The 57,671-nt window shown below is 68.9% G+C and carries 44 protein-coding genes, 1 tRNA gene, 6 pseudogenes and 1 other annotated feature (1 of these 52 only partly in view); of the genes and pseudogenes, 14 read left to right on the top strand and 37 right to left on the bottom strand.

All coding sequences use genetic code 11. The features are described 5' to 3' along the window. Together mnmG and mnmE are read right to left on the bottom strand one after the other, a co-directional pair. Positions 1-1,537, bottom strand: partial view of a tRNA uridine-5-carboxymethylaminomethyl(34) synthesis enzyme MnmG gene (mnmG, locus tag MET2598_RS0120705; protein WP_018262192.1) — the 5' portion only. The gene continues 347 nt to the left of window position 1, outside the view; 1,537 of the gene's 1,884 nt are visible here — the first part of the coding sequence; its start codon is at positions 1,535-1,537; the stop codon falls past the left edge of the window. 174 nt (positions 1,538-1,711) lie between these two features. After that, positions 1,712-3,022 (bottom strand): tRNA uridine-5-carboxymethylaminomethyl(34) synthesis GTPase MnmE, encoded by a 1,311-nt coding sequence (gene mnmE / locus MET2598_RS0120700; RefSeq protein WP_018262191.1) that lies wholly within the window; start codon positions 3,020-3,022, stop codon positions 1,712-1,714. Between the two features lie 200 nt (positions 3,023-3,222). Here mnmE and mdoH point away from each other — a divergent pair, with 200 nt between their 5' ends. Continuing rightward, positions 3,223-5,097: a glucans biosynthesis glucosyltransferase MdoH gene (gene mdoH / locus MET2598_RS0120695; protein WP_018262190.1), complete on the top strand. Its 1,875-nt coding sequence runs from the start codon at positions 3,223-3,225 to the stop codon at positions 5,095-5,097. A gap of 118 nt (positions 5,098-5,215) precedes the next feature. Here mdoH and MET2598_RS0120690 read toward each other — a convergent pair whose 3' ends face one another. Further along, on the bottom strand, positions 5,216-5,680 hold the full coding sequence (locus tag MET2598_RS0120690; protein ID WP_018262189.1) for a hypothetical protein: 465 nt from the start codon (positions 5,678-5,680) through the stop codon (positions 5,216-5,218). 329 nt (positions 5,681-6,009) lie between these two features. Further along, positions 6,010-7,170 carry a trans-sulfuration enzyme family protein gene (locus MET2598_RS0120685; RefSeq protein ID WP_018262188.1) on the bottom strand — a complete coding sequence of 387 codons (1,161 nt, stop codon included), beginning with the start codon at positions 7,168-7,170 and terminating at the stop codon, positions 6,010-6,012. An 81-nt stretch (positions 7,171-7,251) separates the two neighbouring features. Between MET2598_RS0120685 and MET2598_RS0120680 the strand changes: the two genes are divergently transcribed. Both MET2598_RS0120680 and ppk2 read left to right on the top strand, forming a co-directional pair. After that, a complete protein-coding gene (locus MET2598_RS0120680; protein ID WP_018262187.1) occupies positions 7,252-7,764 on the top strand; it encodes a TspO/MBR family protein in 513 nt (170 codons plus the stop codon). 156 nt (positions 7,765-7,920) lie between these two features. Further along, positions 7,921-8,838: a polyphosphate kinase 2 gene (gene ppk2 / locus MET2598_RS0120675; RefSeq protein ID WP_018262186.1), complete on the top strand. Its 918-nt coding sequence runs from the start codon at positions 7,921-7,923 to the stop codon at positions 8,836-8,838. Positions 8,839-9,069: 231 nt separating this feature from the next. On the opposite strand, the gene MET2598_RS0120670 is transcribed toward ppk2, so the two are convergent. From MET2598_RS0120670 to pdxY, 13 genes are all read right to left on the bottom strand, one after another. After that, on the bottom strand, positions 9,070-11,406 hold the full coding sequence (locus MET2598_RS0120670; protein ID WP_442919012.1) for a molybdopterin cofactor-binding domain-containing protein: 2,337 nt from the start codon (positions 11,404-11,406) through the stop codon (positions 9,070-9,072). Continuing rightward, a complete protein-coding gene (locus tag MET2598_RS0120665) occupies positions 11,355-11,801 on the bottom strand; it encodes a (2Fe-2S)-binding protein (protein WP_012331351.1) in 447 nt (148 codons plus the stop codon). Before MET2598_RS0120665 ends, MET2598_RS0120670 begins: the two co-directional genes overlap by 52 nt. A 297-nt stretch (positions 11,802-12,098) precedes the next feature. Then, positions 12,099-12,365 (bottom strand): hypothetical protein, encoded by a 267-nt coding sequence (locus MET2598_RS0120655; RefSeq protein ID WP_018262183.1) that lies wholly within the window; start codon positions 12,363-12,365, stop codon positions 12,099-12,101. 66 nt (positions 12,366-12,431) lie between these two features. Then, positions 12,432-13,256 carry an aldo/keto reductase gene (locus MET2598_RS0120650; RefSeq protein WP_012331353.1) on the bottom strand — a complete coding sequence of 275 codons (825 nt, stop codon included), beginning with the start codon at positions 13,254-13,256 and terminating at the stop codon, positions 12,432-12,434. A gap of 80 nt (positions 13,257-13,336) precedes the next feature. Beyond that, positions 13,337-14,548, bottom strand: a complete 1,212-nt coding sequence (locus MET2598_RS0120645) for an ABC transporter substrate-binding protein (protein WP_012331354.1) — start codon at positions 14,546-14,548, stop codon at positions 13,337-13,339. A gap of 132 nt (positions 14,549-14,680) precedes the next feature. Beyond that, complete coding sequence (locus MET2598_RS0120640) at positions 14,681-16,075, bottom strand: hypothetical protein (RefSeq protein WP_051086523.1); 1,395 nt, start codon at positions 16,073-16,075, stop codon at positions 14,681-14,683. Further along, positions 16,005-17,192 (bottom strand): hypothetical protein, encoded by a 1,188-nt coding sequence (locus tag MET2598_RS0120635; protein WP_018262181.1) that lies wholly within the window; start codon positions 17,190-17,192, stop codon positions 16,005-16,007. Before MET2598_RS0120635 ends, MET2598_RS0120640 begins: the two co-directional genes overlap by 71 nt. A 65-nt stretch (positions 17,193-17,257) precedes the next feature. Continuing rightward, positions 17,258-18,424: a hypothetical protein gene (locus MET2598_RS0120630; RefSeq protein WP_018262180.1), complete on the bottom strand. Its 1,167-nt coding sequence runs from the start codon at positions 18,422-18,424 to the stop codon at positions 17,258-17,260. 495 nt (positions 18,425-18,919) lie between these two features. Beyond that, a complete protein-coding gene (gene msrB, locus MET2598_RS0120625) occupies positions 18,920-19,333 on the bottom strand; it encodes a peptide-methionine (R)-S-oxide reductase MsrB (protein WP_018262179.1) in 414 nt (137 codons plus the stop codon). 69 nt (positions 19,334-19,402) lie between these two features. Further along, positions 19,403-20,563 carry a YihY/virulence factor BrkB family protein gene (locus MET2598_RS0120620; protein WP_018262178.1) on the bottom strand — a complete coding sequence of 387 codons (1,161 nt, stop codon included), beginning with the start codon at positions 20,561-20,563 and terminating at the stop codon, positions 19,403-19,405. Positions 20,564-20,771: 208 nt separating this feature from the next. Further along, entirely contained in the window at positions 20,772-21,650 is an 879-nt protein-coding gene (locus MET2598_RS0120615) for an NAD(P)-dependent oxidoreductase (RefSeq protein ID WP_026190844.1), read from the bottom strand. A gap of 98 nt (positions 21,651-21,748) precedes the next feature. Then, on the bottom strand, positions 21,749-22,186 hold the full coding sequence (locus tag MET2598_RS0120610) for a TerB family tellurite resistance protein (protein ID WP_012331361.1): 438 nt from the start codon (positions 22,184-22,186) through the stop codon (positions 21,749-21,751). Between the two features lie 184 nt (positions 22,187-22,370). Beyond that, complete coding sequence (gene pdxY / locus MET2598_RS0120605) at positions 22,371-23,219, bottom strand: pyridoxal kinase PdxY (RefSeq protein ID WP_018262175.1); 849 nt, start codon at positions 23,217-23,219, stop codon at positions 22,371-22,373. Positions 23,220-23,348: 129 nt separating this feature from the next. Here pdxY and MET2598_RS0120600 point away from each other — a divergent pair, with 129 nt between their 5' ends. Further along, positions 23,349-23,870, top strand: a complete 522-nt coding sequence (locus MET2598_RS0120600) for a DedA family protein (RefSeq protein WP_018262174.1) — start codon at positions 23,349-23,351, stop codon at positions 23,868-23,870. Positions 23,871-24,083: 213 nt separating this feature from the next. On the opposite strand, the gene MET2598_RS0120595 is transcribed toward MET2598_RS0120600, so the two are convergent. From MET2598_RS0120595 to MET2598_RS0120570, 6 genes are all read right to left on the bottom strand, one after another. Then, positions 24,084-25,082 carry an ABC transporter substrate-binding protein gene (locus tag MET2598_RS0120595; RefSeq protein WP_018262173.1) on the bottom strand — a complete coding sequence of 333 codons (999 nt, stop codon included), beginning with the start codon at positions 25,080-25,082 and terminating at the stop codon, positions 24,084-24,086. Between the two features lie 218 nt (positions 25,083-25,300). Further along, positions 25,301-26,083: an ABC transporter permease gene (locus MET2598_RS0120590; RefSeq protein ID WP_012331365.1), complete on the bottom strand. Its 783-nt coding sequence runs from the start codon at positions 26,081-26,083 to the stop codon at positions 25,301-25,303. A gap of 90 nt (positions 26,084-26,173) precedes the next feature. Further along, positions 26,174-27,052: an ABC transporter ATP-binding protein gene (locus MET2598_RS0120585; protein WP_012331366.1), complete on the bottom strand. Its 879-nt coding sequence runs from the start codon at positions 27,050-27,052 to the stop codon at positions 26,174-26,176. 66 nt (positions 27,053-27,118) lie between these two features. Then, the gene (locus tag MET2598_RS0120580; protein ID WP_018262172.1) at positions 27,119-27,304 is read right to left on the bottom strand and encodes a hypothetical protein; all 186 of its coding nucleotides are present in this window, start codon (positions 27,302-27,304) and stop codon (positions 27,119-27,121) included. Beyond that, positions 27,301-28,431 carry a PepSY-associated TM helix domain-containing protein gene (locus tag MET2598_RS0120575; RefSeq protein WP_012331368.1) on the bottom strand — a complete coding sequence of 377 codons (1,131 nt, stop codon included), beginning with the start codon at positions 28,429-28,431 and terminating at the stop codon, positions 27,301-27,303. Before MET2598_RS0120575 ends, MET2598_RS0120580 begins: the two co-directional genes overlap by 4 nt. 11 nt (positions 28,432-28,442) lie before the next feature. Beyond that, positions 28,443-30,656 carry a TonB-dependent siderophore receptor gene (locus MET2598_RS0120570; RefSeq protein ID WP_018262171.1) on the bottom strand — a complete coding sequence of 738 codons (2,214 nt, stop codon included), beginning with the start codon at positions 30,654-30,656 and terminating at the stop codon, positions 28,443-28,445. A 317-nt stretch (positions 30,657-30,973) separates the two neighbouring features. Between MET2598_RS0120570 and MET2598_RS0120565 the strand changes: the two genes are divergently transcribed. Both MET2598_RS0120565 and MET2598_RS0120560 read left to right on the top strand, forming a co-directional pair. Next, positions 30,974-31,450: an MmcB family DNA repair protein gene (locus tag MET2598_RS0120565; protein ID WP_012331370.1), complete on the top strand. Its 477-nt coding sequence runs from the start codon at positions 30,974-30,976 to the stop codon at positions 31,448-31,450. 121 nt (positions 31,451-31,571) lie between these two features. Further along, entirely contained in the window at positions 31,572-32,321 is a 750-nt protein-coding gene (locus MET2598_RS0120560; RefSeq protein WP_012331371.1) for an SDR family oxidoreductase, read from the top strand. On the opposite strand, the gene MET2598_RS0120555 is transcribed toward MET2598_RS0120560, so the two are convergent. Next, on the bottom strand, positions 32,318-33,094 hold the full coding sequence (locus MET2598_RS0120555) for an AAA family ATPase (protein WP_018262170.1): 777 nt from the start codon (positions 33,092-33,094) through the stop codon (positions 32,318-32,320). The genes MET2598_RS0120560 and MET2598_RS0120555 overlap by 4 nt on opposite strands. Positions 33,095-33,244: 150 nt before the next feature. Between MET2598_RS0120555 and MET2598_RS0120550 the strand changes: the two genes are divergently transcribed. Together MET2598_RS0120550 and MET2598_RS0120545 are read left to right on the top strand one after the other, a co-directional pair. Further along, positions 33,245-34,159, top strand: a complete 915-nt coding sequence (locus tag MET2598_RS0120550; RefSeq protein ID WP_012331373.1) for a PhzF family phenazine biosynthesis protein — start codon at positions 33,245-33,247, stop codon at positions 34,157-34,159. After that, positions 34,156-34,866 carry an NUDIX hydrolase gene (locus MET2598_RS0120545; RefSeq protein WP_018262169.1) on the top strand — a complete coding sequence of 237 codons (711 nt, stop codon included), beginning with the start codon at positions 34,156-34,158 and terminating at the stop codon, positions 34,864-34,866. Before MET2598_RS0120550 ends, MET2598_RS0120545 begins: the two co-directional genes overlap by 4 nt. Before the next feature lie 65 nt (positions 34,867-34,931). Here MET2598_RS0120545 and MET2598_RS0120540 read toward each other — a convergent pair whose 3' ends face one another. Further along, positions 34,932-35,219, bottom strand: a complete 288-nt coding sequence (locus MET2598_RS0120540; RefSeq protein ID WP_018262168.1) for a DUF6356 family protein — start codon at positions 35,217-35,219, stop codon at positions 34,932-34,934. A gap of 113 nt (positions 35,220-35,332) precedes the next feature. Further along, positions 35,333-35,656 (bottom strand): hypothetical protein, encoded by a 324-nt coding sequence (locus MET2598_RS0120535; protein WP_012331376.1) that lies wholly within the window; start codon positions 35,654-35,656, stop codon positions 35,333-35,335. Positions 35,657-36,120: 464 nt separating this feature from the next. Here MET2598_RS0120535 and MET2598_RS0120530 point away from each other — a divergent pair, with 464 nt between their 5' ends. From MET2598_RS0120530 to istB, 4 genes and pseudogenes are all read left to right on the top strand, one after another. Beyond that, the gene (locus tag MET2598_RS0120530; RefSeq protein WP_018262167.1) at positions 36,121-37,680 is read left to right on the top strand and encodes a 2-isopropylmalate synthase; all 1,560 of its coding nucleotides are present in this window, start codon (positions 36,121-36,123) and stop codon (positions 37,678-37,680) included. A 120-nt stretch (positions 37,681-37,800) separates the two neighbouring features. Beyond that, positions 37,801-37,876 (top strand) — tRNA-Lys (locus tag MET2598_RS0120525). A 756-nt stretch (positions 37,877-38,632) separates the two neighbouring features. Next, positions 38,633-40,168 (top strand): annotated as a pseudogene (istA, locus tag MET2598_RS37025) (IS21 family transposase). 11 nt (positions 40,169-40,179) lie between these two features. Beyond that, positions 40,180-40,921, top strand: a pseudogene (istB, locus tag MET2598_RS37020) (IS21-like element helper ATPase IstB). Positions 40,922-41,647: 726 nt separating this feature from the next. On the opposite strand, the gene MET2598_RS41390 reads toward istB, so the two are convergent. The 6 genes from MET2598_RS41390 to MET2598_RS39565 all read right to left on the bottom strand — a co-directional run bounded on the left by MET2598_RS41390 (position 41,648) and on the right by MET2598_RS39565 (position 51,395). After that, positions 41,648-42,703: a carboxylate--amine ligase gene (locus MET2598_RS41390; protein WP_210163408.1), complete on the bottom strand. Its 1,056-nt coding sequence runs from the start codon at positions 42,701-42,703 to the stop codon at positions 41,648-41,650. A 263-nt stretch (positions 42,704-42,966) separates the two neighbouring features. Beyond that, positions 42,967-44,601: a glucosamine inositolphosphorylceramide transferase family protein gene (locus MET2598_RS41385; RefSeq protein ID WP_157182223.1), complete on the bottom strand. Its 1,635-nt coding sequence runs from the start codon at positions 44,599-44,601 to the stop codon at positions 42,967-42,969. A 161-nt stretch (positions 44,602-44,762) separates the two neighbouring features. Then, on the bottom strand, positions 44,763-46,055 hold the full coding sequence (locus tag MET2598_RS41380) for a VpsF family polysaccharide biosynthesis protein (protein ID WP_157182222.1): 1,293 nt from the start codon (positions 46,053-46,055) through the stop codon (positions 44,763-44,765). Next, positions 46,052-47,812, bottom strand: coding sequence for a GumC family protein (locus tag MET2598_RS39575; protein WP_157182221.1), 1,761 nt, complete (start codon positions 47,810-47,812; stop codon positions 46,052-46,054). Before MET2598_RS39575 ends, MET2598_RS41380 begins: the two co-directional genes overlap by 4 nt. Next, a complete protein-coding gene (locus MET2598_RS39570) occupies positions 47,809-48,636 on the bottom strand; it encodes a glycosyltransferase family 4 protein (protein WP_157182220.1) in 828 nt (275 codons plus the stop codon). Before MET2598_RS39570 ends, MET2598_RS39575 begins: the two co-directional genes overlap by 4 nt. A gap of 308 nt (positions 48,637-48,944) precedes the next feature. After that, positions 48,945-51,395 (bottom strand): polysaccharide biosynthesis/export family protein, encoded by a 2,451-nt coding sequence (locus tag MET2598_RS39565; protein ID WP_084673890.1) that lies wholly within the window; start codon positions 51,393-51,395, stop codon positions 48,945-48,947. 324 nt (positions 51,396-51,719) lie between these two features. Here MET2598_RS39565 and MET2598_RS37015 point away from each other — a divergent pair. Then, positions 51,720-52,000: pseudogene (locus MET2598_RS37015) on the top strand (transposase); the annotation flags it as partial. A 38-nt stretch (positions 52,001-52,038) separates the two neighbouring features. On the opposite strand, the pseudogene MET2598_RS43830 reads toward MET2598_RS37015, so the two are convergent. The 5 genes and pseudogenes from MET2598_RS43830 to MET2598_RS43825 all read right to left on the bottom strand — a co-directional run. Beyond that, positions 52,039-52,859 (bottom strand): annotated as a pseudogene (locus MET2598_RS43830) (integrase core domain-containing protein); the annotation flags it as partial. A gap of 166 nt (positions 52,860-53,025) precedes the next feature. After that, positions 53,026-53,943: a glucose-1-phosphate thymidylyltransferase RfbA gene (gene rfbA, locus MET2598_RS0120480; protein WP_198293065.1), complete on the bottom strand. Its 918-nt coding sequence runs from the start codon at positions 53,941-53,943 to the stop codon at positions 53,026-53,028. Positions 53,944-53,954: 11 nt separating this feature from the next. Continuing rightward, positions 53,955-54,842: pseudogene (locus MET2598_RS37000) on the bottom strand (sugar nucleotide-binding protein). A 68-nt stretch (positions 54,843-54,910) separates the two neighbouring features. Next, positions 54,911-55,711, bottom strand: coding sequence for a Crp/Fnr family transcriptional regulator (locus MET2598_RS39550; RefSeq protein ID WP_157182219.1), 801 nt, complete (start codon positions 55,709-55,711; stop codon positions 54,911-54,913). A gap of 143 nt (positions 55,712-55,854) precedes the next feature. Further along, a complete protein-coding gene (locus MET2598_RS43825) occupies positions 55,855-56,274 on the bottom strand; it encodes a sugar transferase (protein ID WP_442919011.1) in 420 nt (139 codons plus the stop codon). A gap of 706 nt (positions 56,275-56,980) precedes the next feature. On the opposite strand from MET2598_RS43825, the pseudogene MET2598_RS39540 reads away from it, so the two are divergent. Continuing rightward, a pseudogene (locus tag MET2598_RS39540) lies at positions 56,981-57,442 on the top strand (transposase); the annotation flags it as partial. Next, positions 57,227-57,343: a sequence feature (AL1L pseudoknot), on the top strand. (Overlaps the previous pseudogene by 117 nt.) Positions 57,443-57,671 lie beyond the last annotated feature (229 nt).

Genomic DNA, 57,671 nt, shown 5'->3' with positions numbered 1-57,671 from the left:
AGGAGAGGAGCTGGAAGGCGCTGCGCCGGATCCCGTCCCGGTTCAGGGCGAGGCCGTGCCGGGCCGCCTCGCTCGGCGTGATCGCGAGCGCGTCGAGCCGCGCGCGGGCCGCGGCGAGGGCCTGCTGGCTCTCGGCGAAGTGGCGGGCCCGCGCGGCCCCGACGCAGCCGAGCGCGATGCCCCGCCCGGTGAGCCGCTCATCCGCGTTGTCGACCCGCAGGCTGAGCCGGTACTCGGAGCGCGAGGTGAACATCCGGTAGGGCTCGCTCACGCCATGCGTGACGAGGTCGTCGATCATGACGCCGATGTAGGACTCGGCTCGGTCGAGGACGGCGAGGGCCGATCCGGCGGCGAGGCGCGCGGCGTTGATCCCCGCCAGGATGCCCTGGCCGGCCGCCTCCTCGTAGCCAGTGGTGCCGTTGATCTGGCCGGCCAGGAACAGGCCGGCGACCCGGCGGGTCTGGAGCGTCGGGTCGAGCTCGCGCGGGTCGACGTAGTCGTACTCGATCGCGTAGCCCGGCCGCAGCATCGCGGCCCGCTCGCAGCCCGGGATCAGGCGCAGGACCGCGCGCTGGACCTCCTCGGGCAGGGCGGTCGAGATGCCATTCGGGTAGATCGTGGGATCGTCCAGCCCCTCCGGCTCCAGGAAGATCTGGTGCCCGTCACGGTCCCCGAAGCGCACCACCTTGTCCTCGATCGAGGGGCAGTAGCGCGGACCGCGGCTGGTGATCCCGCCCGAGTACATCGGCGAGCGGTGCAGGTTGGCGCGGATCAGGTCGTGCACCGCCTGCGTGGTGCGGGTGACGCCGCACTCGATCTGCGGCGTGGTGATCCGGTCGGTCAGGCTGGAGAAGGGCACCGGCTCGTCGTCGGCGGCCTGCTTCTCGATCCCGGCCCAGTCGATGGTGCGTCCGTCGAGGCGGGCCGGGGTGCCGGTCTTGAGCCGGCCGAGCCCGAAGCCGTGCCGGTCGAGGGTGGCGGCGAGGCCGAGGGCCGGCGCCTCGCCAACCCGTCCGGCCGGCATGGTCCGCTCACCGATATGGATCAGACCGCGCAGGAAGGTCCCGGTCGTCAGCACCACGGCCGCGCAGGGGAGGGCGCGCCCGTCCGCCAGCACGATGCCCGTGACGCGCCCCTCCACCACGGCCAGGTCGTGCGCCTCGCCCTCGATCAGCGAGAGGTTGGGCGTGGCTGCCAGCTCCTCCTGCATCGCCCGGGCGTAGAGCTTGCGGTCGGCCTGGCTGCGGGGCCCGCGCACCGCCGGTCCCTTGCGGCGGTTCAGCAGACGGAACTGGATCCCGGCGCGGTCGGCGACGCGGCCCATCAGCCCGTCGAGGGCGTCGACCTCGCGCACGAGGTGGCCCTTGCCGAGGCCGCCGATGGCGGGGTTGCACGACATGGCGCCGAGCGTGGCGCGGCGGTGGGTGACGAGCGCCGTGGCGGCGCCCAGGCGCGCGGCGGCCGCGGCGGCTTCCACGCCGGCATGGCCGCCGCCGACGACGATCACGTCGAAGCGGGTGCGGTCGATTCGCTGCATGCGAGATCTCTGGGCGGGCAGCCCGAGATCGTCAACCGGGAAGTCGGGGAGGGCGCGTGTTTCACGTGAAACGGGGAAAGCGGTTGGAGAAGCGTGGCTGTTTCACGTGAAACAGCCACGCTTTCTCGCAGCGCGGGCGCGCCCGCGCGAGCGGGTCCTCCTCGCGGCCCCGCCTCACTTCCCGATGCAGAAGCTGGAAAACAGCCGGTCCAGCATCTCCTCGACGCCGACCCGGCCCGCCACTGCCCCGAGGGCCCGCACCGCGAGGCGCAGGTCCTCGGCGACCAGTTCCGCCGGCATCGTCTCGGCCCCGCCGATCGCCCGCCCGAGATGGGCCGCGCATTCCTCGAGCGCGCGGCGCTGCCGCTCGCGCGTCACCACGGCGTCGCCACGGCCGAGCGCGGCCCCCGCCGCGGCCGCGACGCGGTCGAGAAGCATCGCGAGCCCCTCGCCGGTCAGGGCCGAGATCGCGAGCGCCCCGTCCGCGCCGCCCAGATCCCGCCCGAGATCCCGCTTGGTGTGCACGACCAGGGCTCCCGTCGGCGCCGCGGCGCCGCCCTCGGGCGGCACCAGCCACAGCACGAGATCCGCCTCCTCGATCCGCCGCCGGCTGCGCGCCATGCCCTCGGCCTCGATCGGGTCCGCCCCTTCGTCCCGCAGCCCGGCCGTGTCGACGAGGAGCACCGGCAGGCCGTCGAGGTCGCAGCGGACCTCGATCGCATCCCGCGTGGTGCCGGGGATCGGCGAGACGATCGCCGCCTCCCGCCGGGCGAGGGCGTTGAGCAGCGTCGATTTGCCGGCATTGGGCGGACCGGCCAGGACCACCACGAACCCCTCCCGCAGCCGCTCGCCCCGCCGTCCCTCCGCCAGCGCCGCCAGGATCGCGTCCCGCACCCGCGCGGCCGCGGCGAGACCCGACGCCGACAGGGCCGATTCGTCCACGTCGCCCTCGTCCGAGAAGTCGAGCGCGGCCTCGGCCCCGGCGAGCACGCCGAGCAGGGTGTCCCGCCAAGCCTCCACGAGCCGGCCGAGCGCCCCGTCGAGCTGCCGCATCGCCTGCCGGCGCTGCGCTTCCGTCTCGGCATCGATCAGGTCGGCGAGACCCTCGACCGCGGTCAGGTCCATGCGCCCGTTGAGGAAGGCCCGCCGCGTGAAGGCGCCGGGCTCGGCCGGGGCGAGGCCCGGCAGGCGGCCGAGCACCCGAAGCACGGCCGCGCGGACGGCCGCCCCGCCGTGAAGGTGCAACTCGGCGCTGTCCTCGCCCGTGAAGGTCGCGGGACCGGGCAGCCAGACCACCAGGGCACGGTCGAGCACCTCGCCCGTCCCCGGGTCGCGCAGCTGCCGCAGCGACAGGCGCCGCGGCAGGGGAGGGGGGCCGCCCGTCAGCGCCGTGAGGCATGAGGCCGCTCCCGGTCCGCTGATCCGGATCACCGCCACCGCGGCCCGCCCGAATCCCGAGGCCGGCGCGAAGATCGTGTCGGTCAAGACGTCGCTCCTCCGGGGGCTCCGCCCCGCACCCCGCGCGGGCGCCGCCCGCGCCCCGCCGGGAACTCGCCCCCGGAGCCCGGGATTGACAGCGCCGGTCCGTCCTGTCGAGCATCGCGGCGCCGCAGCGTCATCGTTCCGGCACCATTCAGGCCAATCCCCCTAGGGCTGGCCATCCTCCCGTCTCCGTCGAGTCCTCCATGCCGCCTGCCTCCCCGCCCGATGCGGCGCTGATCGTGCGCCGCCTCGCCCTCGCGCTCCCGACGCTCGCGACGGCCGCCGCGCTGGCCGGGCTCGCGGCCGCGGCGAGCCCGGCCGACGGTCTCCTCGACGGCGCCGTCCTGGTGCTGTTCTGCCTCGTGATGACGTGGCAGGCCTACGTGGCGTGGCAATACGTCTACGGCGCCGCCGCCGCCTGGCTCAGGCGGCGCGTCGTCTCCGCCGTCGAGGCGGCGGCCCCGACGGTGCCGCTGGCGCCGTCCGGGCGGAGCCGCACGGTGCTGGCGGTGGCGATCCACGCCGAGGACCCCGTCGCGGTCTTCGCGGCGATCCGGGTGATGGCCCGCTCCATCGCCCGGGCGGGCGGCGGCGGCGACATCGACATCTTCGTCCTCAGCGACACGCGGGACGCCGCCATCGCCGCCGCCGAGGAGCGCGAACTCGCCCGCGCCCGGGCGTGGTGCGAGGCCGCCGGTCCCGGGCTGCCGCGCCTGCGCTATCGCCGCCGGGCCGAGAATACGGGCCGCAAGGCCGGCAACATCGCGGAGTTCTGCCGCCGCCACGGCGACGCCTACGAGTTCATGGTCGTGCTCGACGCCGACAGCCTGATGAGCGGCGCCACGATCCGCCGGTTGATCCGGCTGATGGAGGCGCATCCGCGCGTCGGGCTGATCCAGACGGTGAGCTACGCGGCCGGGCGCGACACGCTCTTCGCCCGCATCCAGCAATTCGCCGTGCGCCTCTACGCGCCGCTCTCGATCCGCGCCCTCGACACCTGGCAGGGCCCGGACGGCAGCTACTGGGGCCACAACGCCATCCTGCGCCTGCGCGCCTTCGCGGCGCATGCCGACCTGCCGGTTCTGCCCGGACGGCCGCCGCTCGGCGGCGAGATCCTCTGCCACGACACCGTCGAGGGGGCGCTGCTGCGCCGCGCCGGCTGGGAATTGCGCCTGCTGCCGGAGGAGGGGGGCACCTGGGAGGAGATGCCGACGAACCTCGTCGACCTCCTCGGGCGCGAGCGCCGCTGGTGCCAGGGAAACCTGCAGCATCTCGGCCTCGTCGGCACGCCCGGCCTCACGGCCGGGAGCCGCTGGCACCTCCTGGTCGGGATCCTGTCCTACCTCGCCTCGCCGCTCTGGCTCGCCTTCCTGGCCCTCGGCACGGCCCGGGCTGTCCTGCGCGGCGATCTCGGCCTGCTCGCCTACGGGCTCACCGGCGAGGGGGAGGCGGCCGGCGCGCTCGCGGCGCTCACCCTGGCGGTCCTGGCGGCGCCCAAGCTGCTCAGCCTCGGCCACGTCCTCCTCAGCCGCGAGCGGCGGAGCGCCTTCGGCGGAACCCGCCGGCTCCTCCTCAGCGCCGCCCTCGAACAGGTGGTCTGGGTGCTGCTCTGGCCGGTGCTGATGCTGTTCAACGCCGGGGCGGTGGCCTCGACCCTGGCCGGCAAGGTCGTGCGCTGGGACGCGCAGGTGCGCGACGACCGGCAGGTCCCCTGGTCGGAGGCGGCCCGGCTGCAGGCCGACGCGCTGATCGCGGGGGGCGTCCTGGCCATACTCCTCGCCGTCGCGGGCGATCCGTGGCTGGCCGCCTGGATGGGGCCCGTCGCCGCCAGCCTCCTGCTCAGCCCCGCCCTGAGTGTGCTGACGAGCCGCGCCGATCTCGGCCAGGGCGCGCGGCGGCGCGGGCTGTTCCTGACCGTGGACGACACCGCGCAGGCGCCGGAGCTGCGCGACCTCGCGGCGGCCCGGGCCGGCCGGCCGCCGGAGCCGGAGCGCCCGCGCGCCCAGCCCGTCGCTGGGGAGGGGCCGGTCTGGCTCGCCACCGTCACGGACGACGCCGCAGCCTCGCCCCCGCGCTGAGCCGGCCCGCGGACCCGCCGGGACGGGCGCCGGACGGCTCCTCAGCGGAATCGCCGCGCGCGATCCTGCCGTGACCGTCGCGTGCGGACCATCGTCGCCGCCGAATCGGTCGCGCGGCTCAGCGCGCCGGCTTGCCCAGCACCCGGAGGGGATCGGTGCGCTGCTGCGGCGAGGGCGCGGTGGTGAGCGCCGTGCCCTCCTCGCCCCGCCGGGTGCTGCCGGTGGTCGCGGGTCCGGCGCCGCCCTGGCCGGCGGTGGCGCCGTTCTCCGGCCCGTGCACCGGCACGTTGCCGCTGGCGAGTTCGAGGCAGGTCAGCATCTCGACATAGCTCGGGAAGCCGCCGGCCCGCGATTGCTGCGAGCACTGGCGCTTCGCCGTGGCCGAGAAATCACCCCAGCGCTTGCGCAGGTCGTCCCCCGCGGCGCGCTCCGAGCGCAGGCAGCCATCCGCCCCGGCATCGGTCGAGACGGAGGCACGTCCCGGTGACTTGCAGGTGGCCTCGATGTTGAAGCGCGGCGGCCCGTCGGCCGCGGCGAGGAGGACGTGCGCGCCGAGAAGCGCGGCGGGCAGGGCGGCAGGCATGGGACACTCCTCGGCAGGCGAGCTTTGCGGGAGAACGCGCCGGGATGCGATCGGTTCGACAGGCGGGCCCGTGCGAACCGAAGGAGCGGCGCGTCGACCGAAAGTTCACCATGATCCGAAATCCGACGGATTGCTTCGCAATACGGATTTCGGCCTCGCTCAAGCGCCGCGCGGGCTTGGCATACGACATCCGACGGATTGCTTCGCCGTCTCCAATTTCGGCAATACGGATGTCGGCCTCGCTCAAGCGACGCGCGGGCTTATCTCACGCTCTCCGGACGTGGTCGTCCGGAGAGCGTCTGATTCCCTGCCCGCCGGGCCGCGGCGGCTCAGGCCGCGCCGCGCAGGGCCGCGTCGAGATCCGCGAACAGGTCCTCGGGGTCCTCGATGCCGATCGAGAGGCGCAGCAGGTCGGCGGGGCAGGGGGTCCCGGGCCCCTCCACCGAGGCGCGGTGCTCGATCAGGCTCTCGACCCCGCCGAGGGAGGTGGCGCGCTTCCACAGGGAGACGCGGGCGGCGGTGGCGATCGCCGCCGCCTCGCCGCCGGCGACGCGGATCGACAGCATCGTGCCGAAGCCGCCCTCCATCTGCCGCGCCGCGACCGCGTGGCCGGGATGATCGGCCAAGCCGGGATAGAGCACGGCATGGACCCGCGGGTGGGCCGCGAAGCGCTCGGCCAGCGCGGTGGCGCCCCTCATCTGCGCGGCGATGCGCAGGTGCAGGGTGCGCAGGCCGCGCAGCAGCAGGAAGGCCTCGAAGGGGCCGAGGATGGCGCCCTGGCTCGCGCGGATGCCCTTGATCCGGCCCCAGAACGCGTCCTCCCGCGCCCCCGCCAGCACGCCCGCGATCACGTCCGAGTGGCCGTTCAGCACCTTGGTGGCCGAGTGCATGACCACGTCGGCCCCGAGCGCGAGAGGGCGGGTGACCACCGGCGAGGCGGCGGTGGAATCGACGGCCAGCCGCGCGCCGGCCGCGTGCGCGATCTCGGCCGCGGCCGCGATGTCGGTGATGGTCCAGAGCGGGTTCGAGGGCGTCTCGAGCCAGACCAGCTTGGTGCGGCCCGGCACCACCGCCGCCCGCAGGGCGTCGAGGTCGTCGGTGGCGACGAAGTCGACCTTGAGGCCCCAGCGGGTCGCCTCCTGCAGCAGCCAGCGGCGCAGGGCCCAGTACATCACGCTCGGCGCCACCACGTGGTCGCCGGGATCGAGCGCCCCGAACACCGCCGTCGCCGCCGCCATGCCGGAGCCGAACAGCAGCGCGCCCGCCGGCGCCTCCTCCAGCATGGCGAGGACGGCCTCGGCCTCGCGCACCGTGGCATTGTCCGGCCGGCCGTAGCAGTAGCCGGAACTGTACTGGTTGTCGGGGTCGCGCAGATAGGTCGAGGCGAGGTGGATGGGCGGCACCACCGCCTTGGTCACCGGATCGACGTGGCCCATCGCCTGAACGGCGAGGCTGCGCTTGGACCAGGGGGAGGGGGGGGCGCGGCTCATCTGCAACTCCTGCGGCACCGCTTCGCCCTTGCAGAACGGGGGCCCGAGCGCAAGTCAGGGCGGTCATCCCCTGGAACTGCCATGACGCTCGCCGCCACCCGCCTCGCCGTCCCGTCCCCCGCCCTGCGCCTCGCCCTCGCCGTGCTGCCGGTGCTCGCCACGGCGCTCACCGGCCCGCTCTTCACCACGCCCAACATCCCGACCTGGTACGCGGGCCTCGCCAAGCCGGGTTTCACGCCGCCGAACTGGATGTTCCCGGTCGCGTGGTCGATGCTCTACGCGATGATCGCGCTCGCCTGCTGGCGCGTCCTCGGCAAGGCCCCGGCGAGCGCGGACCTGCGCCGGGGCCGGAGCGTGGCGCTCGCCGCCTACGCGGTCCAGCTCGCCCTCAACGCGATCTGGACGCCGGTCTTCTTCGCCGCCCATTCCCTGCTCGGCGGGCTGGTGGTGATCGTCGCGCTCCTCGTGATGATCCTCTGGACGATCCGGCTGTTCTGGCCCCTCGACCGCGCCGCGGCCCTGCTGCTGGTGCCCTATGCGGGCTGGGTCGCCTTCGCGACGGCCGTGAACGCGGCGGTGTGGCGGATGAACTGATCGGCCGGCGCCTCGGCCGGCCCCGCGGGTCTCGCCCCGCCCCGCCGGGGGGACCGGAACCGGCCGGGTGCGGCGGGTCCCCGCGCAAACTGTCACATCCCGGCTGCAGAATGGGCCGGGCCCGCCCGTTCCCGGCGGGCCGGACGGAGAGGCGCGATGGAAGACGATCTGAAGGCCGCCCGGGTCGGGGCCGTGCGCGAGGAGGTGGCGGACAGCCTCGACGAGGAGATGGAACTCGAACTCGACGAGGCGTTCCTCGAACGCGTCGCCGACGGCGTCGAGCCCCCGAACCGCGCCCCGACCCTTCCGCGGGCGGTGTATTTCCGCGAATTGCTGCGCCTGCAGCAGGAACTGGTGCGGCTGCAGGATTACGTGCAGGTCCACAGGAAGCGGGTCGTGGTGCTCTTCGAGGGGCGCGACGCGGCCGGCAAGGGCGGGGTGATCAAGCGCATCACCCAGCGGCTGAACCCGCGCGTCTGCCGCATCGCCGCGCTGCCGGCCCCGAGCGAGCGCGAGCGCACGCAATGGTACTTCCAGCGCTACGTCGCCCACCTGCCGGCCGGCGGCGAGATCGTGCTGTTCGACCGCTCCTGGTACAACCGCGCCGGCGTCGAGCGCGTGATGGGCTTCTGCACCGACGACGAGTACGAGGAGTTCTTCCGCTCGGTGCCGGAATTCGAGCGGATGCTGGTGCGCTCGGGCATCATCCTGGTGAAGTACTGGTTCTCGATCACCGACGAGGAGCAGGAATTCCGCTTCCGGATGCGGATCAACGACCCGCTCAAGCAGTGGAAGCTGAGCCCGATGGACGTGCAGTCGCGGGCCCGCTGGGAACTCTACACGAGGGCCAAGGAGACGATGCTGGAGCGCACCCACATCCCCGAAGCGCCCTGGTGGGTGGTCGAGGCGGTCGACAAGAAGCGGGCGCGCCTCAACTGCATCGCCCACCTCCTGGAGCAGGTGCCCTACGGCGCCGTCGAGCGCCCCCCCGTGGACCTGCCCGAGCGGGTGCGCCACCCGGATTACGAGCGCCACCCGGTTCCCGCCGAGATGCACGTCCCGGCCCGCTACTGAGCGGGTGCCCGCTCCTCGTAGCCCGGCGGGCCAGCGCCGCCGCGGAGGCGGCGTCGATCCCCGGCGAGGCGCCGGTGACGAGCGCCGTGCCGTGCTGCGGATCCACCGGGGGCCCCCGACATCCGGGTGATGGCTTCGCCATCTCCCATTTCGGCCATGCGGATGTCGGCGTCGCTCGGGCGCCGCGCGGGCTCGTGATCCGGGCTCCGCTTGGATCAAGCGGAGCCCGGATCAGACGCCGGAGAGCCTGACGTTGGAGAGCGGCAGCGCGCGGACGCGCTGGCCGGTGAGCGCCGCCACCGCGTTGGTGACCGCGGGCGGCACGCCGGGCAGGCCCGGCTCGCCGACCCCACCCATCGGGGCGCCGCTCTCGACGATGCGCACGTGGACCGCCGGCATGTGCTCGCGCCGCAGGATCGGATAGGCGTCGAAGTTGCGCGCCTGCCGCTGCCCGTCCCGATAGAGCATCTGCTCGACGAGCGTCGCCGAGAGGCCGAGCGCCGCGGCCGATTCGACCTGGGCCTTCACGATCGCCGGGTTGACCACGCTGCCCGGGTCGAACGCGATCCAGAGAGTGTGCACCTGCGCCTCGCCGCCCTCGACCGAGACTTCCGCCACGGTCGCGGTCTCGGAGCCGAAGGGCGAGGCCATGGCGAGGCCGCGGGCGCGCCGCCCGCCCTCGGCCTCGTAGGGGCCCCGCTTCCAGCCGCCGGAGAGGTCCGCGACCTCCTCCAGCAGCCGCCGGTGGCGCGGGCTGCCCGCCACCAGCGCCATCCGCAGGGCGAAGGGGTCCTGCCCGCCCGCCTGCGCGATCTCGTCGAGGAAGCTCTCGTAGAAATAGTCGTTCATCGAGTGCCCGACCGAGCGCCAGAACGCGATCGTGACCGGGTGCGCCCGCTTCACGAAGGTCATGCGGCGGTTCGGGATGGCGTAGGGCTTCCGGACCAGCCCCTCGACGGCGGAGGGGTCGACCGGCCCCTGGACCATCGCCCCGAACCAGCGGCCGATCGGCCCCTCGCCGACCGTGCGCACCTCGAGCGCGATCGGCCGGCCCGCCGCGTCGAGGGCGGCGCGGAAGCGGCTCGCCGAGAGGGGCCGCAGGGCGTCGCTGCCGAACTCCTCCTCCCGCGACCACAGCACCCGCACGGGCCGGCCCGTCGCCCTGGCGAGCAGGATCGCCTGCGGGTAGGGGTTCGCCGGCCCGTAGGCGAAGTGGCGCCCGAAGAAGCCGCCGAGCATCGGCGAGTGGATGCGCACCCTGTCCGGGGCGAGGCCCGCCGCCTGCGCGGAGAGGGCCTGGAACAGCTCCGGCATCTGGTTGGGCGTCCAGACGTCGAGCGTGCCGTCCGGGTTGAAGCGGGCGATGGCGGAGGGCGGCTCCAGCTGGGCGTGGGCGAGGTAGGGCGCCTCGTAGGCGGCCTCGATCACCCTGGCGGCGCTCGCGAAGGCGCCGCCCGCGTCGCCCTCCGCCTCCGCCACCTGCGCCTCCGCCACCTGAGCCTCTCCGGGCGCGTCCGCGAGCGCGGCCCGCATCGCCTCCGACGAGAAGGTCGCCGAGACGGTCGCGATGCCCTCCGGCTCGGGCGCCGACCAGCGCACGCGGAGCGCCTCCACGGCCTTGCGGGCGCGCCACCAGCTGTCCGCCGCCACCGCGACGGCGCCGGGGAGTCGGTGGACCGAGTGGACGCCCGGCATCCGCCGGACCTCGTCCTCGTTGGCGAGGGACAGGGGCTCGGTGCCGAGATGCGGCGCGTGCTGGACCGCCGCGTGGAGCATCCCCTCGACCGTCTGGTCGATCGCGTAGACCGCCCGGCCCGTCGCCTTGTCCCGCACGTCGAGGCGGGGCACCGGCCGGCGGATGTAGCGGAACGAGGCCGGGTCGCGCAGGGGCACGCCGTCGCGGGGCTTGAGGGCGAGCGCCTCCCCGGCGAGGTCGCCGTACGGGAGGGTGCGGCCGGAGGCGGGGTGCACCACGGCGCCGTCGCGGGTGGCGAGGCTTCCCGCCTCCACCTTGAGCCGGGCGGCGGCGGCGCGGATCAGCATGTCGCGGGCGGTGGCGCCGAGCTGGCGCATCAGCGCGTAGCTGGAGCGGGTGGAGAAGCTGCCGCCGGTCATCCGCAGGCCGTTGACCACGGCGTAGTCCGGGCCGGGCGGGGCGCACTCGACCAGGAAGCGGGCGGGATCGACGTCGAGTTCCTCGCCGACGATCTGGGCCATGCCGGTGGCGATGCCCTGGCCGCCCTCCACGAAGGGGCTGAGCAGGCGGACGCGCCCGTCCGGGCGGATCTCCAGGAAGGCCGGAACGCGGGTGCCGGGCTGGGGCGCGATGGCGCCGGCGCCCTCGGCCGGGCCCTGCGCCTCGGCGCGGCCCCGGGCCGGGAGCGCGATGCCGAGCACCAGCGCGCCCGCGGCGCGGCCGAGGAAGCGGCGGCGGGAGAGGTTGGCGACGCCCTCCGGCGCGACGGCCGGCAGGGAGGGGAGGGGGGACCGCGCGGGCCGCGTCATCGCCACCTCCCTCAGGCCGCGGCCTGCCGCACGGCGGCGGCGATGCGGTTGTAGGTGCCGCAGCGGCACAGGTTGGTCATCGCGGCGGCGATGTCCTCGTCGGTGGGCTTCGGGTTCTGCGTGAGGAGGGCGGTGGCCGCCATGACCTGCCCGGACTGGCAGTAGCCGCATTGCGGCACCTGCTCGGCCACCCAGGCCTCCACGACCCTGCGGCCGACCGGATCCTGCTCGATCGCCTCGATGGTCCGGACGCGGGCGGCGCCGACGCTCTCGATCGGCACCTGGCAGGAGCGCGTGGCCTGCCCGTCGATCAGCACCGTGCAGGCGCCGCACTGGGCGATGCCGCAGCCGTACTTCGTGCCCGTCATGCCGAGCGTGTCGCGCAGGACGAAGAGGAGCGGGGTGTCGGGCTCGACCTCGACCTGATGGTCGCGGCCGTTGATCGTGAGGTGGAACATCGCGGGTCCTCGGGGGGCGGACGCTGAGCCAGGACCCTATGACCGCCATGCTTCCCGAGAAATGTCGTAAATCCGACTTTTTCGGACATCGGCTCCGCGCGATCGATCAGGTCTCGCCCGCAAAGCGGCGCAGGGCGTTGCGCGATTGCTGATCGATCTCGGACGGGGGCATCACGGAGGCAGCGGGGGCCGTCACCTCCGGCCGCACGGGCCGCACCGCGAGGCGGGACCGAGCCGGGCCGGTCGGTCGCGGATGGCGCGCGTCCCGGATTCCGCCCCGGTCACGCGGATCCCCGCTCAGCGATCGACCCAGCGCCGCACCGCGTAGGGGAAGCAGCGCCCGTGCTCGTCGGTCAGGTCGCCGTCCGGGCCGGCGCACCACACCACCTCGTCGGCGGCGGCCGGGAAGGCGGTCAGCGTCAGGCCCCGCACCACCCGCACCTCGCCCGGATCGATCTCGGCGCAGCCGACGCAGGCCTCCTCCTCGATCACCCGGTCGATGTCGGCCCCGTCGGGCAGGCAGGCGTAGAGCACGTCGGCGAAGGCGAGCGTGTAGGTGCGCATGAATCCCCTCCCGTCATCGATGCGGTGAGGGGCAGGAACGCCCCGAGGTGCCGGCCGGTTGCGGATTCAGCCGAACGTCTCCGGGTCGGGGCCGATGCGCCCGTCCGCCGCGTCGAGCGCGGCGATCGCCGCCTGGTCCTCGGGATCGAGCGCGAAGCCGAAGATGTCGGCATTCTCGCGGATGCGCGCCGGCGTCTCCGATTTCGGGATGACCGCGCTGCCGCTCTCGATGTGCCAGCGCAGGATCACCTGGGCGGGGGTGCGCCCGTGCTTCTCGGCGATGCCCCGGATCACCGGATCCGCCAGGGCCGCGCCCCGGCCGAGCGGGCTCCAGGCCTGCGTGACGATCCCGGCCCGCGCGTGGAAGTCCCGCAGCGCCCGCTGCTGGAAGCGCGGATGCAGCTCGATCTGGTTGACCGAGGGCGTCGAGCCGGTCTCGTCGATGACCCGCTTCAGCTGCGCGACCGTGAAGTTCGACACGCCGATCGAGCGCGCCCGTCCGTCCTCGCGCAGGCGCATCATCGCCCGCCAGGTCTGCACGTAGAGGTCGCGCTGCGGCAGCGGCCAGTGCACGAGGTAGAGGTCGACGTGGTCGAGGCCGAGCCGCTCCAGGGAGGCGTCGCAGGCCCGCAGCACCTCGTCGCTGCCGTGGGAATCGTTCCAGAGCTTCGTGGTGACGAAGATCTCCTCGCGCGCGAGGCCCGAGGCCGCGATGGCCCGGCCGACCCCGGCCTCGTTGCCGTAGACCGCCGCCGTGTCGATCGCCCGGTAGCCGGCCTCGAGGGCGAGGCCGACGATCTCGGGCGCCTTCTCGTCGGCGAGCTTCCAGACGCCGAAGCCGAGCTGCGGCACGCGCTTCCCGTCGTTGAGCGTCAGGGTCGGCTGCGTCATGGAAGGCTCCTCCGCGGGGGCGGTGCCGGGGCGGCACCCTCCTCGAAGTGGAGCCCGCGCGCCGTCTGTCGAGGCGGCGCCTACTTCGCGAGCGGGCAGCCGCCCTCGCTCATGGGCCGGAAGGCCTTGTCGCCCGGCACCGTCGCGAGGAGCTTGTAGTAGTCGTACGGCCCCTTCGACTCGGCGGGGGTCTTGACCTCGAACAGGAAGAGGTCGTGGACCGCCCGCCCGTCCTGCCGGATCGTGACCGGGCCGAAGAGCGGGTCGTCGATCGGCGTCTCGCGCAGGGCCGCCAGCACCTTCTCGCCCTCGACGGTGGCGGCGGCGCGCACGCCGCGCAGGTAGGCCAGCGTCGCCGAGTAGACCCCGGCGTGGTTCTCGGTCGGCATGCGGCCGTTCATGCGCTCGGCGAAGCGCTTGGCGAAGGCGCGGGTGCCGTCCGTGCGGTCCCAGTAGAAGGCGCTGGCGAATTGCAGGCCCTGGGCCGCCTTGAGGCCGAGCGCGTGGACGTCCGAGATCTGGATGAACAGGGCCGCGACCCGCATGTCGGGCATCAGGCCGAATTCCGCCGCCTGCTTGACCACGTTGATCATGTCGGCGCCGGTATTGGCGAGCGCCAGCACCTGTGCGCCCGAGCCCTGGGCGGCCAGCAGCGGCGAGGCGAAGTCGCCGGCATTGAGCGGGTGCTTGGTCGAGCCCTTGACGCTGCCGCCCATGCCCTTGAGGGCCGCCGTGGCGTCGCGCTCCAGCGCTTGGCCGAGGGCGTAATCGACCGTGAGGAAGTACCAGGACTTGAAGCCGCGCTCGGCGATGGCGCGCGCGGTGGCGGAGCCCTGCGCCCAGGTGTCGGAGACCCACTGCACGGTTGTCGGCGCGCAGGCCTTGCCGGTGAGGTCGGAGGTCATCGCGCTCGACGCCAGGGCGACGCGGTGGCGCTCGCGCATCAGGTTGGCGACGGCGAGCGCCACGGCGGAGTTCGGCAGGTCGACGATGGTCGAGACGCTCTCCTGGTCGAGCCACTTGCGGGCGATGGCGAGGCCGATATCGGGCTTGTTCTGGTGGTCGGCCGAGACGACCTCGACCCTGATGTCGGGGGTCTCCTTGGCGAAATCCTCGGCCGCGAGCTGGGCGGCGACGACCGAGCCGGTGCCGGCCTGATCCGCGAAGGGGCCGCTCATGTCGCTGAGCACGCCGACCTTCACGGGGGGAACCGCCTCCTGCGCGGCGGCCGAGACGGAGAGCAGGGCTGCGAAGCCGGCCGCGAGGACCTGGCGCAACGAACGGGGCGACATCGCGAAACTCCAGAGGCGGAACCGCGCGGGGCGGTGGTGCACCGTATGTCAGGATGGCGGGGCCGAGTCGATGGATGCGCGCGGTCGCGCGCCGATCCGGCCACCCCGCGCCGGGGCGGCCCGCCGGCGCCGCTACGGGCTCCCTCTCCGGGTCGGCTCGGCGTTCGGCACCTTCGCCGGCTCGTCCGCGGCGCGTGGCTTCAGCCGGTCGACCAGTTCCCGCACCCTGAAATCCCCGACAGGCTGCAGAGCGGCGATGATCTCATTGAAATTTCCGCGAAGATTGTGCTTCGCGACAAGGTTCTTCGGGAGGTCGTTGCTGGCGATCAGGCCCTGCAAGGTCAGAAGCGATTTCTCGAGCGCGCCCACCACCGCACCGAAATCCTGCTGTGCCGGCGCGGCTTCCGTGCGGGAATCCGGCAGGTCCTGGCGGTCGCGCGGCGCGTCGGGAGGACCGGATTGCCGGGCGGCCGGATCCGCGCTCGATCGCAGGGGAGGGCTCCCCGAGGCCGGCCGGCCGGGGGAGGAGGTGAGGGCCGGCGGAGGCGACGACGCGATCCCCCACCACGACACGGCGCCCAGGCCGATCGCGCTCGCGCCCGCGAGGGCGAGCAGGCCGGCCTGATTGCGCCGGGTGGCGAGCCGCAGCGCGGCGTCGAGCGCGTCGATCCGCCTCTCCACGGCGCCGAACTGACGCTGCCAGGCCTGCTGCACCTCCGCGAGGCCGCTCGGCGCACGCCCGGCCTCCGCTCGCGGCGGGGGCAGGGCCTGCGGCGGGGGCAGCCTGGCGAGGTCCGGCGGCGGGGCGGACGGGCTTCGCCAGCCGGACCAGATCGAGCCGCGCTCGCGCTCCTCGCCGGCGGCCCCGCGGGCGCGCGCGTCGAGGCGCGGTCCCGGTGCCCGGACGCCGCGCATGGCGGCGGCGTCGCGCGCGATCAGGACCTTGGCGTAGGGCTCGAACAGGCCGTCCCGCTGGGCCCGCGTCAGCGCGTCGGGCAGCGCCGCGGAATCCGCCTCCCGCGAGAGGTCGATGACGGCGGGCGTGCCCAGGAGGGTGAAGGAGAGCCCCTGCCGTGGCCGGTTGCTCCGCTGCGCCCGCTCGGCGTCGTGGAGCTTGGAGACGTCGCCCTCGAGATCCTCCAGGCGCAACGCGCCCGTGTCCCTGATCAGCCCCGAGGATAGCAGGGACTCGATCCTGCCGATGATCGCTTCCAGCAGCGCGACCGCCTCGCCGCCGTCCAGGTGCGTCCCGAACAGCCAGAGGCCGCAGCCGAAATACCCGCCGGAACGCCCGACGACGCCCTGCGGCAGCGGCTTGTAGCAACCGATCCAGGTGGCCTCGATCTCCGGGTTGCGCCGGGCGACGACATAGTACCCGGCCGTGTCGTGACGCATGATCGCGTCGTCGTTCGACAGGACCATGATCGCCTGAAGCGCGTCGACGTGGTGGCTGACCTCACCTTTCACGTCGATGTAATGCGCCGAGAAGCCCCCGATCGTGTCGAACACCGCCACGGCAGCCAGCATGTCTGCGCTCTCGGAACAGCTTCGAGAAGACCGAGAGGATCATCACCCTCGTCAGCGTCTCGTAGGGCCCGGCCTCCTCGACCGGGCTCGGGACGACGTCCGCGTAGAGGATCTCCCGCGCGCCGCCGCCATGCGGCAGAGCGGCCGTCGCGTTGCCGTAGAGCCAGTTCCACAGCGTCCGATTGAATCTCCTGAACACCGGCGCGTAGATCGGACTGTGGGTGATGCGCCGATCCGGCTGCACCCAGGCCGCGCTGTACGGCATCAGCGCCTTGGAATGCGCGGGAAACCCGGTCATCGCGGCGAATTTCGGCCAAGCGACCCGCCATCTCGCGATCCTGTCGAGCACGGTCGACGCCGTCGCGTCCGAGAAGCCGCTGCCGTTCACGCCCGGAGGGCAGCACGCGTCCCACTTCGAGATCAGGAGGAGCAGGTTGTCGCGGTTCTTGTTGCCCCGCAGCCGGTCGACCTGATGCATGGCGTTGCTCAGGCACTCGTGCGAGCTCGCGGCCGATTCCCCATCCGGCCCCGCGACTGTCGGAGCGACGAAGATGAGCGACATGCCGAGTTCGTAGTGCTGCAGGATCTCCTTGAGGAGGTTCCTGAATGGCAGGAAGGGCGGCATCCGCGAGGCGTCGGCGGCCTGGCCGGCCGCCGGTTTCTGCTGCTCGAACCATTCTCCCATGCCCTCCAGGAAGGCGAACTTCACAGTTCGTCTTTCGTGAACGATGTTGACCGGGATGAAGTACGGCGTTTCTCTCTGCGTCCGCGGCGCCGCGTAGCCTCGCCCGAAGGCCGCCACCTGGTTCTCGAAGAAGGCGCGCGCCGCCTCCTCGATGGGCGCGAAGTAACCGTGCCGACGCGGCCAGATCGGCGCCCCGAGCTGGACATCGACGACGGCGTCATCTGACGATTTGATATAGTCGATCAGCGAGAGAAGCATCATGGTTTTCCCGGATGAATTCGTACCGAAAATCATGACCGGGTGAATGTGGTTGTTTCTCAGATGACTCATGATCTCGCGAGCCAGCAGAGGCGACTCGAAATCCGCGTGCTCGATGTCGTCGTCGTCGAAAGCCCGATCGCTGGAGAAATTGTGTCCGTTCGCATCGTTCATAATGCTGAGCCCCACTTTCCTTGACGTCTCGCCTTCCGGGACGAGGGCCGGCTCCGGTCGTCGCCTCAGCCCAACTCGATGGGAGACCAGATGTAGGTGACGCCGCTCTCTCGGAGCGTGCGGTCCCTGTTCAGGCGCCGCCGCCTCGCCTCGCGCTCCCGATCCACCCGCACCGCGTTGACGACCAGGAACACCGCCAGGAAATCGATCGCGAATGGAACCATGATGTAGATGTAAGTCGTCGGCCTGTTCGATCGTTCGATCAAAACGTTAACGAGCTGCACCAGGGAGGTGACGGACTCGTAGGCATTGTTTGCGAGATAGCTTTTCAACTTGAATTTCTCAAGATTTGAAAAACCCGACAATTTGTTGTAAAGCTTGATGTACTCGGCATTCGCCTGAGTGATGGTCGGGACGATCGCTTCGAAGAGAGTTTGGTCAAAAAGGAAATTGTTAACGCCAATCAGCGCTTTCTCCTTCTCGTTGAGCCGCGCGACCTCCTGGTCGACGGTCAGCCTGATCTCGCGGCTCAGGGATGCCCTCTCGGCCATCTGTCGCGAGGGCTGCGCGAGGTACTCGCCGAGGGCCTTGTCGATCATGCTGCCGTAGGCCCTCGCCACGGCCTCGACCGTCGCGCGATCCTTGCAGTCGAGACCCCGTCCGGTTCCGGTGAGGATCTCGACGCCGGGCAGGACGGCCTTGATCCCGTCGATGGCCCTGCGCGCGCCCGGCCCGATCCCGCACGCGACGGGGTTCCTGATCTCGGTGTCGAGGTTCTTCGCGAGGCTTCTCACCCGCGAGGCGAGGGCGTCGACCTCGGGGCGCGCCAGGATCGCCGCCGATTCCGCCTGGATCCGAAGCAGGGCCTCCCGCGTGGTCGCGATGCTCTCGCGCAGGATCGTCGGCCCTTCCAGCAGGAGCATGCAGGCGGCCAACACCCCGTACCCGCTCGTGAGGAGGAGGATCAGGAGGGACCCGCCCTTCAGGAGCCGTCGCCGCCACGGGCTCGCCCCGGAGACCTCGACCAGGGCGCGCCCCGCGATCACCAAGAAGCCGTAGATCAGCAACGCGACGACGGCGACGATCCCTCTGATCTGCCAGACCCCCCAATCCGGGTAGGAGGTTTTGAAGCTGAAATAATAGCCCTGACCAACATAAAACATGAATGCGACGATCAACGGCGGAAACAAGAAATAGATCACTATCTTCCAGAAATGGAAAAATGGCGACATTGCTATCTCCGCAGACTCGGAGGCAGCATACATGTTAATGGAACCTTAACAAGTGATTTCTTGAAGAATTTTCGACGACATCAATCAGACGACGCCTCGGCGCGCCACATCATCTCGTGCGTATTTGATGAACTTCGGTTCGAGCAATCATGGCCACCCGCGGCCGCATCGATCATGCCGCAGAGACATCGACAGGATGTCGACGGCCCTCTTATGCTGAAGAATTTCTAAGTTGAGCGTCGCTTCCGGCCCGGGCGCAGGCCGGTCCTCGTGGTTTTGCGGCATTGTCCGCCGCGCTCATCCGCATGTCTCCGCGAGGGCGCCGCGAAGCCCTCGCGCCCGCGGGCTTCCTTCCACGGGAGGGAAACCGTTCGGACCGCCCGGATTCAGCCCGCCCCCGCGCCGGGCCGCATCCGGCGCATCGTCAGGGGCGGGGCGCCCCGTCCGAGATCCGGCCGATCATCGGGCGCCCGGGCCGCGCGCCGGGAGACCGGATCACTCCTTCGGCTCGAAGCGCAGCGCGGCGCCGTTCATGCAGAAGCGCAGGCCGGTCGGGGCCGGGCCGTCCTCGAAGACGTGGCCGAGATGGCCCTTGCAGCGCTGGCAATGCACCTCGGTGCGGGTCATGAAGAAGGAGCGGTCCGCCTGCGTCTCCACCGCGCCCTCGATCGGCGCGAAGAAGCTCGGCCAGCCGGAGCCCGATTCGTACTTGGTGTCGCTCTCGAAGAGCGGCTGGCCGCAGCCGGCGCACTGGAAGGTGCCGGCCCGCTTCTCGTGGTTGAGGGGACTGGTGCCCGCCCGCTCGGTGCCGTGGCCGCGCAGCACCCGGTACTGCTCCGGCGTCAGGCGCTGGCGCCACTCCTCCTCGCTGAGAGCCGCCTCGTCGCGCACCCCGTCGACCACGCCCATCGGTTCCTCCCTCGGCCGTCCCGTCATCCGGCCCCTAGATAGGGGCCGGCGCGGGGCGCGGGGAGGGCGTCACGCCGGCGCGCCCACCGTGTCGGCCATGCGGGCGCGGCGGGTGCCGAGCGGGGCGGGCGCGCCCTCGGTCGTGTCGCGGATCGTCTGGTGCTCCAGTTCGGCGTTGATCTCGCCGCCGAGCAGCACGATCGTCGCCGAGATCCAGATCCAGGTCATGAAGCCGACGGCGGCCCCGAGCGACCCGTACGTCTCGTTGTAGCTGCCGAAATGGGCGACGTACCAGGAGAAGGCGATCGAGCCGATGATCCAGACCACCCCGGCGATCAGGCTGCCGGGCGTCACCCAGCGCCATTGCGGCTTGTCCCGGCTCGGGCCGTAGCGGTAGAGCACCGCCAGCGCCAGGAGCAGCACCGCGAGCAGGATCGGCCAGCGCAGCAGCGCGATGTACCACGCCTTCGGGCTGATCGAGATGCCGAACGTCCCCACGAAGTTCAGGATCACCGGCAGCACCACGATCCCGGTCAGGGCGAACACCACGAAGAGCAGGCCGCCCAGGGTGAAGGCCAGCGATTGCAGGTTCAGCCGGATGAAGCTGCGCTTCTCCTCCTCCTCGTAGACGATGTTGAGCGCGTCGAAGATCGCCTTGACGCCCGCATTCGCGCTCCAGAGCGAGATCGCGAGGCTGGTGAAGAAGGTGAGTCCGAGGGTGGTGCCGCCCTTGGCGGTGATGCGCTTGACCTGGTCGCCGATGATGTCGAGGGCCCCCGAGGGCAGCACGCCCTGCAGCAGCGACAGGTGGTCGTTGATCGTCGCCGGATCGGTGAACAGGCCGTAGAGGGAGACCAGCGCCGCGATGGCCGGGAATATCGCCAGCAGCGTGTAGAAGGTCACGCCCGCCGCGACCGACAGCACCCGGTCCTTCTGGAATTCGACGTAGACCCGGTAGAGAATGTCCTTCCAGCCCTTGGCCGGGATCTCGGTCGGGGTCTCGGCGTGGCGGCCGCGATCCGGCTCGGTGTCGGCCACCCGCTGGGCGGGACGGCCCGAATAGGATTTCGCGCCCGGGCCGAGATGCCGGGTCGGGTCGGCGGGCTCGGCGATGTCGGGCGCGCGCCGGGCCGTCACGAGGCGCACCAGCGCGAGGCCGAGGAAGACGGTCCAGAGGGTCGAGGTCACGCCGCCGGGCGAGGCGGGACCGGGTTCGGGATTCGGCGTCATCGGGCGACCGTTCGCGAGCAGAAACCCGCCGGGGCGGGCAGTTCCGTCACAACGTGACGCCGCGGCCGGGTGTTCCGCCACGCCTCGGGGTGAGCTTGGATCATCGCGCGCTCTACGCGCGATTCATTGGCCGCCCGCCGCCGCTCCACTTGCGGGCCCGGACGGTGCGCCTCGCGGCGTTCCCCCGCCCGTCAGGTGACCCTGCCCGTCACTTGACCCTGCCGCTGCGCCGGGCGGCCACGCGGGCGAGGGCGGCGAGGTCCTTGTCGCCGTCGCCGTGCGCGATCGCCTCGATCAGCCCGTCGCGCAGGAGGCTCGCGAGCGGCATCGGCACGCGCGCGGCCTCCCCGGCGGCGAGGGCGAGGCGGATGTCCTTGGCGCCCAGCGACAGGCCGAAGCCCGGCGGCTCGTAGCGGCCCGCCGCGATCGAGGCGCCGTAACCCTTGTAGACCGGGCTCGCGAAGATCGTGTTCGTCATCAGGTCGAGGAGGTCGGCGCCCGGCACCCCGTGGGCCTCCACCAGCGCCGCCGCCTCGCCCATCGCCGCGACCGCATTGACGACGAGGAAGTTGCCGGCGAGCTTGACCGCGTTGGCGCGGGCCGGCTCCGTCCCGAAGGGCCACGTCCTCGCCCCCATCGCGTCGAGCAGCGGTTGCGCGCGGGCGATCGCCTCCTCCGGCCCCGCCGCCACGATGGTGAGCTTGCCCGCCTCCGCCACGTCCGGCCGGCCGAAGACCGGGGCGGACAGGTAGGCGACCCCCGCCCGCGCGTGCAGGGCGGCGAGGTCGCGGGCGAGCGCGACCGAGATCGTGCTCATGCCGACGTGGATGGCGGGCCGCTGGCCCTGGTCGAGCACGCCACCCTCGACGATGACGCTGCGCAGGGCCGCGTCGTCGGCCAGCATGGTGACGGCGACGTCGCCCCGGAACGCCTCGGCCGGGCTCTCCACCGGCTCGGCGCCCGCCTCGCGCAGCGAGGCCGCGGCCTCGCGGGTGCGGTTCCAGACCCGGACCCGGTGCCCGGCCCGGACGAGGTTGAGCGCCATCGGCCGGCCCATCCGGCCGAGCCCGAGAAATCCCACATCCATGGCCGGCGGCTCCCGCATCGCCGGGGCTCGCGCGGCCCCGGCCCGCCTCCACCTATGGCGCGGGCCCGCCCCGCCCAGAGGAGCGGCGAGGGAGCGGCTCAGGCGGAGAGGAGCGCCGCCTTGTCGACGCCGAGCGCCTCGGCGACCTCGTCCAGCACCTTGTGCTCCAGTTCGCTGATCCCGCCCTGATCGGCGACGTCGGCGGCGATCAGGAAGACGTCCTGGCGCTGGTCGAGGGGCCGGTCGGCGATGGCCGAGAGGAAGCGCAGGTTCTCGATCCGGCCGGCCCGGCTCTTCGCGCGGGCGATCGCCTCGTGCAGTTCCTGCTCCAGCTTCAGGACGCCGTAGGATTTCTGCAGGATCGGGTTGGCGGCGAGATTCGTGAGGGCGGTCTCGATCTCCTCCTCGTCGATCTCCCGGTCGGCCAGGATGACGTTGGCCGCGCCCGAAGCCGCCGCGTGCAGGAAGGCGGTATCGCCCGCATACGACATGACCACCCGGCCGATCCGGGTGAAAGCATCCTGAAACAGCCCCATCGTCTCATCCTCGGCGCGGCCATCGGCGGCGCGGGTCAACCCGCTTGTTCGCCAGCCTGCGCGAATCGATGCACAGCCTTGCGCGTACAGGCAAGCACATCCGCACCACAGCGGCGTGCCGAACGCACGCGCATCGCCGCGATGCCAGTGTGCATCGCCGCGATGCGGGCGCGCATCGCCGCGATCACACCGCCTCGACCGGGAAGACCCGGCTCGGCGCCACGAACTCGTCCTGCGCGGCCACGGTCAGGATCTCGCGCGCGCCCTCCTCGGCGGTGCGCCGCAGGAGGCCGAAGACCGAGGCCGCCATGGCGCCGAGCGCCTCGGCCGCCGAGCCGGAGCGGGCGTAGTGGACGAAGAACAGGGCGGCGCTCGCGTCCCCGGCCCCGTTGACCGAGATGGCGAGCTTCGGGGTGCGCAGGCGCCAGACCTCCCCGGCCTCGCCGGCCAGCAGGTCGATCGAATCCTCGGGCGTCTCGGCGGTGTGCAGCGAGGTGACGAGGACGACCCGCGGGCCGCGCGCCTGCACGGCCGCCACCGCGCGCTTGGCCTCGGCCAGGGTGCGGCTCGGCAGGCCCGAGAGGTGATCGAGTTCGAACTGGTTCGGCGTGACGATGTCGGCGGCCGGCACCGCGTGGTCGCGCATGAAGTCGGGCACGCCCGGGCGCACGAAGACGCCGCGGCCGACATCGCCGATCACCGGGTCGCAGCAATAGAGCGCCCTGGGATTGGCGGCCCGCACCCGCGCCACGGCCCCGAGGATCGCCGCGCCGATCTCGGCCGAGCCCATGTAGCCGGAGAGCACCCCGTCGCAGGCGCCGAGCACCCCGCGCTCGGCGATGCCCTCGACGAGCTCGCCGATCGAGGGCCCGTCGTAGACCCGGCCCCGCCACGCCCCGTAGCCGGTGTGGTTGGAGAACTGCACCGTGTGGATCGGCCAGACCTCGACCCCGAGCCGCTGCATCGGGAAGACTGCCGAGGCGTTGCCGACATGCCCGTAGGCGACGTGGGACTGGATCGACAGGATGTTCATGCAGGACCCTCGGGCCTCGAACCCCGGTGGTAGCCCGCCGCCCGGGGCGGCTCAACACGCGCGATCGCCCCGGATTGCATTCCGGCGGGGAAGCCCCACCATCGCCCCGGGCAGAGACGGTCAAGGTTCATGGATTTCGAGACGATCCGCATCGCCACGCTCGACTTCGTGCGCGCGCACCATGCCTGGGCGCCGCTCATCGCCGGCCTCGTCGCCTTCTGCGAGTCGCTCGCGGTGCTCTCGCTGCTGGTGCCCGCCACCGTGATCCTGCTCGGCATGGGGGCCCTGCTCGGGGCGGGCGGCATCCCGTTCCTGCCGGTGATGGTCGGGGCCGGGATCGGGGCGATCCTGGGCGATTGGGCCTCCTACGAGTTCGGCCGCTACTACAAGGAGGGGGCGAAGCGGATCTGGCCGCTCACCCGCTATCCCGAGATGATGGAGACGGGCGAGACCTTCTGCCGGCGCTGGGGCGCCTGGGGAATCTTCCTCGGCCGCTTCATCGGGCCGGCGCGGGCGGTGGTGCCGCTCATCGCCGGGATCTTCGTGGTCGGGCGCATCCCGTTCCAGATCGCCAACGTCACCTCGGGCTTCGTCTGGGCCTTCGTCTGGCTCGCGCCGGGGGCGGGGCTGTTCGGCTGGATGGAGGGGTGAGGGGCAGGCCGATCCCCCGGCTCCCCCGAAACCGCCTTGCGCGAGGCAGGCCTGCTTCGCCGCCGAACCGGTGATCCGGGATCCGCTCGATCGAAGCCGATCCCGTATCCCAAGCCCGTGCGGCGCCTGAGCGACGCCGCCATCCGCATGGCCGACATGGGAGATGGCGACGCCATCAACCGGATGGCGGATGACCCGTCCGGCGAAGGACGCTCAGCCCATCGCCTTGCGGATGAAGCGGTCCTCCAGCGTCGCCGCGAGGTCGATCTTGGCGCCCTGCAGCTCCGGATCGAGGGTGCGCACGAGGTCGAGCACGCTCGCCATGCCTTCCTGCGAGGGGATGCCGGTGCGGGAATAGCTCTCGAGCGAGTTCTTCACCGCCTGCACGTAGAGCGGCCGGTCGCCGAAATGGTAGGCGGGCGGCACCGTGTCGGCGACCTCCTCGGGAGTGGCGGCGGCGAGCCACTTCAGCGATTTCGCGAAGGCGTTGACCACCTTCTGGGTCGCGGCGGCGTGGCGCTCGATCCAGTCCTGCTTGGTGTAGACCACCGCCGCCGGGTTCGGCCCGCCGAACAGCGCCCGGGTCCCGGCCTCCGTGCGGGTGTCGATCATCACGGCGATGTCGCCGTCCGCCTCCAGCTTGGCGATGACCGGGTCGAGGTGGGAGATCGCGTCGATCTCGCCCTTCTTCATCGCCGCGATGGCGCCCGCCCCGCCGCCGACGCCGATGAGCGGCGCGTCCGTGGCCTTCAGCCCCGCCTTGATCATCGCGTACTGCACCGCGAGCGCCGTCGAGGAGCCGGGCGCCGTCACGCCGATCTTGCGGCCCTTGAGATCGCCCGGGCCCCGCACCGTCCCGGCGAGGTCCTTGCGCACCGCGATCACGATCGCCGGGTAGCGGCCGAGTTCGCACACCGCCCGCACGTCCTGTCCCTTGGCCTGCATGCGGATCGTGTGCTCGTAGGCCCCCGTCACCACGTCGACCGAGCCGCCGATCAGCGCCTGGAGCGAGCGGGCGCCGCCGCCGAAATCGTTGATCTCGGCCTCCACCCCCTCCTCGACGAAGTAGCCCTTCTTCTCGGCGATGGTGAGCGGCAGGTAGTACAGGAGCGGCTTGCCGCCGACGCCGATGCGGACCTTGACGGTCTCGGCGCGGGCGGGCGCGGCGAGGCCGAGCGCGGCGGCGCCGGCCAGGAAGCTGCGGCGGTCCATGAGATGTCCTCCGGTGAGATCAGGCCCGAGCATCATGCGCCGAAGAGGTCCCCGGTTCGGCGGCACACATGATGCGGCACCAGGAATCCAAGCAGACGTGCGTGGGGCAGTTCCGCTTGAGGTATTGTCCGACGACGCGGATGCCGGTTCGTCGAGGACGATGCGGCACCATCCAAGGCCGGGAGCAGCGTCCGACCGCCCCATGATCGGGCGCCGCTCTAGCCGCCGGCCGGGCCGGGGCGCCAGACCAGCAGCCGCCGCTCGATCAGCGTGACGGCGGCGTCGATGACGATGACGAAGACGGTCAGGATCAGCATCCCGGCGAAGACGCCGGTGACGTCGAACACGCTCTCGGCCTCGTGGATCTTGTAGCCGAGCCCGGCCGAGGAGCCGAGATACTCCCCCACCACCGCGCCGACGAGCGCGAAGCCCACCGCCGTGTGCAGCGAGGAGAACATCCAGGTCAAGGCCGAGGGCCAGTAGACGTGCCGCAGCAGGCCGCGCTCGTTGAGACCGAGCATGCGGGCGTTGGCGAGCACGACCGGGCTGACCTCACGCACGCCCTGGTAGACGTTGAAGAACACGATGAAGAACACGAGGGTGAAGCCGAGCGCCACCTTCGACCAGATGCCGAGCCCGAACCAGAGGGCGAAGATCGGCGCCAGCACCACGCGCGGCAGCGCGTTCGCGGCCTTGATGTAGGGGTCGAAGACCGCGGCCAGGAGCGCGTTGCGGGCGAACAGGAAGCCGAAGGCGATGCCCCCCAGCGCCCCGAAGGCGAAGGCCAGCACCGTCTCCTGCAGAGTGATCCAGAGATGGCCCCAGATCTCGGGATTGCTCATCTCCGCCCAGGTCCGCTTCAGCACGTCGACCGGCGTCGAGAAGAAGAACTGCAGCTGCCTGGGCTGGCCCAGCAGCGGATACACAGTGAGCACGTGCCAGACCGCCAGGATGGCGAGGCCGACGAGGATCTGGAGGGCGAGGAGGCCGAGACGGTTCACGGGGCGGAGGCTCCGGGGCGAATGGCGAAAGGCGAAAGGCGAATGGTTCTGGCGGGTCCCGGCGGCGTCAAACCGCTCTCCGTGCCGGCCTCATGCCGGCCCGCCCGCATAGGCGCGCGACACCTCGACCCGCAGCCGCGCCCAGATCTCCTTGTAGAGGGCGTGGAATTGCGGTTCGAGGCGGATCTCGCTGGTGTCGCGCGGCCGCGGCAGGGCGACGGGGAAGTCGCCGACGATGCGGGCGGCGGGGCCGGCCGAGAGCACCACGACCCGGTCCGAGAGGGCGATCGCCTCCTCCAGGTCGTGGGTGACGAAGATCACGGCCTTGCGGTTGGCGGCCCAGAGGTCGAGCAGGAGGTTGCCCATGATCTGCCGGGTCTGCGCGTCGAGCGGCCCGAACGGCTCGTCCATCAGCAGGATCTCGGGGTCGCGGATCAGCATCTGGGCGAGCGCCACGCGCTTGCGCTGGCCGCCCGAGAGCATGTGCGGGTAGCGGTCCGTGAAGCCGGCGAGGCCCACCCGCCCGAGCCAGTCGCGCGCCCGCGCGAGCGCCTCGGCCCGCGGCACCTTCTGCGGCTCCAGCGCCACCGCGACGTTGTCGAGGGCGGTCTTCCAGGGCATCAGGGCATCGGCCTGGAAGAGGTAGCCGGCCCGGGCGTTGAGGCCGGTGAGCGGGCCGTCGAAGATGCTGACGAGGCCGGCCACCGGCTTGAGCAGGCCCGCCGCGGCGTTGAGGAGGGTCGACTTGCCCGATCCGGTCGGGCCGACCACCGCCACGAACTCGCCGGGGGAGACGGTGAGGTCGATCCCGTCCACGGCCACGTAGCGCTTGCCGCCCTTCAACGTGAAGGCGATCGAGACGGCGTCGAGGCGCACCGCGCTGGCGCTGCGGGCGACCGCCGTGCCGCCCACCAGCCGCACGCCCGCCCGGCCGCTCCGTCGTCCCTCGGCCACGCCGTTCTGGCTCATGCCGTTCCCTCCCGCGGCGATGCCTCCCGCCGTCGCGGGCGACATTCGGCGAGCGGCGGCGCGAGATCAACCGCTTCGTGCACGCCCGAGCGCCCGCGCGCCATGCCACAGGATCAGGACGAGCGGCAGGGACAGGCCGAGCCAGGCCAGGACCGGGCCGATCCCCTCGATCAGCAGCGCGCCGAGGAGTCCCGCGGCCGAGGCCCCGCCGACGAGGAGCGGGATGCGGAAGACCGGGCGGGGCGGCCTCACGCGCGGCCGCTCCGGGCCGGGACGGGGGCGGGAGGCGGAGCCGCCCCGCCCGCGCGCCGCTTGGCGAGCCACAGGGCGAGCCCGCTGCCCAGGACCGCGACGCTGACGAGGTCGAGCAGCGCCCAGATCAGCTTCAGCGGCAGGCCGCCGTAATCGCCGAAATGCAGCGGCTGCGAGACCAGGAGGGCGGTCAGGTACCAGGGCAGCCGCCGCGTCGCGGCCACCGCGCCGGTCTCGGCGTCGAGGAGCACCGGCCGCAGCAGCCGCGAGGTCAGGACCGTGTCCCCGCGCAGGAACACGCCGAAGTGCCGGCCGGTGCTGAAGGCCGTGCCGGGAAACGCGATGAAGGAGGGCGTCATGCCCGGCGCCGCCGCGACCGCCCGCGCCACCACCGCGTCGAGCGACAGGCGCGGCGTCGCCGGGGCTCCGCCCCGGCCCGCATGCATGGCGGCGAGGTCCGTCGCCTTCCAGCGGCCGATCATCGGTTCGGACAGGGTGTTGATCACGCCGGTCGCCCCCACGGTCGTCAGCCACGCCACCGTGACGATGCCCATCAGGTTGTGCAGGTCGAGCCAGAGAATGCGCCGCGCCCGCCCGGCCCGGATCGTCCCGAAGGCCATGCGCCGCATGAGCGGGCCGTAGAGCACGACCCCCGAGACGATCGCCGCCACCAGGAGCGCGCCCATCGCCCCGAGGAAGAGCTTGCCCGGCAGCCCCGCGTAGAGGTCGACGTGGAGCCGCAGCATCACCTGCATGAAGGCGCTGCGCGGCGGGCCGAGGCGGGCGCCCGTCGCCGCGTCGTAGAGCGTCGTCACGGACGCGTTCGGATGGGCGTCGGCCGCCTTGTTCAGGATCGCGAAGACCGCCCGCGGCGCGTCCTCGTCGTGGCCGAGATATTGCAGCACCTGCCCCGGATGGTCGGCGAGGGCGATCTGCGCCACGCGGTCGAGGGAGAGCGGCGCCTGCCCGCTGGCGAGCGGCGCCGGCCCCGCGCCGAACCAGCCGTCGATCTCCCGGTGGAAGATCAGCGGCAATCCGGTCAGGCAGAGGAGCAGGAGGAACAGGGTGGCGATCAGGCTCGTCCAGGTGTGGACGCGCCGCCACGCGCGCAGCCGCGCCGCGTTCATGGCGGACCTCCTCACCAGCGGTAGCTGACGCTGGCGACGATCCGGCGCTGCTCGCCGTAGAAGCAGGCGGTCGCGCTGGAGCAGGAGGAGACGAAGCGCCGGTCGGCGGCGTTCTGGATGTTCACGGCGGCCCGCCAGCCGTCGCGCTCGTAGTGGATTGCGGCGTCGAGGAGCACGGAAGCCGGCACCCGCAGGGTGTTGGCCACGTCCGCGTAGGAGCGCCCGACGGAGCGCAGGCCGCCGCCGAACCCGAAGCCCTTCCAGTCGCCCGAGGGGATCGTGTAGTCGAGCCAGAGCGACCCGAAGGTCTCCGGGATGCCGACCGGCACCCTGCCGAGGTCGAGCACGGTGCCCTTGACCGTGCGCAGGTCGTAGGTCGTGAAGGCGCCGACGAGGTTCAGGCCCTCGGCGAGGCTCGCCACCACCGAGGCCTCGATGCCGCGCGAGCGCACCGCGCCGATCTGCAGGTTGTTGAAGGGATTGCTCGGGTCCGGCGTCAGCACGTTGGCGCGCTGGAGGTCGAAGGCCGCCAGCGTGAACAGGGTGTTCCAGCCCGGCGGCTCGAACTTGGCGCCGACCTCGATCTGGTCGCCGCGGTCCGGCCGGTAGGGCGCACCGGTCTGGCCGTTGGCGCCCGGCGTCGGATTGAAGGATGTGCCCCAGGTCACGTAGGGCGCGAAGCCGTTGTCGAAATTGTAGATCAGGCCGAGCCGGCCGGTGAAGGCCCGGTCGTCGCCGCGCACCGAGGCGGAGGGCGTGAGCCGGTTCGTCAGGTCGCTCGTCACGACGTCCTGCCGCCCGCCGACCAGGAAGGTCAGGCGCTCGGTGAGCCGGATCTGGTCCTGCGCGTAGAGGCCGACCTGCTGCAGCAGCTGGTTCGCGACCAGGTAGGGCACCGGCTGGCCGGCGAGCTGGCCGTAGCGCGGCGCCAGGATGGCGAGCGTGGGCGCCGGGAAGGCGGAGGCCTGGTAATCCTTGAGGTCGTAGCGCTTGTAGTCGATGCCGAGCAGCAGGTCGTGGGCGAAGAGCCCGTCCGCGAAACGGGCCTCGGCCTGCGTGTCCACCGTGACGAGGCCGGCCTTCGGCGTCGTCAGGAAGCCGTAGCGGGACAGCTGCGTCTGCGTGGCGTCGCCGGCCTCGTAGCCGTTGCCGACGTAGCGCTGGTCGCGGACGTCGGTGAGCGAGTAGCGGAAATTCTGCCGCACGGTCCAGACGTCGTCGATCCGGTGCTCGAACAGGTAGCCGAGATTGGCCTGATTGCGGGTGTAGCCGTCGATCAGCGGGTCGCTGACATTGAGCGAGCGGGGGATGCGCAGGCCCAGAGCCTGGGGGCGCACGGTGCCCAGATAGGGCAGGAACTGGCCCGCCCCGCCGGTCACGTCGCGCTGGACGCTCGTCAGCAGCGTGAAGGTCGTGGCCCCGTCCGGTTTGTAGGTGAGGGCGGGCGCGAGGAAGACCCGGTCCTCCGGCGCGAAGCGGACGGGCGCGTCGCTGTTCTGCAGGCGCCCGGTGAGCCGGTAGAACCAGTGCCCCTCCGCATCGGCCGGCCCGCCGAGGTCGAAGGCCGCGTAGGCCTGGTTGAAGGAGCCCCCGCCGAGTTCGAGTGAGTGCAGCGGGTCGAGCGGCGGGCGCTTCGACACGACGTTGATGAGGCCGCCCACCGGACTGCCGCCGAACAGGGTCGCGGCCGGCCCGCGCAGCACCTCGATCCGCTCGGCGCCGAAGGGGTCGATGCGGTAATTGGCGAAGGAGGTCTGGAAGAGCTGGAGCCCGTCGCGGAACAGGCCGCTCTCGGTGGCCGAGAAGCCCCGCAGGATGAACCAGTCGAGGCGGGTATCCGGCCCGAACGGGTTGGCGAAGACGCCCGGCGCGTAGCGCACGGCCTCCGACAGGGTCTGGGCCTTCTGGGCCTGGAGCTGCGCGGCGCCGATCACCGAGATCGATTGCGGCGTGCGGATGAGCGGCGTGTCCGTCTTGGTGGCGGTGGCGCTGCGGGTCGCCACGTAGCCCTCGACCGGGCCGGTGGCGGTCTCGGGCCGGCGCGCCCCCGGGAGGCCCGCCCCGGCCGCCCCCTGTCCCTCCACGCTGATCGTGTCGAGCGCGATCGTGCCCTCCTGCGCCCGCGCCGCCCCGGCGAGCAGGAGCGTCGAGGCCCCTGCCAGGACCGTCGAGGCCCCTGCCAGGACCACCTTGCCGATCAGACTCGCGCCGACGCTCCGCCGCATCACCCGGACCCTCTCACGCGCGCAGCACGACGGGCTCGCCGAAGCGGCGAGTCGCGCGGGGCGGCGCTGTTTTGAATTGTAATAAACTACTGATTTTTCAGAGTTTTTCCATGCGGCGGTGCTACCCGCTGAGCAACCTGCTGGCAAGCTCGCCGGCAACGACACCTTGAGCGTGTGGCTCGCGCGTCACCGGGCGTGATCCGCGCCGCGCCACGGCGGCGCCGCGCGGGGGAGCTGCGACACAGGCGGCGGTGACAACCAGCGCGCGACCTGCTGGGATGCGTCCTCCGATTCGCCAGGATCCCGGTTCCCCTCTCGTGTCCGCCGCCCTCTCGCTCCCCGTCGACCGCCGCCAGTCGCCGATCGCGCTGGAGGTGCGACGCGGGGTGCGCCGGCTCTTCGCCGAACTCGGCCACGTCACGATCCCGGAATTCACCCTGGCGAACGGCCGGCGGGCGGACCTGATCGCGCTCGGGCCTTCGGGCCAGCTCACCATCATCGAGATCAAGTCGGGCCTGCCCGACTTCCGCGCCGACCGGAAATGGCCGGACTACCGGGATTTCTGCGACCGCTTCTACTTCGCGGTGCCGGAGGAGATGCCGATTGCCGTGCTGCCGGAGGAGACCGGCCTCATCGTGGCGGATGCGTTCGGGGCCGCGATCCTGCGCGAGCCGCCCGACCATCCCCTGGCGGGCGCCCGCCGGAAGGCCGTGACCCTGCGCTTCGCCCGCGCGGCGGCGGGCCTGCTCCACGCGCTCGCCGATCCGGGCGCGGTGCGCGAGGGGAGCCTCTGAAGGAGCGCATCCCGGCGCAACCCTGGCCGGCGCCGGCGGCGTTGGACAGCCGCGCCAGCCCCGCGCCATGATCCGGCCCGACCGACGCGCCGCGCAGCGCGTCCGGCAGGGAGGATCGAGCATGAGGCTTCGGGGCAAGGTCGCGATCGTCACGGGCGCGGGCGGCGGGTTCGGCGAGGGCATCGCCCGGCGCTTCGCGCAGGAGGGTGCGCGGGTCGCGGTGGTCGACCTGCGCGGGGAGGAGGCCGAGCGGGTCGCCGCCGCGATCGGCCGGGACGCGATCGCGGTCACGGCCGATGTCGGGGCGAAGGAGGACGTGGCGCGCGCCGTGGCCCGCACCGCCGAGGCCTTCGGCACGCCCCACATCCTCGTCAACAATGCCGGCATGACCCACCGCAACCAGCCGCTGATGGAGGTCGACGAGGACACGTTCGACCGCGTGTTCCGGGTCAACGTGAAGTCGATCTTCCACTTCGTGCGGGCGGTGGCGCCGGCCATGCGCGACAACGGCGGCGGGGTGATCCTCAACGTCGGCTCGACGGCGGGGATCCGGCCGCGGCCGGGCCTGACCTGGTACAACGCCTCGAAGGGCGCCGTGAACCTGATGTCGAAGTCGCTGGCGGTCGAACTCGCGCCCTGGAAGATCCGGGTCAACGCGCTCTGCCCGGTGATGGGCGAGACCGGGCTGCTCGAAGCCTTCATGGGCGTGCCGGACACGCCCGAGAACCGCGCCAAGTTCATCGCCACCATCCCCCTCGGCCGCCTGTCGCGCCCGGAGGACATCGCCGCCACCGCGCTGTTCCTCGCCTCCGACGAGGCGGAATTCCTGACCGGGATCGAGATGCCGATCGACGGCGGGCGGACCGTCTAGCTTTCGGACGGCTCCTCGGCGGCCAGGGCCGCCTCGACGAACAGCTCCGGATCGTCGCAGAACTCGCGGTAGAGGCGGAAATGCGCCGTGTCCCCGAGCCGCACCGGCGCGAGGCCGGCGCGCGTGACCGCCATCAGGGCGGCGCCCGGATAGGCCATCAGGATCGGCGAGTGGGTCGCGATGATGACCTGGGCGGCCCGCATCCGCTCCATCTCCCGCAGCAGCGCCAGGAAGGTGACCTGGCGCCGCGGCGACAGGGCCGCCTCCGGCTCGTCGAACAGGAAGACGCCCTGGCGCAGGCAGCGCTCGCGGAAGACCCGCAGGACGCCCTCGCCGTGGGACCGCGACAGGTAATCGGGCGCCTGCGCGCCGTTCACCGCGTCGAGGGAGCGCGCCACCGAGAAGACGCTCTCGGCCCGGAAGAACCAGCCGCCCGCGACCTTCGGCAGCCAGGCGGCCCGCAGGGCGGGCGCGAGCGCGTCGCCGTCCGCGGCGAGCGCCTCCGCGTGGTCGAGCGGGCGGTGGTCGCGGCTGCCGCCCGCCACGTCGAAGCCGCACAGGGCCGCGATCCCTTCGAGCAGGGTCGATTTGCCCGCACCGTTCTCGCCGACGACGATCGTGATCGGCCGCTCGAACAGGATCTCGAAATCCCCGCCCCGGAAGACGGGCAGGCAGAACGGATAGGCCTCCGGCCGCGCGACCCTGGCGGGGTCGAGCCAGACCCGCTTGAGGAAGGGCGGCGGCAGGCGCGTCGTGAGGCTGCGTCGGGCCATGCGGTCGCCTTCCCTCGCGGTTCTCTTCCCTTGCGGCATGCCATCCTGCCCCGAGCCGCCCCGCAGGTCACGCCACCATTCTCGGCGGAGCGGTCCTGCGCTACACCGGCGGGCCTGCTGCGCCGCAGCGGGGTTTGGGAGAATGCCGCGATGACCGCACGCCGCTTCGTGACCCTCGACGTCTTCACCGAGCGGCCGTTCGCCGGCAACCCGCTCGCGGTGGTGCTCGACGCGGAGGGGCTCGACGGCGCCGCCATGCAGGCCATCGCCCGCGAGTTCAACCTCTCCGAGACGGTGTTCGTGCTGCCGCCCGAGGAGGCCCGCCACCGCGCGCGGCTGCGCATCTTCACGCCCGTCCACGAACTGCCCTTCGCCGGTCACCCGACCGTGGGCACCGCCGTACTCCTCGGCCTGCAGGACCGCCGCGCCGGCCGCGCCGACGCGCTCGCCTTCGGGCTGGAGGAGACGGTCGGGGTGGTGCCCTGCGTGGTCGAGCCGGGGGAGGGGAGGGGCCGCGCGCGCTTCCGGCTGCCGAAGCTCCCGGAGATCTGGGGCGAGGCCGAGGGGCTCGGGCCCGACGCCGCGACCGTGGCGGCCGGCCTCGGCCTCGCCGCCCAGGACATCGGCTTCGCCCGCCACCGGCCGAGCCGGCACGGCGCCGGCACGCCCTTCGAGCTGGTGCCCCTGCGCTCCCTCGACGCGCTCGGCCGCGCCCGACCGAGCGCCGAGGCGCTGGAGCGGGCCTTCGGCCCCGGCGCCAAGGTCTTCCTCTACACGGCCGAGACCGAGGATCCCGCCCACCGCTTCCGGGCCCGGATGTTCGCCCCGGGCCTCGGCATCGCGGAGGATCCGGCGACCGGCGCCGCCGTCGCCGCCTTCGCGGGCGCGCTGATGCAGTTCGAGCCCCTCGGCGAGGGCACGCACGACATCCCGATCGGGCAGGGCTACGAGATGGGCCGCCCGAGCGAGATCGCCCTGCAGCTGGTGATCGAGGCGGGCGCGCTGCGCGCGGCCGAGATCGGCGGCAGCGCCGTCGTGGTCAGCGAGGGCACCCTGCGGGCATGAGCGCGAAGGCGAGCCTGTCGCGCGCCGCGCACCTGACCGCGGCCCTCGCCCCCTACGATTGGGCCTGGGCGCGGGAGAACGCCGCCGGGATCGCGGCGCATTGGCGGCGGCGCCTCGCCGAGCGCCCGGCGCTGTTCAACGGCCGCGTGCTGCTGGCGAACCACGTCGAGATCCGTGGCCGGACCGTCGCGATGCGGCTGTTCGAGACCGATTTCGCGACCTTCACGGCCTTCCGCGATCTCGGCTTCCCGGATCCCGCCGTCGTCAACGTCTTCGCCGCGGTGGCGCCGCTGAGCCGCGACGGGGCCTACCTGCTCGGCCGCATGAACGCGCACACGGCCAGCGCCGGTCAGGTCTACTTCGCCTGCGGCACGCCCGACCCCTCCGACGTGCGCCCGGACGGCAGCGTCGACCTCGCGGCCAGCGCCGTGCGCGAGCTCGCGGAGGAGACCGGGCTCGCGCCGCCGGAGGGCGCCGCGGAGGAGTGGGTGCTCGTGCGGCACGGCGGCCACCTCGCGCTCCTGCGGCCGGTCGCGATGGGCGAGCGGGCCGCGGACCTGCTGGCGCGCGCCGAGGCCCACCTCGCCGCCGAGGAGGTGCCGGAACTCGCCGGCCTCGTGGTGGTGCGCGGCCCGGGGGACATCGACCCGTCCGTCATGCCGGCCTTCGTGCAGGCCTTCCTGCACGACGCCTTTCTGTTGGCCTGAGGGCCAAGGGCCGGCCCCACCGCCAAGGTCCGGCCCCACCGCCAAGGGCCGGCCCGACGGCCGCCTCAGATCTCGCAGATCAGGCCGGTCTCGGCGGGGCGGCGCGCGAACAGGTCGGGCCGGTGGGCGGGCCCGGACGGGCAGCGGACGCAGCGCCGGGTCATGCGCGCGTGCAGGCGGGCCACGGTGCGGCTCGCCGTGGTGGTGAAGAGGAACGGCAGCCCCGCATGCACGAAGGCCGCCAGCGCCGCGCCGAGGAGCGGCACCGCGTAGCTGAGCGAGGCGCGCATATGCTGCGCGTAGGTCTCGCCGTGGGAGGCGGGATGGGCCGTGAAGGGGTTCTGCAGGCGCATGGCGACCACTCCGGATCGGGCGGGCGGAGACTGCCGGGGGCGCCGGCCGGTCGGCCGGGCCAGCTTATCAAGAGTCGGGCCAGCAGGGTTAACGGATCGTGAAGGCCGCACCCTCACGGATAGCCGTAGCGGGCGCGGGCGGCGGCGTGGAGGCGCAGCGCCTCGGCCTCGTGGCCGGCCGCGCAGGCCTCGGCGGCCCGGCCGAGATCGGCCGAGAAGCGCTTGCCGACCGGCTCGTTGAGGTTGCCGGTGGCGACGTCGCTGTTCACGATGGTCTGGGTGCGGGCGATGGCCGGGCCGCAGCCGGAGCCGCCGGGCGGGATCGCCGGGGCGGCGACCGGTGCCGCCGCGACCGCGGGGGGCGGCACGCTCGGCTTGCAGGCGGCGAGGCCGAGGGCGGCGAGCAGGGCGGCGGCGAGGCCGGAACGAGGCAGCATGGACGCTCTCCTAGCGGATCGACTCCCGGGGGAGGATCTGCGGCCGAGCTTGTGGCAAGGGCGGTCGGGCGGGTCAATCCGGCGCGCGGCCCCCAGGCGCGTGGCCCCCAGGCACCCGGTCCATCGGGGCGGCGCGCCCCGTCAGGGCGGCGCGGCCCGTCAGGGCCGCCGGCTTGTCATCGCGGCCCGCCGCCGGTAGAGAGGGCGACGTCAGGCGTTCCGCCTTGAGGAGACCCGAGCCGTGGCGCATGCCGGCTCCCTGCCGCTGACGACCCGGACCGCCCTGCGGGCGGCGCGGTCGCGCGCGCTCCTCCTTCCCGGCCTTCTCCTTAGCCGCCCCTGAGGGCCGTCCGGGCGCGCGCCTGGGCCTTCAGGGGAGCGCGACCATCCTCGTCCCAGCTCGCGATCGCGATCCGCGCCGCCCCGAGCGCCGCGCCGGGCGATCTCCCAGAACGGATTTTCCCATGACCCAAGCTGCTTCCTCCGCCGAGCGCGTCCTGATCTTCGACACTACCCTGCGCGACGGCGAGCAATGCCCCGGCGCCACCATGACCTTCGAGGAGAAGCTCGCGGTGGCCGAGATGCTCGACGGGATGGGCGTCGACATCATCGAGGCGGGTTTCCCGATCGCCTCGAACGGCGATTTCGAGGCGGTGGCCGAGATCGCGCGGCGCACCAAGCGCGCCGTGGTGGCGGGCCTCGCCCGGGCGATCCCCGCCGACATCGCGCGGGCCGGGGAGGCGGTGCGGCCCGCCGCGCGCGGGCGCATCCACACCTTCGTGTCGACGTCGCCGATCCACCTCGCCCACCAGATGCGCAAGAGCGAGGAGGAGGTGCTGGAGATCATCCAGCGGACGGTGGCCCAGGCCCGCGACCTCGTCGAGGACGTGGAATGGTCGGCCATGGACGCGACGCGCACGCCGCTCGACTACCTGTGCCGCTGCGTCGAGACGGCGATCCGGATGGGGGCGACCACGATCAACCTGCCGGACACGGTCGGCTACGCGACGCCCGACGAGTACCGGGCGATGTTCCGCGCGGTGCGCGAGCGGGTGCCCAACGCCGACAAGGCGGTCTTCTCGGTGCATTGCCACAACGACCTGGGACTGGCGATCGCGAACTCCCTCGCGGGCGTGGAGGGCGGCGCGCGCCAGATCGAGTGCACGATCAACGGCATCGGCGAGCGGGCGGGCAACGCGGCGCTCGAAGAGGTGGTGATGGCGATCCGCACCCGCGGCGACGTGCTGCCCTACGCCACCGGCATCGACACGACGCAGATCATGCGGGCCTCGAAGCTGGTGGCGGCCGCGACGCATTTCCCGGTCCAGTACAACAAGGCGATCGTCGGCCGGAACGCCTTCGCGCATGAGAGCGGCATCCACCAGGACGGGATGCTCAAGAACCAGTCCACCTACGAGATCATGACCCCGGAATCGGTCGGGGTTCAGAAGACCTCGCTGGTAATGGGCAAGCACTCGGGCCGCGCGGCCTTCCGCTCGAAGCTGGAGGAGATGGGCTACCGCCTGTCGGACAACCAGTTCCAGGACGCGTTCGAGCGGTTCAAGGCGCTCGCCGACCGCAAGAAGAACGTCTACGACGAGGACATCGAGGCGCTGGTCGACGAGAACCTCGCGACCGCGCACGACCGCATCCGGCTGGTGTCGCTGACGGTGATCGCGGGCACGCGCGGCCCCCAGCGGGCGACGATGCGCCTCGACATCGAGGGGCGCCTCGCGACGGAGGAGGCGGACGGCAACGGACCGGTCGACGCGGTCTTCAACGCGATCCACGCCCTGGTGCCGCACGAGGCGAAGCTCGAGCTCTACGACGTCCACGCGGTGACGGAGGGCACGGACGCGCAGGCCGAGGTGTCGGTGCGCCTGCGCCAGGGCGAGCGCAGCGTGACGGCGCGCGGCGCCGACCCGGACACGCTGGTCGCCTCCGCGAAGGCCTACCTGGCGGCGCTGAACAAGCTGCTGGCGGGCGCCAACCGCCTGCATGCCCAGCATGCGGCGGCCGAATAGCCGCCGAAAAAGCGCGAGGCGGGTCGGATTCGGGACTGGACAGCCCGGATCCGACCCGCTACATCCCGCCTCGCGATCGGGACGGTTGGTGGCCGCCCGGTCTCGCTCCCTGAGAGCGACGGGTGCATAGCTCAGTTGGTAGAGCAGCTGACTCTTAATCAGCGGGTCCTAGGTTCGAGCCCTAGTGCACCCACCAATTCGATCAGACACTTAGCTGGAATGGTGCTGCATCCGGGGGCGTTCTAGGTAACGCCTTAGGTAACAAATCGCCGCGTTATGAGCTGATATACGCGCCGCCATGGAGGCCGACGCTCCGGAGACGTCTGCCCTTCCGCTCAGGCTGACCGCCTCTGGCCAAGCCACGCTGTGGCGTTCGACACGGTCAAGCAGGCAAGCACGCCCCCCGGATCATCATGCCTTAGAGCATGTCCGGCAGCCGCCAGCTTGCTTCTCGTCGTCAGTCCGACGCGTGAGTTGCCGGGCAAGGCTCTCCAACTGATCACGGGTAGTACGCCCTCCCCAGCATCGCGCCATGATAGGGCTCAATCACGAGCTGGTACTCGGAGCCGCTCTCGGCGGCCAGCTCGCGGGCCGGCGTTTTCACCTCGGCTTGAGCCAATTTGGCAACTTCGGCAAGGACGTCGGCGCGATCATGTCCTGCCTGCGCGTGGGCATAAAGGGCCTGATCGCGTCCGCCAACGTGCGATCACATGCAACTCTCGACCGGCGTTCCGGCCGTGGTTCATGGAGCAGCTAGAGGTCCGAGATGCGCCACTGCGGATTCCGATTGAAGTCGGCCACCGGTTCCGAGGCGAAGCCGGCCAGCGTTCCGATTTGATGTCGGCCAGCGTTCCGAGATGAAGCCGGCCACTCGGTAGCCGGCATCGGCCACGGCGCATCCCCGCGGGTCAGCAACCGCGGCATCCCAGTCCTCGAGCACGAGGAGAGCGGGATGCCGGCCAGGAGACAGCTGACCATGCGACAAATCAAACAGATGCTGCGGCTCGCCCACGATGGGGTGAGTTCGCGCGAGATCGGACGAACGCTGGGCGTGGCCCGCTCGACCGTGCAGGACAACCTCGCCCGGGCAACCGCCGCCGGCCTAACCTGGCCGCTTGGCCCCGGGGTCAGCGACGCGGTGCTGGAACAGCGCCTGTTCGCCCGGGCTGGGGTGAAGCAGGGCATGCGGCGACTGCCCGAGCCGAACTGGCCCTCGCTGGTCAGGGAGATGCCGCGCCCGGGGTCAACCTCACGGTGCTCTGGGAAGAGTACCGGGAGGCCCATCCGGAGGGCTACGGCTACTCCCGGTTCTGCGATCTCTATCGCGAGTTCGAGCGCCGGCTCACCCCGGTGATGCGCCAGCATCATGCCGCCGGTGACAAGGTCTTCGTCGACTACTCCGGCAAGAAGGTCGGGATCGTCGACTCCACCACCGGCATCGTACGCGAGGCCGAGATCTTCGTGGCGGTGCTCGGCGCGTCGAGCCTGACCTACGCCGAGGCGACCTGGACCCAGACGCTGCCCGACTGGATCGGCGCGCATGTCCGCCTGTTCCGCTTCCTCGGCGGTGTCCCCCGCCTCGTCGTGCCCGACAACCTCAAGAGCGGGGTGCACAAGGCCTCGTTCTACGATCCCGAACTCAACCGCTCCTACGGGATGATGGCCGAGCATTACGGCGTCGGCGTCCTGCCGGCGCGGCCTCGTAAGCCGCGCGACAAGGCCAAGGTCGAGGCCGGGGTTCGCTTCGCCCAGAGCTACATCCTGGGACGGCTGCGCCAGCAGACGTTCTTCTCGCTGGCCGAGTGCAATGCCGCCATCGCCGCGATGGTGGAGCGCATCAACGCCCACCTGATGCGCCGGCTCGGCACCACGCGCCGCGCCCTGTTCGAGGCGATCGAGCGCGCGGCGCTCCGGCCCCTGCCGGCGGAGGACTACAGCTTCGCCGAATGGCGGCTGGCCCGGGTCAACCTCGACTACCACGTCGAGGCGGGCGGCTTCCTGTACTCGGTGCCCCACGCCCTGATCCGCGAGCAGGTCGACGTGCGCCTTACGGCGCGCACCGTCGAGGTGTTCCATCGCGGTCAGCGCGTCGCCGCCCACGAACGCCGCTACACCGGCCGGCGGCACGGCACCAATCCCGACCACATGCCCAGCGCCCATCGCCGCTACGCCGAGTGGAGTCCCGAGCGCTTCCGGCGCTGGGCGCGGAGCATTGGGCCGGAGACGGAGGGGCTGGTGATCGCCATCCTCCACGACCGGCCTCATCCCGAGCAGGGCTTCCGTACCTGCTTGGGTCTCCTGCGCCTCTATCGCGGGCTCGATCCGAGCCGGGGGGAGGCCGCCTCGGCCGGCCGTGGCCGTCGGGGCGCTCACCTACACCAGCATCGCCGCAATCCTGGCCAAGGGCCTCGATCGCGCAGCCCCGCCTGCCGAGGCCGTCCCGGTGATGCTCCACCCCAACCTGCGCGGCCCGCGCTACTTCCACTGACGGAGACGACGATGCTTAGCCATCCCACCCTCGATCTCCTGCACGAGCTCGGCCTGAGAGGCATGGCCTCGGGCTTCAAGGCGCTCGACGCTAACCCGAAGGCCCGCCCCTCGGCCATGCCGAGTGGCTCGGACTGCTCCTCGACCACGAGGCCACGGCTCGGCGACAGAAGCGCTTCGAGACCCGCGCTCGCGCCGCGCGGCTGCGCGCATCCCGCCAGCATCGAGGACGTCGACTACCGCAGCCATCGCGGCCTGGACCGGGCGCTGTTCCTCAAGCTCGCCACCAGCGACTGGATCCGGACCCGGCGCAACCTCGTGATCACCGGCCCATGTGGCGGTGGCAAGAGCTGGCTGGCCTGCGCGCTGGGGCACAAGGCCTGCCGGGACGACCTCTCGGTCGTGTACTACCGGGTCCCGCGCCTGTTCACCGCGCTGGCCCTCGCCCCGCCGATGGCCGCTACGGCCGGTTGCTGCGCCAGATCGCCAAGGTGAACCTGCTGATCCTCGACGATTGGGGCCCGAGCCGCTCCTGCCCGAACAGGCTCGCGACCTCCTCGAGATCGTCGAGGACCGCTACGATGCCGGCTCGACCCTGATCACCAGCCAGGTGCCGGTGGATCGCTGGTACGAGATCATCGGCATCCCCACGCTCGCCGATGCCGTCCTCGACCGGCTGCTGCACAATGCCCACCGCATCGAACTCGCCGGCGAGAGCCTGCGCAAACGCAAGGCGACCGAGCCCGCCGCTTGACCCGCCGATCCGACCTCGTGATCTTCACCCCAGACCCGCGGGAGCGCCCCGTCGCCGGTCGGCTTCAGATCGGAACGGTGGCCGGCTTCGCCTCGGAATGACGGCCGGCTTCAACTTGGAACCCCCGGCCGGCTTCGTCGGAATACGCACGCCACTTCCGGACCTTCGACCGATGCTGGCGGAATGGCCGCTCGACACGCGAAAGCTGCCATTCGAAGTCGGCGGTTGCCCCTCCGGCCTCCTGAACCCGTTTCAGAATGCCCTCTCGAAGCGTGTGCCGAGGATAATGGCAGCGGCGAGGGCGAAGTAGGCGAGCGCAGGGATTGAGGCGGACCCGTAGTCCAGAGCGTGCGTGCGGCAGTGTGCTCCACGGTCAACGCGATGATCAACCTGCCGTTCGCTTTGAATTCCTTCGGAGAGGTGCGAGCTGACGTGCTGCAGCCGGCCGGAGGACAAAACCTAGCAGGTGCCTCCGCGCTGACAAGCTGGACCGCCAAGGCTCAGGCGAAGTGGCTCCCTTTCACTTCTCCCGACCCAACCTCAGCCGTCGGTTCGCCCGCACACATCCCGATGGCGAGACGATATTCGGCCGACTGCGGCCTCTAACCAGACCGATGCAATTCGACCGTGAACAAGCTTGACGGGCAGACTGCTTGAGCCAAGGCCGAGGCCCTTAGGTCAACAGCGCGCAAGGTTATCAAACCATCGGATCCAATCAACACAAGCTCAGCTATTTCTCGTGAGCATGCGCACGTTCCGAGCTTTTTTAAGCAAGCTGCTGCATAGATTAAATCCGTATCTCGCGAAACCAGGGAGCGGATCGTCACGACGCCAAAACCCGTCATACACCACCGCCTGATGAGGTATTTTGGCTTTTACTCCTCTAAGCGGCTCCAACCATGACGACCTCCAGACAACGCCCGAACTAACTGCTCCGCGAACGTGTGCAGCTTCCCCACGCTCATACCTATATGCGATCAGAGGAATGTTAACGCCACTTAGCGTCGCGATTTCTTCCTGCATGTCGGTACGACCGACAGTCGGCTCAACGATGAGAAATTTGCTCCTTGACCTGTCCCATTTGTACTCAACGCTACCTAACCCCACATACTTCGCGCATTCGATGAAATTTCGCGTTAATGGCTCCAAGAGCCCAGCCGCTTCTGGAGCCGCTTGGCAATACGCCGTCAACCCGAAACGGGGAGTACTGGCGAGTTTCCGCCCCGTAAACATAGCAGTCGCATCGCCAGGACTACCGCAATAAAAAAGGCAAAAGAATATCTCGTCTACCGCGCCATCGATCCATTCCTGAACTACCAAGCCCTCCGAGTCTTCCAAATATCTGCCGCATACGGACGCAGCTTCTGCTTCGCAGGCGCAGCCAATCAGGCCGGGCATTTTGCCTGCATGGACTGCGCCTTTGTTTGCAGCCTTGACGACAACCGGATAGCGGAGGCGTCCCAGTTCTCGGATCTCGGCCTCGCGTCGAATCAGTGCCGTGCCAGGGACAGGAAGCCCTCGCGACACCGCGAATTCGTGGAAGCGCGCCTTATCCTGGAGCGTGCATAGGATCTCGTGATCAGGTAACCGGAACTTGAATGCGCTGGCAAGCCTGTCGCGGCTGCGCGAGATCGGCAGAACAGACATCTCGTCCGTGTTAAAAAGCACTGGCGGCTCGCTGAAGCTTTTCCCGAGGCCAAGAAGGGTCTCGACAAAACCTTCGCCCGACATGTTGCCGCTCACAATAGGCAGTGCATGACGCGACCAAAGTGCAGGCGCCATTCGGCTGCGATCGACAACGCAGCTCTTGACCCCAGCTTCACCGAGACTGCGGACAACGCCGAGCCCATTAAGCTGACCAAGTACAACGAGAGCCGAACCGACGAACATCGTAGCACCCGAATTCTATGACGCCGCGATCGCACATCTCACGTTCCGCCGAAGCGATGCTGCGCGTCCCGCGCGCGATGACAGTCTCGTGCGGGCCGAAGTTCTTTGACGGAACTTAGCGTCGTGCACGGGATCACTGCCGCGAGTGCGCTCACTCATCTGCTACACCACCCAGCAGGCGCTTCCGCGGCGGACGACCTCATCGGCCAGCCGCACCTGCTTCCCGCAAGAACGCTTTGACACTTCGCTTCCCCAGACGAGCCCTCGCGCAGTCGACGCCCCGTCCAACGTCTGAGATACGCTCCGGCCTTGTACGATCTGGACGATCCATCGATGAACTCAAGCTTACCAGCGCGGTTAAGAGTGTGAAGCCGAGTGCCTCGCCAGGAGGGGCCAGGCTTGATCGATGCGACAACCGACTGTTCGAAGGCCGCCTCGTCGAGCCGCGTGATCTTCGCCAGAGCGAGTGCAGCTCCATATCCGAGGCGGCAATCTTGGACCGGCCGTATGAGGCTGCCCCCGCGCGACACTACGCGGCCGGCCGGTCGCGCAGCTGCCGCATCGACCAGTACAGGGTTCTTCCGATGCGCAATCCAAGGCCCCGTGATTTTCTCTGCTGACCAGAGGCATAGGGCGTCCGAATAAGAGCCGCCCTCAAAGCGTACGGTCGCCATCATCCACCATTGCCCATCCACCCGGATGAGTGTCGCATCGCTTGCCTCGACATCGTTCAGAAGCACCGCCTCGTGCTCCCAAACATCAGGAAATCTCTTCGCCCTGTAGAGCTCCACTCGCCGCGCCGACGCACTCTCTGGAACCATCCAGATCTCCCCATCGTGCTGGAAGACGAACGGGTATGAGAAATGAGCAGAGGACGACAAAACCGGAACCGGTCTGCTCACCGGACCTGAAGAGTTGAACTCCACAGCCGATATCACTCCGCGGCCGACCCGGTGGTCAAAATCCTCGACGAAAAGCACGATTCTGCCATTCACCTCAATTGGAAACGGATCCGCATAGAAGTGAAAGCCATCGTCCGGTAACTCGTTCCAGGCAGTACAGGGCATTTCCTTAAGGTCCACGATGTCCGCACCGTCCACGATCCGCCAGCCAACCCGCCAATGTGGTGCGTAGCAGAGAGTACGGTAGGCACCCTTCACGACGTCACGGGTTAGGCGCGATCGCGCGTAACGGGCCAGATCTCCCAAGCCTAGCTCGTCTGCCACTCTCGGCGGCCGGTCACCGACCGATGTCCGACAGCCCGCGATCGCCCCACAGACCAGCCGCTGAGCAACTTGCATGTATTCTTCGAATACCTGATAAATATTACCATTCGCTTCCGTGTGCGGCCGAGCCGACGCAATCACATCGCCGGCCGATCTGTCGAAAATGTAGATGACTGGTGCGCGTCCCCGCACTATGGAGCTCAGTACGCCGCTTTCAACGTCCTCGCCATCAGCCATCAGCGACCATGTCGGACAATAGCCCTCCGCAACGCCGCCACATAGATCCAGTAGAATGTCGGGCTTGGGCGAATCCGCTTCGGACGAACTCGCTTGCTCGACCATACTTGAACGTTCCGAGGCGGCTGCTTCGTAGGTCGATCTTTCGCGGCTCGGATCGAAAACACACCTGAGAGCGAAGGGAAGCGGTTTCTGCCTCCCCCCCCATGTGACCTGCGCCGTGACCATGGGAACGGCGTTTATCCTCTTGAGGAGATCGCAGTGCCAGCTTCTGTCTGAGGATTCGGGAACTCGAACGGCGACGAGCAACTTCACCTCCTCCACCACCGACGAGATCACGCAGCAATACGGCAACCACAGCGGGCTCCGACCGCGGGGCGGCGGGGAGATGCGCCTGTGATCCGGCAGGCGTCTTCCTCGTTGCACATGATCGTACCCTTTTCTGATCTGCGCCGTGAAGCGTCGCTTCGCGCTGCACGCCGGACTGGTCATCGGCGGCCGTACATAATAGGCCTCAAATTCGTTAGAACAGCGGTCATTACGGCGTATTTAGCAAGTAAGCTTCCTTTCGTGCCGATACTTTCGAAAGTCGATATTACTGCTAAGAAATAAATTAGCGGAGCCACATGGATATTGCAAGTTGACCGTGCAATCTGGACCAGAAAACACGCGACACCGACGATCATCATCATCGTAATAACCGCACCTTGGTACAAGATAAATCGGACAACAGGATTTTCAATCCCGAGTTCAAGCCCCTCGCGGCGCCGAACGTAGTCGACGGTTTGCAAATCGGGTCCCAACATGATCTGTTCAAAGGGAATATATGTGAACATGCGGAACATCTTCGCGCGTGTCATCGCACTGCCGCTGTCCTCATTAAATCTATCAAGCAAGATTCCGAATACACCTTGATGTACGAGTACGACGACCAAGAGCAGGACAAGAGGAATAACTGTCAAATGGAGTGCTGCTTCAGCCCTCGAGAAACGCCGTCCGGCAAGAACGCGCGCGCACCCTTGCAAGCCGCGCAGGAGCAGGAAGCATGAAACGATCACAGTTGCTGCACGGCCGCCGGTCAAAATGAGAGCGGCCAGCTGAAGTACGATGAACGTCGCACGCACACCGGTCCGCAAGCGCAACGGGGCTCCATACGCGAGTATCGTGATGTATGTTCCTATAACGACCGCATTGGACAAAGCGTGATTCTGTAGTCCTGCCGGCCGCAGCTCGACGGGGATCTGCCCCTCGTACCGATAGGGAAAAATGTGGTGATTTGTTACAGCCTCGTAGATAGTCAATATCGCGTTGCACGTAAGAATGCAATGCAAAAGATACTCTCCACGTCTGCGTGTTGCTTCCGACACCTCCTCCACCGTGATGGCGAGCAGTGCGGGAACGCAAAATGTATCGATCAAACCCGCAAGGCCTGGTCGCCTGCTGATCGCCGCAAAACCTAAAGCTGCAATCGTAAAAGTAAAGAGCAGAACGGAACCTCCATACTTCTCAAGCAGGCGGCGGCACGGTGACGCTGAACTCGGCTTCAGCGCCATGACAATTACGACATTAACGGCAGCCAAGTAGGACGAGGGATGAATTTTCGACATTATCGAGCCGGTGATGCCGTCGTAATTGAGTCCAAGCTCCCACAGGAGTCCTCCTGGAACGGCGAAAAGTACGCCGACCGTGAGGAGGAAGAGGGGCCCGCCTGGATCCAGCGAGGCGCGGTCGGACCGCGCGCGATGGCTCATCAGCGCCGCGGGCGAGGGTGTTGAGGTCACGGCAGCAACCTCGACTTCCGCCGAGTGCGGTTAAGTACCACACCAGCGATTCGCTTGCGTCCCAATCCAAGTGTTTCGGAGATCGAAGCAATGTCGCCGACCCGAGTTTGACCGGCTTTCGCCACAATGATGATCGAGTGTGCGATGTGGCTCATGTCACGGAGAACGCAGTCGTCGTTGGCCGCGCTTCGCTCCAAGATGATGAGATCGAATTTTCGCGTCGACGAATTCAGCAAAAATTCGATTTGGTCTCGTAGGCTAGTTCTTCGTGCGGAGTCGCCTTGTAGCACGAGTGGGTGATGCGCCGCCTGACGATGCGCCGCCTCTCCGTTCTGACTCGTGGCCTTGATCCCGGCACTCGACGGCAAGAGCGCCGCTCGCACGATGAAGGGCGAGTCGACGAACCAGATGTGCTCCCCCGCCACCGACGTCGCCGCCGTGGCGAACGGCGAGTCAACGAGCAGGACGCTATCTCCGAGTTTATCAGCAATCATCGCCAGGTTTATAGCTATTGTACTTTTACCCTCCCCCAGTTCGGACGAAGTAAGAAGTATAATTCTGGTGCCTTTTCTCTCTGAATGCTCGCGTACAGAGTCCAAGATACGCAGGAACGCACCCTGATTGCAACGCGCGATGTCGGGTGAATTTGGCCGAGCTTCTGGTATGTCGGCGAGGACCGGAAACTCCGTTTCCGACTCGGTTTGTTCCTTCGTAAAGAGGCGAGTGTCCAAATGATCGCGCAGCAACGCGACGCCCGCGGCCACGCTCATGCCACCAAAGAGACCAGCAACGAGCAACACTCCCGTCGGCGGCCAGCTGCGGCGCGCTGGCGGGATTGCGGGGGAAATAAAGCGTGCGTCAGCAACGTAGAAATTCGCTTGTTCGAACGCCTTCCTCGAACGTGCCAGTTGCGAGACATACAGGGCGCGACTCGTCTCTGCTTCCCGCTCGAGTTCCCTCAGCCCGACAAGGGCCTCATTTCCGCCGAGCGTGGCCGGGCCGCCGGAGGGAACGACCGTACTGTGCTGAAACTTGTAAGTCTCAATCGCCTGTTCGGCTCGTTGCAATTCCCCTCGCAACTCCGGTAGACGCGCCTCATACGACGCCGCAAGACGGCGATTCGCGGCCACTTTCGCCTCAACCTGGTCGGCGATAAAGGCGCGCGCGGTGGCGTTCGCGAGCCGCGCAGATTTTTGCCGATCATGCGATTCAAAGCTGATCTCGAGAACGAAAGTTTTATCAAGCCTTCGTGCTGAGATCGCGTTGCGAACATTTTGGTGTACGCGCGCTTCTGGATCTTCTTCCTCGTACGCCGCTGTGCCGATCATGCCCAAAGCGGAATGCAATATTTGCAATACAAGTCCCCGCGAAGCAAATTCCGGATCGCTGGTTAGATGCTCGCTTGCGATAAGACGCCTTACAATTTCGTGGGACGCCACTGTCTGAACTTGGCTCTCGACGATCGCGCTTACAGTTTCTGACGGTAGCTGCTCCCTGGGAACATCGTCGGCGATTCTCTGCTGCTGGTCGAGAAGGATCTGCGCTGTTGCGGTAAACGTAGGACGTGCGATGAACAGGTAGGCTATCACGGAAAATAGAACGATCGAGGTAACAACCAGGAAAATAGCCCGACGGCGTTTCAACACGCTCAGTATTTCGCGGAGATTAACTCCGCGATCTCGCAATATCGGCAGCTGCGTGGTCAGGCGGCTGGCTTGTAGCGACATCCGCGTGCTCCGGGTTTGATCGACCGTCACGGGCACCGCTCGCGTAAGATTTTACGCAGCTGCGAATCGATGAGGGGAGCTGCGAAATGGGTGTCGAAACGCCGTCGCGCGGCCCGGCCGAACTGCCGCAGCTGGTCGGGCGACGCTGCCGCGACCTGGATAACCTCAGCCAAGGCGGCTGGGTCGTTCGGCGTGAATAGCCAACCCGTCTTTTCATGCTCGACGATCTCGGTGAGGCCGCCATGGTTGGCCGCGATGACCGCTCGTCCGTGTGCCATTGCCTCGGTTGCGACGCGTCCGAAGCCTTCGCGGACCCGAGATGGAACGATCACGAGGTCGCACCACTCGTATAGCTTCGCCGGATCTGCGGTGAAAGGCTCGAACGAGAAAACATCTGGAGGCACAATCTTCCTCGCACGTGCGATGAGAAGCTGTTCCAACTGTCGTCGTCTCCCGAAAGAGCTGCCGACGATTTTCACTTCGATCTTTGCTATGACGGAGGCAGGCAGCCGCTCACATGCATCAAGAAGGAGATCCTGCGCCTTCCCGCGACTAATTCGCCCGATCATCAAGATGCGCAATCGCCGCGAGCCGTCGTAGCGGCAAGGATCGGCGACGTCCGGCGCGTCGACGCCATTGTAGAGGACGTACGACGGTGCTTTTCGTGACGGACGATAGGCGGAGCGCGTCGCTTCCGAATTGAAAATCGTTGCAGCCCTGAGGCTGCGCACGAGGGCACCGAATCCAACGCCCGCCAATCCCCCCGGAGCTTCGTGAATGTGCAGGAGCGCTTTGCTGCGAAAAAAAGCCGCCGCCAGCAAATAATCTAACACGGTCACCGTGTTGATGTACACGAGGTCGGCGCTCCGAAAGGCCGTAACCGCCCGTGCGACGGCCACTGGAAGTGAAATTGGGCCGTGCAGCAAAGACTTCCAAAGTCCATGCTTGCGAAGTACCCAGATTTTTCCGAACGTCACGTGATCAACGAGGCTTGATAGCGGCGCAGTGATGGGACCCGGGCGCGGTATGACGGCGGCGACGTGGGCATGTGGAAATGACGCCCGTATCACGCGCACGGAATCTAGAAAGCAACGATCGGATCCATACAACTCGAAACCCTGATGAACACAGAGGATGCGCATGACATGACGCTCCGATTTGCTCACCGGCGGTTAGTTGCGGTCGACGTGATCACCGGACTAGGTTCCGCAGTCGCCGCCATACCAAGAAGGCGACCGGGTCGCACATTCACGGACACCACGTCGTCCGGCTCGATCTTCGAGTCGCTCGATGCCGTGAGGCGTTCGGAGCCTGCGGCATTCTGCCGGTAGACAGTGACTTCGAGGTCGTTACCGGCGCTTGTGTAAAGAGCTGCTCTAATTCCTCCGATAACGGCGAATTTCTCGGCAAGAGCTTTGGTCTGAGCCTCAAGCTTCTGTAGAGCAATATCTGTCTCTTGTGCTTCTGCCAGCCGAGCGCCTCGGCGGACCTCAACGACGCGCGCCAGCTGGCGTCGATGCTCGGAGAGCGCCCGCGCTGCCGCCCACACCTGGGCTTGCGTGGCGTGGTAGCGACTTTTTGCGCTGGCCAAGTCGCGGCGGACCTCAGCGAGTCGTGTTTCCGGGGAGGTACCCCGGGTGACGTACGACCGTGTGGAGGCGACTGCCGCCTCTTCGTCTCGCGTCGCTTGGCTTTCGACGGACAATTCCGCGTTCAGCGAATTCAGGTTCTCCTGCGACTCATTTATGACGTTTGTGAGCGCCGCAATCTCCGCTTCTTGGGCGATTTTGTTGTGTCGCAGCTGCGCAAGTTCCAGCGCCGCCAACTGCCTGATTTGCGAAGGCGGAATACCGGGGTTTGCAAGATCATCAATTCGCAGTTCTTGTGTGCCCTCCAGTTCGGCGTTGATGCGGTTCTTTCGAAGAAGTAGACGTGCGCGTTCAATGGCGATCGATTCATATTCACTGCGGAGGTCGGCGGCCCTCACGAAAGGGTTCTCGCCGATGCGAAACCGCACCATGTCGAGTCCTCCCGCCGAGGCTATTGCCTGACGGACCGTCATGCGTGGCTGGTACGGATAGGAGCCGGGTTTCGCAACGTCGCCGTCGATGTAAAACGGACGATACTCCGTGACTTCCACCTGAACGTCGGCATCTTGAAAAATTCGCTTCGCGCGGTATTCTTCTCGGAGGCGAGCCTGGGCCGCTTGGACGGATATGCCTGCAAGCGGAACCGTGCCGATCTGCGGCATCGCGATCGCCCCGTCGGCGTTGACCGTTGTACGCCAGGCGGTCGTCAGTGATACTGTTATTTGCAGCTTATCGCCCGGCCCAAGCAGATAGTCAGCTCGGGCGTTCGGGCAGAAGGGGCTCGTGGCCAGGGCGAGCACCGCGAGGGCTGCACGCATTACGTGCTGCCACGTGTCCAGGCAGAGATCTTCGTATTTGGCGAGCACATCGTCCCAGAGGAACGTAGCGCGATGTCGCCGCTTCGCGGCCCGACGGGCGTTCTTGAGTGCGGTCTGGTCGTCGAACGCCCGTTCGATCTGGGCGTCGCACTGGTCCTCGTCAGAAAAGTAGAACTGCTCAGGTCCGGCGGTCCAAGTGTTAAAGATGTTGCGCTTGGCGATGATCGCACTCCCGGCACCCAAAGCCTCAACGAGCGATGGGTTCGTTCCGCCGACGGTGTGCCCGTGGAGGTAAGCCAGCGCATGCCGCCGGAGAGCTGAAACCGTGGGCTTATCGTATACGGCGCCGGGGAAATGCACTTGCGGCGACGCTTCCGCGCAAATGAGCTGATGATATGGAGAGCGGCTTGGATCAATATTGCCGATGCAGACCAGTGGCACTCGGCGAGGGCGCCGGGAAAACGCGCGGACAATCTCGAGAATCGAATTTTCGGGCTCAATTCTTGCGATCAGGAGCAGGTATTTGTCTGGTTGGAGATTGTAAGGAGAGAGGAGCTCAGGAGGAGCATTGACGATTTCGTCGGCTCCGTACGGTATCATTGTTATTTTGTTTGCATCTGCTCGTGCTAGAAGATGGTCTTTGATTTGTGGATGATCAGCAATCAATCGGGATCCAAGTTGGCAGGCAACCCTCTCGTTTATAATGAACCATAATTTCGCTAAATTTGACCATTTTTCGCGTTTCCACTCAATTCCATCCATGTTGACCAAGACCGGACGACGTTGAGCGCGCAGCATTGGGAGAAAGCAGGCGGTATTATACCCTAAAACCAATGGTATTCCTGGAAGGCGGCGCGCTTCAATCATGGAGCGCCAGTCAAAATAAATCGTACCTGCTGGGCCAGTTCGTTCGACTGATATGATCAAGCGTCGCACGCCGCGCCAAATGTCGTGAGCGATCTGACCATGCAGACCGGAGCTCGGAGCAACGTCTTGCTGGCAGAATACCGTAACGTCCCAGCCGCGCGCCGCCATATAGAGTGCGAGACGTTCGGCGAAAGTCTCGAACCCGCCATGCGCCGCCGGGATGCCGCGCGTGCCAAGTATGAGTAAAGCCGGCCGGTTCCGGCCATGGGCAGCGGTTTGTATCGAGGCAGCTGGCTCTTTATGTTGAACGGGTAAAAGGTTGAAAAAGCTGACTGGCATCTTGTAGCCCTCTGGGCCAGTGCAGGGCGAGAGTGCGCTTTTTCCGTCCCGCTGACTCGGGCGGAGGCACTCAGATCGGATATACTAATCACTGGGTCTGGCAGAGAGCAAGCGAAATTGTAAGACTATGTTCCGACAACCGCATCGCTCCTGATTATCCTGAACCGGAGTGAGTTTTATGTTCGCGAGATTACCAATTTTCGGTGCGAATGATTACGTAGGTGCGTGGTGCACGGGGAGATACAGTCGAGCCTCGGTATGGTCAGCCCGTGTCAGAGTGGTCCGCCCTGAAGTGTGGCTTTGAGCCGACGGAGGACGGACGCAATGGGAGCGAAGAAGCGCAAGCCGGAAGAGGGATGGCCAATCTGCGGCAGGTCGACGTGCTGGTCTCGCGGGGGCAGAGCGTGGCGGACGCGAGCCGCGCCATCGGCGTGACCGGGGTCACCTCCTATCGTTGGGGCCGCGGGTACGGTGGGCTCAAGTCCGACCAGGTGCGCCGGATGAAGGAGCTGGAGACCGAGAACCAGCGGCTGCGCAAGGCGATCGCGGACCTCACACTCGGCAAGCTGATCCTGCAGGAGGCCGCCCGGGGAAACTTCTTGTCTATTCGGGGGTTTGGGATTGCCCGGTTTTGTGTGGACGGTCACTGGGCATGGCTGACCAGGGTCCCGGTTGCAGGCTCGGGACGATGCTGTTGGTCGCAGATGCTGGGTGAGCGGTCGCCCAGGGCGGAGTGGCGCCGCACCGGGTTGGCGAAGCCCTCCAGGTCGCTGAAAGGGGCCATGCGGGCCTCTGGCCGGGAGCGGGAGCGCCGGCGGGCGAGCAGTTCGCATTCCAAGCTCGAGAAGACGCTTTCGGCCATGGCGTTGTCGTGAGCATCTCCGACCGAGCCCATCGAGGGCCGCACGCCCGCCTCGCGGCAGCGGCCGCCGATGGCCAGCGAAGTCGAGGGCGAGCCCTGATCCGAGCGGTGGATCACGTCTCGCGGCTTTCTCTGGCTGGCGGCCATCGCAAGCGCGTCCAGCACCAACTCATCCGACATCCGGTTGATGGCTTCGCCATCTCCGATTTCGGCCATGCGGATGTCGGCTTCGCTCAGGCGCCGCGCGGGCTCGCGATCCGGGATCCGCTTGGGTCAAGCGGATCCCGGATCAGTGCGAAGATGATCGGCCGTCGCGGCGGGCCGCGATGGGAGCCCCACCAGCCGGCGGTCCGGCGGCTGAACGCGTCGAGCACAATGGCCAGGTACAGGAACCCTGCGCTGGTCGGGACGGAGGTGATGTCCGCGACCCACGGCCGGTCGGGTTCGTCGGCCGCGAAGCTGCGCTCGACCAAGTCCGGAGCCGGCCGGGCCTCCTGATCGCGCCGCGTCGTGATCGGCCCGCTGCGGCGATGACACGCCCCGACGAGACCGGCCCCGCGCATCGGCCGGGCGATCCGCTTGCGACGGTGGGCGTCGCCCTGGTCGCGCCGCTCCGCCTGGACGCGCGGCGAGCCGTAGGTCTGGCGCGAGCCCAGGGCGCAACCGGGGCGGCAGCAGAAGCGGGGCGATCTCGCGCCAGAGATCATCGGGTTGAAGCGGTCGAGCCATACACACCAACATCCGCCCAGGCGGTTCATGCCCGTTCTGTTAGGCGCTCAAACGCTCCAACCGGCCCACCGCGTGGGGGCTGATCAGGTCGCTGCCGCGAGCGAGCCAGATGAGATACTGACCGTAGCTGGTTTTCGCGGACAACTCGCCGCGCGCCGCCACCTGCTCGCGGGAGATCCAGCCCTGCAGGTAGGCGATCTCCTCCAGGCAGGCCACCTGCATCCCCTGCCGGCTCTGGATCACCCGCACGAACTCCCCCGCCTCCAGCAGGCTGTCATGCGTTCCCGTGTCCAGCCACGCGTAGCCGCGCGACATGCATTCCACCTCGAGCTGCCCGCGCTCCAGGTAGGCCTGGTTCACGTCCGTGATCTCCAGCTCGCCCCGCGGCGAGGGTTTCACGGCCGCCGCGATGTCGAGCACTTGGTTGTCGTAGAAGTACAGGCCGGTCACCGCCCAGGTCGATTCCGGCAGTTTCGGCTTCTCGACCAGCTTGGTCGGGCGGCCCGAGCCGTCGAGGTTCACCACCCCGTAGGCCTCCGGGTGGTCGACGTGGTAGGCGAACACCGTCGCCCCCCGCGCCCGCGCCCGCGCCCGCTGCAGCAGGGCCCGCAGGCCCGCCCCGAAGAACAGGTTGTCGCCCAGGATCAGCGAGACCGGGTCCGCGCCGACGAAGTCCCGCCCGATCAGGAAGGCCTGCGCCAGCCCCTCCGGCCGCGGCTGCAGCGCGTACGAGAAGGTCACCCCGAACTGCTCGCCCGTCCCGAACAGCCGCTTGTAATTGTCCAGGTGCTCGGGGCTCGAGATGATCAGGATCTCGCGGATCCCGGCCAGCATCAGCACCGAGACCGGATAGTAGATCATCGGCTTGTCGTAGACCGGCAGCAGCTGCTTGTTGATCGCGAGCGTCGCCGGGTGGAGTCGGGTGCCGGAGCCGCCGGCGAGCACGATGCCCTTCATCATGGCCTCCTTCAGGCCGGCGTCACCGGGCCGATCAGCCGGTCCAGGATGTCGGCGAGCGCCGCCTCCCAGGGCCGCGGCACGATCCCGAAATCCCGGCTCAGCGTCGCGGTCGAGAGTTCGCTATTGGCCGGGCGCCGCGCCGGCGTCGGGTAGGACGAGGTCGCGATCGGCTCGACCGGGACCGCCCGCGCCCCGCGCGCCCGGGCGCCCGCCATGATCGCCCGCGCGAAGCCGCACCAGGTCGTCGCGCCGGCATTCACGCAATGGTAGGTGCCGCCCGGGGCCGCGGGATCCTCGGCGAGCCGCAGGGCGATCGCGGCGAGCGCCGCCGCGAGGTCGTCGGCGGAGGTCGGGCAGCCGCGCTGGTCGGCCGTCACGTCGGGCCCGGAGCGCTCGCCGACCGGCCGTCGCACCGCCTCGGCGGAAGGGCCCTGGTGCGGATTGGCCGCCCGTGTCGGGCGCACTTCCGCGCGGCGCCGGCGGGCCGTGCGCACCGCCGTCTCGCTCGTCTCGCCGCTGGCCCCGCAGCCGCTTGTCAGGTCCGCCCGCGCGGCGGCCGCCAGGCGCCCGGTCCGGCGACCATCGCACACGCAGTCGGTCGAGAACTGGACCAGCGATCCCCACCCGCGCGGTCGCGACGTCGGGGAGGACGGGCGGCAGGGCGTCGAGCTGCCAGGCTCCCCAGCCTCGCGGCTGGCCCGGTCCACCGCCGCACGCGCCGCCGCGGCGATCGCCGGCACACGAGGACGCTCCACGGCGGCGCTCGTTGCGGAGCCTTCCCCAGTCATGTCGACGACCTCGCGCGATCACGCACGCGGCGCGACGTCCCGTGGCCGGGTGACGTCCTGAAGCGCACGGCCGACTTGGCCGCCACCGAGGATCGGGACCGGCCGCATGCCCGCCTCACGCTGCGGTCAGCCCGGGGCGCCCGCCCGCGTAGCGGTCCACGCGGATCGGTCACCCGTTAGTCTCTCTGATTGACCGGTTCTGCCGAGTTCGAGAGTCCAAACTTGCGAGCTGGATCGATAACGCGACAGTCCCGCTCTCGCCGGGCCCGCCTGATGCTCTCTGCAGACCGCAATATCTGTTCGAAGCGCTGCTGAAGCGTGTGATAACACTCACAGGCTGAATTCTCCAATCCATGCGCATCAACGACGGCGATAGCTCCGCGGCGCTGCTGAATGAGGCCCGCGTTCTGCAGGCGACGCGCTATTACGCTCACAGTAGGCCGCTGTACACCAATCGCTGAAGCTAAGATATCGTGCGTTATATCTAGTTCTTTGCAGTGAAGCCGCTCGTGCAAGGTGAGGATCCAGCGGCAGCAGCGAGCCTCAACATGATGTGCAGCATTGCAAGCGGCGGTCTGCATGACCTGATTTAGAATCCATTGCAGATACAAGTTCATAGTCGCTCGCAGGTGAGGACGTTGTGCGAGCACTGTTTCGAGATGGTCGAGGCGAATGCGTGAGGCCCGCCCGGACATTTGCACCAGGTAGCGACCGAAGGCCTTCCGATGTCCGAGAAGAGCGAGTGCGCCCGCAACGCCTTCGGGGCCAAAGTTCGCCATTTCTGGCGTTCCATCTTCGAGGAGAGCGACCACTGAGATGGCACAGGTTTTTGGAAAGTAAACGAACTCGATCTCGTGGCCAGCCTCGCAGAGAATCTGCCCCTGTCTGACGTCGAGATCCTTCATTTTGGGCAATAATGCCTCAAAATCCTCCTCACCGAGGGCAGATAGGAAAACATTGCGTTCAGGTGCTGTCATGACGCACATCCTCTAAAACCCAGGAGTTCACATGTCCCCCGTACTTCCACGGTGCTGATGCCGCCGCGGCGATTTCGCCAGAGATGAAACAGCTGCGACTGCCATTTAGGGAATAATTTTGGCTATAGATAATTCTTACAGAATCAGCAACGAGAATAGTATTGGGAACAGCTGGTTAGTTGCAGTGCGCGAACGAACATCTTTGGAATGTTCGTGAATGCGAAGCTCGAATGCGCTGCAGATACGGAACATGCAGCGGCGCGCGGACCGGCCAACGTTACGGGCCCGGTTTTCTGCACGGGCAATGTTCGATGTTTCCAGACTTGGAACGGTTGGCCATTCAGCCCTGTGCGGGTCCGGCGGAACAGGACAGGCCCCTGGTGGTCCAGGATGATCCCTTGAGCGATCACGCCCAGCGCAGGCGCGAGGCAGAGTGCCACGGCCGTGACCACCCGAGCAAACGCCGTATCGTCGCTCGGGGGCGGCAGGATAAGCTCAAACTCACGATTACCAGCAAGCGCCCGTGTTGGGCACGCGCTTAAAAGCAGCAAGCACCTAGTCATCGGCATAATCGTCCTCCCTCGGGGTTCGAATTCCGAGATTTTCACTTGTTGACTCAATATTAGACATTTAAAGTCATATCCCGAAGCCGTAACGCGCAAGAATCCGCAAGCTGGTTCGTATTCAACTCGGCGCCACAACAACCGATCGCCGGGATCGCTGGAACTTAAGATTGCATCGCAGGCTTTAGCAATCTTAGATTGCAACAACCGCCACGTCCAACCGAGCATGTACCCCATAGAGGTGAGATCACGCGCTTACGCATATACCTAAACTGGATGAGCGAACCGATATTGTCAATTATCAGTTTTTCCCTCTACAGTGAGCCAACCGGCTGCTTTTTTGGACCGCCCAGCTTGAATAGCTAAGGCGTTCGAGGGAACCTGCGTTGATAATAGCCGCGAGCCTCTGACAGCCGAGGGCAACTGGATTTTTCGATGTGTCACATTCCAGTGCTGCCGTCAGACGCCACCGGTAACAGGCCGATGAGAGGAGGAGTGCGAACTGGCTGTCCGTCTCGCGCCTCGACACCCACTCTGCGGCGGCCTGACGCACCGCATGGGTGGACTTGCTTCGGGAGAGTGGAGCGCGCGTTCCGCGAGGGATGAACCGCCCCGAATTTCGCGGAGGCTCCAACTCTTGAGAGGATGGAGCCGTGACGAAGCACACCCCACCTTTCTCCCTCGGGTCCGCGAGCGGGCGGTCCGGATGGTCCGCGAGCACCAAGGGGAGCACAGCTCGCAATGGGCCGCGATCCAGTCGATCGCCGCCAGGATCGGCTGCTCAGGCAAGATCGGCTTCTCGGGCGAGACCCTCAGGAACTGGGTGCGCCAGGCCGAGCGCGACCAGGGCCTGCGGGCCGGCCCGACCACGGACGAGTGCGAGCGCATCGAAGCGCTGGAGCGCGAGAACCCGCGAACTTCGGCAGGCCAACGAGATCCTCAGGAAGGCTTCGGCCGAGTTTGCGATGGCGGAGCTCGACCGCCGGTCGCGGACACGATCGCCTTCATCGACGACCATCGAGAGGCCTACGGGGTCGAGCCGATCTGCAGGGTGCTGCCGATCGCCCCGTCGACCGACTACGCTCATGCAACACGCCGCGCTGATCCTGGCAGAATGCCGGCCCGGGCGCGGAGTGACGCGACGCCGATGCGCGAGATCCGGCGCGTGCGCGAGGCGGGTGTCGCGCACTGCGCAGGCCAGCTTCGTGCTGGACGCGCTGGAGCAGGCGCTGCACGAGCGCCGCCCTGCTCACGGGGCGGGCTCGTGCATCACTCGGATCGCGGGTGGCAAGGTGGATTCAAGTGGTCGTCGCAACGGCTTGGCGGAGGGCGGTTGTGATGGCAGGTCGGCGGCGTTCGGATCGGGCACTTCGCGAGAAGCTGCGGTCACCGGGTCG

Source organism: Methylobacterium sp. WSM2598, assembly GCF_000379105.1.
Taxonomy (GTDB): domain Bacteria; phylum Pseudomonadota; class Alphaproteobacteria; order Rhizobiales; family Beijerinckiaceae; genus Methylobacterium.
The sequence above is the reverse complement of the archived record's forward strand: the minus strand, read 5'-3'. Positions and strand labels throughout refer to the sequence as shown.

Coding starts and splice junctions, on each gene's coding strand:
- mdoH (WP_018262190.1), top strand. CDS start 3,223: ATGCCGCCTGCCTCCCCGCCCGATGCGGCGCTGATCGTGCGCCGCCTC.
- MET2598_RS0120690 (WP_018262189.1), bottom strand. CDS start 5,680: ATGCCTGCCGCCCTGCCCGCCGCGCTTCTCGGCGCGCACGTCCTCCTC.
- MET2598_RS0120685 (WP_018262188.1), bottom strand. CDS start 7,170: ATGAGCCGCGCCCCCCCCTCCCCCTGGTCCAAGCGCAGCCTCGCCGTT.
- MET2598_RS0120680 (WP_018262187.1), top strand. CDS start 7,252: ATGACGCTCGCCGCCACCCGCCTCGCCGTCCCGTCCCCCGCCCTGCGC.
- ppk2 (WP_018262186.1), top strand. CDS start 7,921: ATGGAAGACGATCTGAAGGCCGCCCGGGTCGGGGCCGTGCGCGAGGAG.
- MET2598_RS0120665 (WP_012331351.1), bottom strand. CDS start 11,801: ATGTTCCACCTCACGATCAACGGCCGCGACCATCAGGTCGAGGTCGAG.
- MET2598_RS0120655 (WP_018262183.1), bottom strand. CDS start 12,365: ATGCGCACCTACACGCTCGCCTTCGCCGACGTGCTCTACGCCTGCCTG.
- MET2598_RS0120650 (WP_012331353.1), bottom strand. CDS start 13,256: ATGACGCAGCCGACCCTGACGCTCAACGACGGGAAGCGCGTGCCGCAG.
- MET2598_RS0120645 (WP_012331354.1), bottom strand. CDS start 14,548: ATGTCGCCCCGTTCGTTGCGCCAGGTCCTCGCGGCCGGCTTCGCAGCC.
- MET2598_RS0120640 (WP_051086523.1), bottom strand. CDS start 16,075: ATGCTGGCTGCCGTGGCGGTGTTCGACACGATCGGGGGCTTCTCGGCG.
- MET2598_RS0120635 (WP_018262181.1), bottom strand. CDS start 17,192: ATGAACGATGCGAACGGACACAATTTCTCCAGCGATCGGGCTTTCGAC.
- MET2598_RS0120630 (WP_018262180.1), bottom strand. CDS start 18,424: ATGTCGCCATTTTTCCATTTCTGGAAGATAGTGATCTATTTCTTGTTT.
- msrB (WP_018262179.1), bottom strand. CDS start 19,333: ATGGGCGTGGTCGACGGGGTGCGCGACGAGGCGGCTCTCAGCGAGGAG.
- MET2598_RS0120620 (WP_018262178.1), bottom strand. CDS start 20,563: ATGACGCCGAATCCCGAACCCGGTCCCGCCTCGCCCGGCGGCGTGACC.
- MET2598_RS0120615 (WP_026190844.1), bottom strand. CDS start 21,650: ATGGATGTGGGATTTCTCGGGCTCGGCCGGATGGGCCGGCCGATGGCG.
- MET2598_RS0120610 (WP_012331361.1), bottom strand. CDS start 22,186: ATGGGGCTGTTTCAGGATGCTTTCACCCGGATCGGCCGGGTGGTCATG.
- pdxY (WP_018262175.1), bottom strand. CDS start 23,219: ATGAACATCCTGTCGATCCAGTCCCACGTCGCCTACGGGCATGTCGGC.
- MET2598_RS0120600 (WP_018262174.1), top strand. CDS start 23,349: ATGGATTTCGAGACGATCCGCATCGCCACGCTCGACTTCGTGCGCGCG.
- MET2598_RS0120595 (WP_018262173.1), bottom strand. CDS start 25,082: ATGGACCGCCGCAGCTTCCTGGCCGGCGCCGCCGCGCTCGGCCTCGCC.
- MET2598_RS0120585 (WP_012331366.1), bottom strand. CDS start 27,052: ATGAGCCAGAACGGCGTGGCCGAGGGACGACGGAGCGGCCGGGCGGGC.
- MET2598_RS0120575 (WP_012331368.1), bottom strand. CDS start 28,431: ATGAACGCGGCGCGGCTGCGCGCGTGGCGGCGCGTCCACACCTGGACG.
- MET2598_RS0120570 (WP_018262171.1), bottom strand. CDS start 30,656: ATGCGGCGGAGCGTCGGCGCGAGTCTGATCGGCAAGGTGGTCCTGGCA.
- MET2598_RS0120560 (WP_012331371.1), top strand. CDS start 31,572: ATGAGGCTTCGGGGCAAGGTCGCGATCGTCACGGGCGCGGGCGGCGGG.
- MET2598_RS0120555 (WP_018262170.1), bottom strand. CDS start 33,094: ATGGCCCGACGCAGCCTCACGACGCGCCTGCCGCCGCCCTTCCTCAAG.
- MET2598_RS0120550 (WP_012331373.1), top strand. CDS start 33,245: ATGACCGCACGCCGCTTCGTGACCCTCGACGTCTTCACCGAGCGGCCG.
- MET2598_RS0120545 (WP_018262169.1), top strand. CDS start 34,156: ATGAGCGCGAAGGCGAGCCTGTCGCGCGCCGCGCACCTGACCGCGGCC.
- MET2598_RS0120540 (WP_018262168.1), bottom strand. CDS start 35,219: ATGCGCCTGCAGAACCCCTTCACGGCCCATCCCGCCTCCCACGGCGAG.
- MET2598_RS0120535 (WP_012331376.1), bottom strand. CDS start 35,656: ATGCTGCCTCGTTCCGGCCTCGCCGCCGCCCTGCTCGCCGCCCTCGGC.
- MET2598_RS0120530 (WP_018262167.1), top strand. CDS start 36,121: ATGACCCAAGCTGCTTCCTCCGCCGAGCGCGTCCTGATCTTCGACACT.
- MET2598_RS41390 (WP_210163408.1), bottom strand. CDS start 42,703: ATGGCGCCTGCACTTTGGTCGCGTCATGCACTGCCTATTGTGAGCGGC.
- MET2598_RS39565 (WP_084673890.1), bottom strand. CDS start 51,395: ATGCCAGTCAGCTTTTTCAACCTTTTACCCGTTCAACATAAAGAGCCA.
- rfbA (WP_198293065.1), bottom strand. CDS start 53,943: ATGAAGGGCATCGTGCTCGCCGGCGGCTCCGGCACCCGACTCCACCCG.
- MET2598_RS39550 (WP_157182219.1), bottom strand. CDS start 55,711: ATGACAGCACCTGAACGCAATGTTTTCCTATCTGCCCTCGGTGAGGAG.
- MET2598_RS43825 (WP_442919011.1), bottom strand. CDS start 56,274: ATGACTAGGTGCTTGCTGCTTTTAAGCGCGTGCCCAACACGGGCGCTT.